Annotated in this window: 47 protein-coding genes and 1 tRNA gene (1 of these 48 running past the window's edge); 27 read left to right on the top strand and 21 right to left on the bottom strand. The window is 63.1% G+C overall.

Going from position 1 to position 57,671, the window contains the following annotated elements:
* Both U1738_RS10215 and U1738_RS10210 read right to left on the bottom strand, forming a co-directional pair.
* Positions 1-628 carry the 5' portion of an aspartyl/asparaginyl beta-hydroxylase domain-containing protein gene (locus U1738_RS10215; protein ID WP_332788952.1) on the bottom strand. Its footprint begins 551 nt before the window's first position, so 628 of the gene's 1,179 nt are visible here — the first part of the coding sequence; its start codon is at positions 626-628; the stop codon falls past the left edge of the window.
* 84 nt (positions 629-712) lie between these two features.
* Positions 713-3,895: a TonB-dependent receptor domain-containing protein gene (locus U1738_RS10210; protein ID WP_332788951.1), complete on the bottom strand. Its 3,183-nt coding sequence runs from the start codon at positions 3,893-3,895 to the stop codon at positions 713-715.
* 223 nt (positions 3,896-4,118) lie between these two features.
* Here U1738_RS10210 and U1738_RS10205 point away from each other — a divergent pair, with 223 nt between their 5' ends.
* Positions 4,119-4,682 (top strand): hypothetical protein, encoded by a 564-nt coding sequence (locus U1738_RS10205; protein WP_332788950.1) that lies wholly within the window; start codon positions 4,119-4,121, stop codon positions 4,680-4,682.
* Positions 4,683-4,690: 8 nt separating this feature from the next.
* On the opposite strand, the gene U1738_RS10200 is transcribed toward U1738_RS10205, so the two are convergent.
* The 3 genes from U1738_RS10200 to clpB all read right to left on the bottom strand — a co-directional run bounded on the left by U1738_RS10200 (position 4,691) and on the right by clpB (position 9,219).
* A complete protein-coding gene (locus tag U1738_RS10200) occupies positions 4,691-5,551 on the bottom strand; it encodes a sulfotransferase family protein (protein ID WP_332788949.1) in 861 nt (286 codons plus the stop codon).
* Positions 5,548-6,525 carry an aspartyl/asparaginyl beta-hydroxylase domain-containing protein gene (locus U1738_RS10195; protein WP_332788948.1) on the bottom strand — a complete coding sequence of 326 codons (978 nt, stop codon included), beginning with the start codon at positions 6,523-6,525 and terminating at the stop codon, positions 5,548-5,550. The genes U1738_RS10200 and U1738_RS10195 overlap by 4 nt, the downstream gene beginning before the upstream one ends.
* Before the next feature lie 114 nt (positions 6,526-6,639).
* Complete coding sequence (gene clpB, locus U1738_RS10190; RefSeq protein WP_332788947.1) at positions 6,640-9,219, bottom strand: ATP-dependent chaperone ClpB; 2,580 nt, start codon at positions 9,217-9,219, stop codon at positions 6,640-6,642.
* A 242-nt stretch (positions 9,220-9,461) separates the two neighbouring features.
* On the opposite strand from clpB, the gene U1738_RS10185 reads away from it, so the two are divergent.
* The 5 genes from U1738_RS10185 to cyoD all read left to right on the top strand — a co-directional run bounded on the left by U1738_RS10185 (position 9,462) and on the right by cyoD (position 15,929).
* Positions 9,462-11,627, top strand: coding sequence for a penicillin acylase family protein (locus tag U1738_RS10185; protein WP_332789203.1), 2,166 nt, complete (start codon positions 9,462-9,464; stop codon positions 11,625-11,627).
* 366 nt (positions 11,628-11,993) lie between these two features.
* Positions 11,994-12,872, top strand: a complete 879-nt coding sequence (cyoA, locus tag U1738_RS10180) for a ubiquinol oxidase subunit II (RefSeq protein ID WP_332788946.1) — start codon at positions 11,994-11,996, stop codon at positions 12,870-12,872.
* The gene (gene cyoB / locus U1738_RS10175) at positions 12,869-14,893 is read left to right on the top strand and encodes a cytochrome o ubiquinol oxidase subunit I (protein WP_332788945.1); all 2,025 of its coding nucleotides are present in this window, start codon (positions 12,869-12,871) and stop codon (positions 14,891-14,893) included. The genes cyoA and cyoB overlap by 4 nt, the downstream gene beginning before the upstream one ends.
* Positions 14,890-15,534 (top strand): cytochrome o ubiquinol oxidase subunit III, encoded by a 645-nt coding sequence (gene cyoC / locus U1738_RS10170; protein ID WP_332788944.1) that lies wholly within the window; start codon positions 14,890-14,892, stop codon positions 15,532-15,534. Before cyoB ends, cyoC begins: the two co-directional genes overlap by 4 nt.
* The gene (gene cyoD, locus U1738_RS10165) at positions 15,531-15,929 is read left to right on the top strand and encodes a cytochrome o ubiquinol oxidase subunit IV (protein ID WP_332788943.1); all 399 of its coding nucleotides are present in this window, start codon (positions 15,531-15,533) and stop codon (positions 15,927-15,929) included. The genes cyoC and cyoD overlap by 4 nt, the downstream gene beginning before the upstream one ends.
* A gap of 195 nt (positions 15,930-16,124) precedes the next feature.
* On the opposite strand, the gene U1738_RS10160 is transcribed toward cyoD, so the two are convergent.
* Positions 16,125-18,473, bottom strand: coding sequence for a TonB-dependent receptor (locus U1738_RS10160; protein WP_332788942.1), 2,349 nt, complete (start codon positions 18,471-18,473; stop codon positions 16,125-16,127).
* 100 nt (positions 18,474-18,573) lie between these two features.
* The gene (locus tag U1738_RS10155) at positions 18,574-19,662 is read right to left on the bottom strand and encodes a Gfo/Idh/MocA family protein (protein ID WP_332788941.1); all 1,089 of its coding nucleotides are present in this window, start codon (positions 19,660-19,662) and stop codon (positions 18,574-18,576) included.
* Between the two features lie 24 nt (positions 19,663-19,686).
* Between U1738_RS10155 and U1738_RS10150 the strand changes: the two genes are divergently transcribed.
* The 6 genes from U1738_RS10150 (at position 19,687) to U1738_RS10125 (ending at position 24,476) form a co-directional block, all read left to right on the top strand.
* On the top strand, positions 19,687-20,595 hold the full coding sequence (locus U1738_RS10150) for an aldo/keto reductase (RefSeq protein ID WP_332788940.1): 909 nt from the start codon (positions 19,687-19,689) through the stop codon (positions 20,593-20,595).
* Positions 20,592-21,674 carry an LLM class flavin-dependent oxidoreductase gene (locus U1738_RS10145; protein ID WP_332788939.1) on the top strand — a complete coding sequence of 361 codons (1,083 nt, stop codon included), beginning with the start codon at positions 20,592-20,594 and terminating at the stop codon, positions 21,672-21,674. The genes U1738_RS10150 and U1738_RS10145 overlap by 4 nt, the downstream gene beginning before the upstream one ends.
* Before the next feature lie 130 nt (positions 21,675-21,804).
* On the top strand, positions 21,805-22,404 hold the full coding sequence (locus U1738_RS10140) for an NADPH-dependent FMN reductase (RefSeq protein WP_332788938.1): 600 nt from the start codon (positions 21,805-21,807) through the stop codon (positions 22,402-22,404).
* A complete protein-coding gene (locus U1738_RS10135; protein ID WP_332788937.1) occupies positions 22,397-23,623 on the top strand; it encodes a molybdopterin-dependent oxidoreductase in 1,227 nt (408 codons plus the stop codon). The genes U1738_RS10140 and U1738_RS10135 overlap by 8 nt, the downstream gene beginning before the upstream one ends.
* Positions 23,620-24,021, top strand: coding sequence for a cytochrome C nitrite reductase (locus U1738_RS10130; RefSeq protein ID WP_332788936.1), 402 nt, complete (start codon positions 23,620-23,622; stop codon positions 24,019-24,021). Before U1738_RS10135 ends, U1738_RS10130 begins: the two co-directional genes overlap by 4 nt.
* A complete protein-coding gene (locus tag U1738_RS10125) occupies positions 24,018-24,476 on the top strand; it encodes an SRPBCC family protein (RefSeq protein ID WP_332788935.1) in 459 nt (152 codons plus the stop codon). Before U1738_RS10130 ends, U1738_RS10125 begins: the two co-directional genes overlap by 4 nt.
* 25 nt (positions 24,477-24,501) lie before the next feature.
* Here the strand turns inward: U1738_RS10125 and U1738_RS10120 are convergent, their stop codons facing one another.
* Positions 24,502-25,371, bottom strand: a complete 870-nt coding sequence (locus U1738_RS10120; RefSeq protein WP_332788934.1) for a 3-hydroxybutyryl-CoA dehydrogenase — start codon at positions 25,369-25,371, stop codon at positions 24,502-24,504.
* A 105-nt stretch (positions 25,372-25,476) separates the two neighbouring features.
* Here U1738_RS10120 and U1738_RS10115 point away from each other — a divergent pair, with 105 nt between their 5' ends.
* A complete protein-coding gene (locus U1738_RS10115) occupies positions 25,477-27,273 on the top strand; it encodes an aminopeptidase P family protein (protein ID WP_332788933.1) in 1,797 nt (598 codons plus the stop codon).
* Here U1738_RS10115 and U1738_RS10110 read toward each other — a convergent pair.
* Positions 27,263-27,400: a hypothetical protein gene (locus U1738_RS10110; RefSeq protein ID WP_332788932.1), complete on the bottom strand. Its 138-nt coding sequence runs from the start codon at positions 27,398-27,400 to the stop codon at positions 27,263-27,265. The two genes, U1738_RS10115 and U1738_RS10110, sit on opposite strands and share 11 nt — an antisense overlap.
* 67 nt (positions 27,401-27,467) lie before the next feature.
* On the opposite strand from U1738_RS10110, the gene U1738_RS10105 reads away from it, so the two are divergent.
* From U1738_RS10105 to U1738_RS10090, 4 genes are all read left to right on the top strand, one after another.
* A tRNA-Thr gene (locus U1738_RS10105) sits at positions 27,468-27,542 on the top strand.
* An 815-nt stretch (positions 27,543-28,357) separates the two neighbouring features.
* On the top strand, positions 28,358-28,594 hold the full coding sequence (locus tag U1738_RS10100; protein WP_332788931.1) for an RNA polymerase sigma factor: 237 nt from the start codon (positions 28,358-28,360) through the stop codon (positions 28,592-28,594).
* Between the two features lie 96 nt (positions 28,595-28,690).
* The gene (locus tag U1738_RS10095; RefSeq protein WP_332788930.1) at positions 28,691-29,608 is read left to right on the top strand and encodes a HEPN domain-containing protein; all 918 of its coding nucleotides are present in this window, start codon (positions 28,691-28,693) and stop codon (positions 29,606-29,608) included.
* Between the two features lie 901 nt (positions 29,609-30,509).
* Positions 30,510-32,924 carry a PAS domain S-box protein gene (locus tag U1738_RS10090; protein ID WP_332788929.1) on the top strand — a complete coding sequence of 805 codons (2,415 nt, stop codon included), beginning with the start codon at positions 30,510-30,512 and terminating at the stop codon, positions 32,922-32,924.
* Between the two features lie 569 nt (positions 32,925-33,493).
* Here the strand turns inward: U1738_RS10090 and U1738_RS10085 are convergent.
* Positions 33,494-33,766, bottom strand: a complete 273-nt coding sequence (locus tag U1738_RS10085; protein ID WP_332788928.1) for a heme oxygenase-like domain-containing protein — start codon at positions 33,764-33,766, stop codon at positions 33,494-33,496.
* Positions 33,767-33,774: 8 nt separating this feature from the next.
* The gene (locus U1738_RS10080; protein ID WP_332788927.1) at positions 33,775-36,384 is read right to left on the bottom strand and encodes an HWE histidine kinase domain-containing protein; all 2,610 of its coding nucleotides are present in this window, start codon (positions 36,382-36,384) and stop codon (positions 33,775-33,777) included.
* A gap of 490 nt (positions 36,385-36,874) precedes the next feature.
* Between U1738_RS10080 and U1738_RS10075 the strand changes: the two genes are divergently transcribed.
* The 7 genes from U1738_RS10075 to U1738_RS10045 all read left to right on the top strand — a co-directional run bounded on the left by U1738_RS10075 (position 36,875) and on the right by U1738_RS10045 (position 42,388).
* Positions 36,875-37,114: a DUF6894 family protein gene (locus U1738_RS10075; RefSeq protein ID WP_332788926.1), complete on the top strand. Its 240-nt coding sequence runs from the start codon at positions 36,875-36,877 to the stop codon at positions 37,112-37,114.
* Positions 37,115-37,346: 232 nt separating this feature from the next.
* On the top strand, positions 37,347-37,898 hold the full coding sequence (locus U1738_RS10070; protein WP_332788925.1) for a Crp/Fnr family transcriptional regulator: 552 nt from the start codon (positions 37,347-37,349) through the stop codon (positions 37,896-37,898).
* A 172-nt stretch (positions 37,899-38,070) separates the two neighbouring features.
* Positions 38,071-39,096, top strand: coding sequence for a glycosyltransferase family 2 protein (locus U1738_RS10065; RefSeq protein WP_332788924.1), 1,026 nt, complete (start codon positions 38,071-38,073; stop codon positions 39,094-39,096).
* Complete coding sequence (locus U1738_RS10060) at positions 39,093-40,091, top strand: acyl-CoA dehydrogenase family protein (RefSeq protein WP_332788923.1); 999 nt, start codon at positions 39,093-39,095, stop codon at positions 40,089-40,091. The genes U1738_RS10065 and U1738_RS10060 overlap by 4 nt, the downstream gene beginning before the upstream one ends.
* 20 nt (positions 40,092-40,111) lie before the next feature.
* Complete coding sequence (locus U1738_RS10055; protein WP_332788922.1) at positions 40,112-40,741, top strand: PIG-L deacetylase family protein; 630 nt, start codon at positions 40,112-40,114, stop codon at positions 40,739-40,741.
* Positions 40,738-41,313 (top strand): class I SAM-dependent methyltransferase, encoded by a 576-nt coding sequence (locus U1738_RS10050; protein ID WP_332788921.1) that lies wholly within the window; start codon positions 40,738-40,740, stop codon positions 41,311-41,313. Before U1738_RS10055 ends, U1738_RS10050 begins: the two co-directional genes overlap by 4 nt.
* Positions 41,300-42,388, top strand: coding sequence for a glycosyltransferase family 4 protein (locus U1738_RS10045; RefSeq protein ID WP_332788920.1), 1,089 nt, complete (start codon positions 41,300-41,302; stop codon positions 42,386-42,388). Before U1738_RS10050 ends, U1738_RS10045 begins: the two co-directional genes overlap by 14 nt.
* Here the strand turns inward: U1738_RS10045 and U1738_RS10040 are convergent.
* The 3 genes from U1738_RS10040 to U1738_RS10030 form a co-directional block, all read right to left on the bottom strand.
* Complete coding sequence (locus tag U1738_RS10040; RefSeq protein ID WP_332788919.1) at positions 42,339-43,856, bottom strand: hypothetical protein; 1,518 nt, start codon at positions 43,854-43,856, stop codon at positions 42,339-42,341. The genes U1738_RS10045 and U1738_RS10040 overlap by 50 nt on opposite strands.
* An 11-nt stretch (positions 43,857-43,867) precedes the next feature.
* Positions 43,868-46,102, bottom strand: a complete 2,235-nt coding sequence (gene glf / locus U1738_RS10035) for a UDP-galactopyranose mutase (RefSeq protein ID WP_332788918.1) — start codon at positions 46,100-46,102, stop codon at positions 43,868-43,870.
* A gap of 186 nt (positions 46,103-46,288) precedes the next feature.
* A complete protein-coding gene (locus tag U1738_RS10030) occupies positions 46,289-47,230 on the bottom strand; it encodes an NAD(P)/FAD-dependent oxidoreductase (protein ID WP_332788917.1) in 942 nt (313 codons plus the stop codon).
* A gap of 172 nt (positions 47,231-47,402) precedes the next feature.
* Here U1738_RS10030 and U1738_RS10025 point away from each other — a divergent pair, with 172 nt between their 5' ends.
* The 3 genes from U1738_RS10025 (at position 47,403) to U1738_RS10015 (ending at position 49,541) form a co-directional block, all read left to right on the top strand.
* Entirely contained in the window at positions 47,403-47,783 is a 381-nt protein-coding gene (locus U1738_RS10025) for a hypothetical protein (RefSeq protein ID WP_332788916.1), read from the top strand.
* A gap of 151 nt (positions 47,784-47,934) precedes the next feature.
* Entirely contained in the window at positions 47,935-49,122 is a 1,188-nt protein-coding gene (locus U1738_RS10020; RefSeq protein ID WP_332788915.1) for a DUF2252 family protein, read from the top strand.
* A 179-nt stretch (positions 49,123-49,301) separates the two neighbouring features.
* Positions 49,302-49,541, top strand: coding sequence for a DUF6894 family protein (locus U1738_RS10015; RefSeq protein WP_332788914.1), 240 nt, complete (start codon positions 49,302-49,304; stop codon positions 49,539-49,541).
* A 2-nt stretch (positions 49,542-49,543) separates the two neighbouring features.
* Here U1738_RS10015 and U1738_RS10010 read toward each other — a convergent pair whose 3' ends face one another.
* The 7 genes from U1738_RS10010 to U1738_RS09980 form a co-directional block, all read right to left on the bottom strand.
* Positions 49,544-50,389 (bottom strand): Crp/Fnr family transcriptional regulator, encoded by an 846-nt coding sequence (locus tag U1738_RS10010; RefSeq protein ID WP_332788913.1) that lies wholly within the window; start codon positions 50,387-50,389, stop codon positions 49,544-49,546.
* Positions 50,390-51,035: 646 nt separating this feature from the next.
* Positions 51,036-51,878, bottom strand: a complete 843-nt coding sequence (locus tag U1738_RS10005) for a type 1 glutamine amidotransferase (RefSeq protein ID WP_332788912.1) — start codon at positions 51,876-51,878, stop codon at positions 51,036-51,038.
* A 64-nt stretch (positions 51,879-51,942) separates the two neighbouring features.
* On the bottom strand, positions 51,943-52,143 hold the full coding sequence (locus U1738_RS10000; protein WP_332788911.1) for a helix-hairpin-helix domain-containing protein: 201 nt from the start codon (positions 52,141-52,143) through the stop codon (positions 51,943-51,945).
* Entirely contained in the window at positions 52,140-52,634 is a 495-nt protein-coding gene (locus tag U1738_RS09995) for a nucleoside deaminase (protein ID WP_332789202.1), read from the bottom strand. The genes U1738_RS10000 and U1738_RS09995 overlap by 4 nt, the downstream gene beginning before the upstream one ends.
* Before the next feature lie 149 nt (positions 52,635-52,783).
* Complete coding sequence (locus U1738_RS09990) at positions 52,784-55,390, bottom strand: ATP-binding protein (protein ID WP_332788910.1); 2,607 nt, start codon at positions 55,388-55,390, stop codon at positions 52,784-52,786.
* Positions 55,380-56,876, bottom strand: coding sequence for an ATPase domain-containing protein (locus U1738_RS09985; RefSeq protein WP_332788909.1), 1,497 nt, complete (start codon positions 56,874-56,876; stop codon positions 55,380-55,382). Before U1738_RS09985 ends, U1738_RS09990 begins: the two co-directional genes overlap by 11 nt.
* A gap of 166 nt (positions 56,877-57,042) precedes the next feature.
* Positions 57,043-57,399, bottom strand: a complete 357-nt coding sequence (locus U1738_RS09980) for a DUF2513 domain-containing protein (RefSeq protein WP_332788908.1) — start codon at positions 57,397-57,399, stop codon at positions 57,043-57,045.
* Positions 57,400-57,671 lie beyond the last annotated feature (272 nt).

Below are 57,671 nucleotides of genomic sequence, written 5' to 3'. Positions count from 1 at the left end.
TGGTGATCTCCGGCGTCGCGTCTTCGAGAAAGCGCAGCCACGCGAAATCCGCGACGTCATGGAACTCGCGCTCGGCGAGCCCGGGATAGTGATAATGCGTGGGCTCGGAATGATAGACTCGCGTTTCGCGCAAAGCGTTCGTCTTGAACCGTCGGAGGCGAGCGAGAACCGACGGATCGAGCGTAGGATCGGCACCGATTGCCGCGTCCCAGGTTGCCGCCACCTCCGCGCGATAACCGTCGCCGATGCGTTGCGCATGATCGAGTAGCGGACGCAAAGCTGCGGGGGCCTCTTCCCCTTCCGGACATTGCGCCAGCGCCCGGAGATAGGCACGGGCGGCTTCCCTTGGCTGACCTGCGCTTTCCAACATGCGAGCGCGACTGAGCAGCGCCATGAAATGCAGCGGATCGACGCGCAGCGCGGAAGAGATTGCGGCCAGCGCGCCCGGAACATCCTTGCCGGCGCGGCGCAGCGCCGCGAGCTTGAGCCAGGTGTCGATCCGGCCGGGGGCCTGCGTCAGGACATTTTCGAGCAGTCCGCGCGCCATGGCGATGTCGCCTAGGCCGGCGGCGCGATCGGCATTACCTTCGATGGCGTCGAGCGCCGCATCCTGCACACCGGAGTTCATCACCGCGATCATGGCAGAGCGATGCCCAAAAGAAAACGGCGGACCTTTCGGCCCGCCGTTCCCAACTCGAGAAGTTTCGATCGATTACAGATCGAGCGTAACGCTTGCGTACAGGTAACGACCGAGCGCGTCGTAAACCTGCGAGTAGGTATTCCCGTTCGTACCGGCCGATCCCTGGGCGGTGATCGGCGGCGCCTTGTCGAGGATGTTGTTCGAACCCAGACGGAAGGTGAACTTGTCCGCGACCGGCACCGTGAGTGCGAGATCGAAGTAGCTGACCGCCGAGATCCGGCTATTGCCGGCACGGCTTCCGACCGCAGAAGCGAGATCGGTATCCGGGCTCAAAGCCTCGTTCTTGACGGGAGCAAAGTACCGCCATGCGCCCGAGATGCTTGGACCGCTTGGCGAGGTGTAGGTCAGCCGCAGCTTGTGACGCCATTTCGGCGAAGGAATGCCGCACTGTGCACCATAATATCCGGCGCAGTCGAACTTCGGCGGGCCGAAGGCATCGACGATCAGCTTGTCGAGATACGTCCCCGCCAAGCTGGCACCAAGCGTGCCCATGCTGCCCAGTTCTTGGGTGTAGCCGAGCGTCACGTCGATGCCGGAAGTCCGCAGTTTGCCGGCGTTGACGTTGGTATCGAACACGTAACCGCCGCTAGCCAGCGTCGGCGTGCCGCGGAACAGGTTGCCGCCCGCATTACGTTTGATGAGCGAGCAGTAGAATGCGTCACCCGTCGTAACGCACTGGTTGAGAATGCTGTCCGCGCCGTAGGTCGAGATTTGGTTCGACAACTTGATGTCGAAATAATCGACCGTCAGCTGGAAACCACGCAGGAAGGTCGGCGTGAACACTGCGCCGGCGGTGATCGAGTTCGCGATTTCCGGGGTCAGCTTCGCGTTGCCGCCGAGGAAGCCGTTATACTGGGCCGCCGGGTTGGCTGCAACACTGCCAAACTGCCCTGCCGTCACACCGGTGCGTGCGCACTGAGCGAAGGTGTAGCCATTGACCGTGCCGGTACCCGGTTGACCTGCGGTAGCGCCAACTGCCGGGCCTGCGCATGGATCGGTCGATCCGTCCAGACCAAAGCTGCGGGCGCCGAACAGTTCGACGGCATTCGGTGCGCGAACCGCGTGGTTGTAGCTAGCGCGGAACTTGATGTCCCGAACTGGCTGCCACGAGCCTTCGACCTTGTACGTGTCGGTGTTGAACTTGTTCGAAGTTTGCGCATTCGTCGCAGGATCGAGGCCGGCGGTCGTGTAATACGATTTACGATAGCCTGCACCGATACGCAGATCCTGGAAGAACGCACGGTCCTGGATCAGTGGCAGCGATGCTTCCACGAAGGCTTCCTTGACGCTGAGCGTGCCGGCAACCGGGGTGGTCGGACCACCCTGGCCTGCGCCGTCACCGGACAGGAAGTTCGAGTCCACCTCGAAGTTCAGCGTTTCCTTGCGATACTCACCGCCAACGTTCAGGCCGAGGCCTTCGGTCGCGAATGGGCTGGTCAGGCCGTGATCGCCACCCAGGAACGTGAGCGAGGCGTTGGCAATCTGCTCCGTCGTCTGACCACGCGAGAAGAGCGGGATCTGCAGATAGTTCAGCGCAGCAGCGGTCACGCCGCCCGTGGTGAAGATGTTGTAGGGAACGCAAGCCGGATCCGTGCCATCGACGACCGAACGGCAGGTTGCCGTCGAACCGGCGGTGTTCGGAGCAACGATTGCGCCAGCCGAGTTTACCGAAACGACGTCGATTGCACGAGTCAGGCGCGTGACGCTGAAGTCGTTACGATAGGTCTGCGCGAAGTTGACGCGGCTGTACTGGTAGGATGCATCGTAGCTGAGGCCTGCAGCGATATCGCCCTTGGCACCGAACAGGCCGCGATACGTGGTGTGCTGAAGATCGTCCTGACGACCGCCGCCTTCGACGTTGCGGCGTGCGATGTACAGATTGCCGCGCGTGACACCCGCGGAATCGACGAACGTGTTGCCGGCGGCGCAGGCGATGTTGCGCTGCTGCGTCGAGAGCAGCGGGTTGCCGCAGTTGATCGTCGTGGTGTTGAAGAAGTTACCCGACGGCGCGATCTGGGCGACCGTACGGTCGTCCATGAACATGAATTCCATGTACGGCTTGAACGAATCGCTCACGTCGTAATGTGCGAAGAAACCCGCCGTGTAGCGTTCGTCGGGGCGCTGGTAGTAGTTGGTCGGTGCGAAGTTGTAGAGCACCTGTCCCGGGACGAACTGATTGCCCTGAACGTTGTAATACTGGCCCTGGGCGTAGAAAGATCCCGGTGCCGACGTGGCCGAGCCACCGCAACCATAAAGGTATCCCGGACGGGCGGTGACAGTCGCGTTGTTCAGCGCCGTCAACGAACACGACGAATAATCGCGCTTGTCCTGTGTAACGGCGTTGATCTTCCGATAGCTTCCGTATGCGGTCACATGGCCGCGATTATCGTCGAACCCTGCGCCGATCACTGCAGTGACGTCGATCGCGGCACCATCGGAGACCACTCCGGTTGGGTAGCCGTAAATCGTGCCTGGTGCGGAAACGAGATTGCCGGCGGCGTTTGCACGACCCTGGAAATTGAGTGCGTTGGTCACCGCATTACCGGCGCGGTTGTTGTGATTGTAGAGGCTGGTCTGGCTGTCGATCTTGAAGCCGCTGAACTCGGTATCCATCACGAAGTTGACGACGCCGGACACGGCATCGGCACCGTACACCGACGATGCGCCGCCGGTCAGCACGTCGACGCGCTTGATCAGGGCTGCCGGGATGATGTTGATGTCGGCGACGGGCGAGCGCGGATCACCGGGAACCAGACGACGACCATTGACCAGCACCAGGGTGCGCGACGGCCCCAGGTTGCGAAGATCGACGGTTGCGGTGCCGGTTGCGCCGTTCGAGACGTTGCCGCCCTGACCTGCGAAAACCTGCGGCAGCGCGTTGAGGAGATCCTCAACGCGGGTCGTGCCGCTCTGCTTTACTTCCTGCGCGCCGACGATCGTTACCGGGCTGGCCGATTCAAGTTCGGGATGCGGGATGCGCGATCCGGTGACGACGATGTTTTCGCCGCTGGACGTATCGGCCGTCTGCGAGCCATCGGCCGAAACAGGCGCTGGCGTCGAAGGGGCGGGATTGGATGCGGCCGGCGTGGTCGGCGCTTCCTGCGTGGTCTGGGCGTAGCCAGGCATCGCGATCATCACGGCACCGGCGATGGTCGTCGAGGCGAGCAGGCGCTTCCTCATAAGGATACGGTTCATTGGAAATCCCCTTTTAACGTTCGCGAGCCCGGCATCCTATACATTGGACACGCGTTCTCCGGCCCTAGGTGCTACTAGAAGCTTGAAGTCGCGCGCAATCGCGATTGCAAAAGCTGAACGGTTTGCCGAGGATTGTAGCAAATTAGACACACTTGCCCCCCGCGAGTTGCTCTGTCGCGTGGAGTTTCCTAAGCCCTGATCTTCTGTCCCGCAGGAGCCGCTGATGCCCGTCCTACGACCCAAGACGTTGCCCAGGATGTTGATCCTCAGTGGTGTTGCGATATTTTCGCCCACCGGCGCGTCGGCTCAGGAGCGCGCGCCGGCGGCGTTCCAGAAAGTGGTCGATTGCCGTGCGATCGCCGATGACAAGGCACGGCTCGCCTGTTTCGACGCAAGTGTCGCGCAACTCGATGCCGCGCGGGCCAGCGGAGACGTCGTCGCGTTCGACCGGGAAGAGGTGAAGAAGACTCGCCGCCGTCTGTTCGGCTTCAGCCTGCCCGGCCTGTCGATCTTCGGTGGCGGCGACAAGGACGGCGATCCGCGCAAGCAAGTCGAGCAGGAAGAAGTGAAGGAGATCGTCGGCAAGATCGGCGCCGTCAGCAAGAACCGAGATGGTGGTTGGGTGCTGACGCTGGAAGACGGTGCGCGCTGGGAGCAGATCGACTCGATCATGCTCGGCCGCAGCCCGAAGCCGGGCGCGACGCTGACGATCAGGCGTGCTGCGCTCGGCAGTTACAAGATGAGCGTCGATGGCGGCCCGTCGATGAAGGCGCGCCGGATCGGCTGATCCGGAAATTATCTCGCGTAACGCTTCAGCGCGGCGCGCGCTCGCGCGTCGGCGGCCTCGACGATTGGCCAGATGGCCGCGATAGCGTCGGCATCGCGGCGCCACTTCTCCGGCGCCGGCTGCGAGACGACGGTCGGGGATAGCGGCAGCGTATCGCCGAGCGTGGCGTCCCAACCAAGCTCGAGTCCGTCGCACAGGACGGTGACGGTGCGTTGCGGAGCGGCGAGCAGCGCGTCGTACGACAAGGCATGGATGCGCGCGGGGGGCAGCGTTTCCAGATCGTCGAGCAGGCACGTCATCGTCGTTGCCCATTGGTGCGCGACGATTTCCGCCAGTGGTCGCCCGGCAAGCGCGCGCCAGCCCGGCACGAGCAACAACGACCATGGCGGCGCAGGCCAGTCCGGCAAAGCGGGATAGGTGCGGAAGCCGCCAGACGTCCAGGCTTCGATCATGCTCGACAGCGTCTCGCGCGGATCGCGATACAGGAAGACGAAGCGGGCGTCCGGAAAAGCGGCGTGGAGGAACGGCACGCGCAGACTGTTCTTGGGGGTCTTTTCGATCAGTCGGACCGTCCCGGTCGGCGGGTGGCCCTTGCGGTCGCGTAGCGACAGATAGAAGCGACGCGACAGTTCCTCGGCCAGCGCCGGCGTCGCATCGGCGGCATCGAGGCGATTGGAGGACCATCCGCGCAGGCGTGGGTGCAGGCCCGGCAACGCCTCGATCAATTGGTGGCTTTCACCGCCGATCGTGAAGACGTCCGGCGCCCGCGCCAGGGTTTGGAACAGCAACGACGATCCGGAGCGGGGCGAACTGACGATGAAGATCGGGCGGTCGAAACGGCGGCGGAAATCGCCTGCATTCGTGCTCAAGATGCGCGTCTCTGCGCCGTCGCAGGGAGCGGAACGGCAGCGGGCAAGGACGCCTTGGCGGTGAACAGCAGTTCCGTCACCTGCCGATACAGCGGCAATTGATTGCGCAACATCAGGCTTTGCCCGCCGAGCCCCGGCAGTTCGCGTTCCAGAGCGGCAATCAGCGCGCGATAGGCGGGAGCGCCTTCGGACGAAGCGCCATAGCTCGCCCATATTCCGCTCCAGCCGGCGACGAAACGCTCCATGCGCTTCATTATCGTCGCCAGTCGCGGATGCGGTCGCGCCTGTTCGGCAAGAAACGCAACATGGTAGCGCAATTCCCACGGCGACATCACGGTCGTGCCGTCGTCGCGCTCGAACGCCAGTTCGCGCGTCGGTGCGTCGCCGGCGGCGAGCAGCGGGTAGCTTGCGGGATCGGCGGTGGGGCCGAGCAGGCGGGCCTGCTCGATCAGATCCCATAGCCACTCGCCGCCGACCGTATCGATCACCAGATGCACCCTGGCATCGCTGCCGCCGTTGCGAACGTGATGCGACGAGAACGTGTCGAAGATCCAGCATTCGCCCGCCGCCATATGCACGGTCTGATGGCCGCAACTGAACAGCACGTCGGGCGTGGTGACGATCGGCACGTGAATGCGCACATGCTTGCGCCAATAGAAATTCGTATCGACATGCGGCGGCACGACGGCGCCCGCGCTCAGGCGCATCAATCGCCCCCGGCCCCACACCGCGCCGATCGCGGCCATTGCCGTCATCACATAAGGCAAGCGGAGCAGATATGGGGTCGGTGCCATCGTGCCCGATACGCCCTCTACTGCGGCACCGCCCGGGGTGACCAGGCGAACGGCCTCGTTGCCGGGGAGCTTGTCCGGGTGCGCGACCCAGGCTTCCGGGGGGAGAGTGGCGATCTCCGCCGCCAACGCCCCGGCATCGAAGCGGAGCGGCAGGCGTAACAAGGGTTCGTCGAGACGCATGCGATATCCGATTCCATGCCGGCCGCGCGACGGCAGATCGCGACGCCATGCTGTTTCGTCAATTTCGCCAAAGGAGGCAATATCGGAAATAGCGCCGCGAGACCGGCGCTCCGGTCACTCCGTCGCCAGCTCCAGCTTCCCATCGCCCTCGTCCACCCGCACCGTCGCGCCGTCCTTCACGTCGCCGCGCAGGATCAGGTCGGCGAGCGGGTCCTGCAGGTAGCGTTGCACCGCGCGTTTCAGCGGCCGTGCGCCGTAGACGGGATCATAGCCGACCCGCCCCAGCCACAGCCGCGCGCCCTCCGTCAGGTCGAGCGTGATCTTGCGATCCGCCAGCAGCTTGCCGATGCGCGACACCTGGATGTCGACGATCGGGGCCATCTCGCTTTGCCCGAGGCGGTGGAACAGGATGATCTCGTCCAGCCGGTTGAGGAATTCCGGGCGGAAATGGCCGCGGACGATGTCCATCACCTGCGGCTCCACGCTCGACACGTCCTCGCCATCGGCCAGCCCGGTCAGATACTGGCTGCCGAGGTTGCTCGTCAGGATGATCAGCGTGTTGCTGAAATCCACCGTGCGGCCCTGCCCGTCGGTCAGGCGGCCGTCGTCCAGCACCTGCAACAGGATGTTGAACACGTCGCCATGCGCCTTCTCGACCTCGTCGAACAGGATCACCTGATAGGGGCGGCGGCGGACGGCTTCGGTCAGCACGCCGCCTTCCTCGTACCCGACATAGCCCGGAGGCGCGCCGATCAGGCGGGCGACGGCGTGCTTCTCCATGAATTCGCTCATGTCGATGCGCACCATCGCGCTCGGATCGTCGAACAGGAATTCGGCCAGCGCCTTGGTCAGTTCGGTCTTGCCGACGCCGGTGGGGCCGAGGAACAGGAACGAGCCCAAAGGCCGGTTCGCCTCCTGTAATCCGGCGCGCGCGCGGCGTACTGCGGTGGAGACGGCGCGCACCGCCTGCGCCTGGCCGATCACGCGCTTGCCGATCGCCTCTTCCATGCCGAGCAGCTTCGCACGCTCGCCCTCCAGCATGCGATCGACCGGAATGCCGGTCCAGCGGCTGACGACGCCGGCGATATCGTCGGCGGTGACCTCTTCGCGCAGCATCGCGCCTTTGGTTGCGCCAGCGGCGTCGGCCAATTGCTTTTCCAGCCCGGGGATGCGCCCGTAGGACAGTTCCCCGGCCTTGCCGAGATCGCCCGCGCGCTGCGCCTGTTCGAGTTCGAGCCGCGCGGCGTCGAGCTGTTCCTTCAGCTTCGCTTCGGACGCGATCTTGTCCTTCTCCGCCTGCCAGCGCGTGGTCAGTTCGGCGGATTGCTGTTCGAGATTGGCGAGTTCGCCCTCCAGCGTGACGAGCCGTTCCTGCGATGCGACATCGCTCTCGCGGCGGAGCGCCTCGCGTTCGATCTTCAGCTGGATGATGCGGCGGTCGAGATTCTCGATCTCCTCGGGCTTGCTCTCCACCTCCATGCGGATGCGGCTGGCGGCCTCGTCCATCAGGTCGATCGCCTTGTCGGGCAGGAAGCGATCGGTGATGTAGCGGTTCGACAGCGTCGCCGACGCGACGATCGCGCCATCGGTGATGCGCACGCCGTGGTGCAGTTCGTATTTCTCCTTCAGGCCGCGCAGGATCGAGATCGTGTCCTCGACCGTCGGCTCGTCGGCGAACACCGGCTGGAAGCGGCGCTGCAACGCCGGATCCTTCTCGACATGCTTGCGATATTCATCGAGCGTGGTCGCGCCGATGCAATGCAGTTCGCCGCGCGCCAGCGCCGGCTTCAGCAGGTTCGACGCATCCATCGCACCTTCGCCTTTGCCCGCGCCGACCAATGTGTGCATCTCGTCGATGAACAGGATGATGTCGCCCTCGGCGGCCTTCACCTCGTCCAGCACGCCCTTCAGCCGCTCCTCGAATTCGCCGCGATATTTGGCGCCTGCGATCAGGCTGCCCATGTCGAGCGACATCAGGCGGCGGCCCTTCAGCGTATCGGGCACGTCGCCATTGGCGATGCGCAAGGCGAGGCCTTCGGCGATCGCGGTCTTGCCGACGCCGGGTTCACCGATCAGCACGGGATTGTTCTTGGTGCGGCGCGCGAGGATCTGGATCGTGCGGCGGATTTCCTCGTCGCGGCCGATGACGGGATCGAGCTTGCCGTCGCGCGCCGCCTGCGTCAGGTCGCGGGCGAATTTCTTCAGCGCGTCGAACTTGTCCTCCGCCCCCGCGCTGTCGGCGGTACGGCCGTTGCGCACCTGATTGATCGCCGCGTTCAGGCCCTCGGGCGTGATGCCCGCCGTCTTCAGCGCCTTGCCGGCGGCGGTGCCGAAGGCGAGCGCGAGCGCGACGAGCAGGCGTTCGACGGTGACGAAGCTGTCGCCCGATTTCTGCGCGATCTGCTCGGCGGAATCGAGCACACGCACTGCGTCGTTGTCGAGGCCGGGCGTCTGTTGCGCGCCGCCGCCGGACACGCTCGGAATCTTTGACAGAGCGAGATCGGTCTCGGTCACCGCCTTCTTCGCGTCACCACCGGCGGCCGAGATCAGTCCCGCCGCCATGCCCTGATCGTCTTCGAGCAACGCCTTCAGGATATGCTCCGGCGCAATGCGCTGATGGCTCATGCGGATCGCGACGGTCTGCGCGCTTTGCAGGAAGCCTTTGGCGCGATCGGTGAATTTCTCGATGTTCATGCTCAGCCCTGTTTGTGAAACCGGAATGTAGTGTGATATTTTCGTCACACAAGCGATGCATCCATCTCTCTACACCCCGGACGTGTTCCGGGGGGGTCACCAAGCCGCATGGACTTCGGCAGAGCCTCTTGCGCTTAGCTTGCCGCGCAGTGGACCCCGGAACAAGTCCGGGGTGACGGATCGGGCGGGTCGACAGGGCGGCAACGGAGGCATACCACCGTAGAAAATAGGTGAGGAAAATGATGCGCAAGCTTCGCAATGCTCTGCTCGGCTTCGCGCTGTTCCTGATCCTGGTCGCGATCGGCCTGATGGTGTGGGAACCGTTGTCGGCCACGACCCCCGCGCCGCCGCCGCCGCACCGCTACGACACCGTCATTGCGCGCGACAATTTCGGCGTGCCGCATATCTTCGGCAAGACCGATCCGGATGTCGCCTACGGCGTGGCCTATGCCCATGCCGAGGACGATTTCTCCACCCTGCAGGAGGCGATCGCGATGTCGCGCGGGCGGCTTGGGGCGCTGACCGGCGCGGACGGGGCGAAGGTGGATTACGCGCTGGCCCTGCTCGGTGCGCGCGCGACGGTGGACCGGGATTACGACAAGCAGCCGGCCGATGTTCGCGCGTTGCTCGACGGCTACGCCTCCGGCCTCAACCACTATGCCGACAGGCATCCGGGCGAGATTCGCCTGCGCAAGCTGTTCCCGGTCGACGGGCGCGACATCGCGACCGGCTTCGTGCTTCGGACGCCGTTCTTCTTCGGGCTGGATCAGGTGCTCGGCGCGCTCTCCGGTGACACGCCGCTGCCGAAGGAAAGCGCCGGGCCGACGCCGGACTCGCCAGATCCCGCCGCGCTCCCCGCCGGTCAGGATGCGGCGGGCGAGGGCAATATGAACGGCTCCAACGCCTTCGTCGTCGCGCCGAAACGCTCGTCGGACGGCTTCACCCGCGTCGTCTCCAATTCGCATCAGCCGTGGAAGGGGCCGGTGGCATGGTACGAGCTGGTCGTGCATTCGGGCACCGGCTGGAACTTCGCCGGCGCGACCTTCCCCGGCGTGCCGTTCCCGGTGCTGGGCCATAACGAGCATCTCGGCTGGACCAACACGGTGAACCGGCCCGATCTGGTCGATGTCTACAAACTGGCGATGGAGCCGGACGGGACGCATTACCGCTTCGATGGCAAGTCGCTGCCGCTGGAGGCGACGCGCGTCTGGCTGCACGTCAAATTCGGGCCGTTCGTGCTGCCCGTCCCGAAGACCGTCTACCGCGCGGTGCAGGGGCCGGTGATCGTCAACAAGAGCGGCGCCTATGCGATGCGCTATGGCGGCGCGGATCAGGTGCGGATGGTCGAGGAATATTACCGCCTGACCCGCGCGACCGATTTCGCGCAGTGGCAGAAGGCGCTGGCGATCCAGGGCGTGTCGGCGACCAATTTCCTCTACGGCGATGCGGCGGGCAACATCGCCTATTTCTACAATGCCAGCTTCCCCAACCGGAAGCCGGGCTACAATTACCGGCAGGTATTGCCCGGCGATACGTCGCGCGATCTCATGGCGGGGACGGTGCCGTGGTCGAGCGTACCGCGCAACGTGAACCCGGCCTCGGGCTTTCTGGTCAACGCCAACAACACGCCGTTCCAGGCGGCGGGCGCGGGATCGGAGATGAATCCGGCGGACTGGTCGCCGTTGCTGGGGATCGAGACCGACACCACCAATCGCGGCACGCGCGCGGTGGAGCTGATGGGGCTGGACGGCAAGATCAGCGACGCCGATCTGCACCGGATCAAATACGATACCGGGGTCAGCCAGCTGAGCTGGGCGGCGCGCTGGTATGACGATGTCGCAACGGTCGATCCGAAGGGCGACCGCGAACTGATCGCGGCCAAGGCGCTGATGGCGAAATGGAACTGGCGGTTCGACGGCAACAACCCGGCCGAGGCGCTGGCCGCGATCCTGCTGCGCGCCGGCCAATCATGGCATTACACGCGCAAGCCCGAAAAGGACCCGCGCGAGGAACTGGCCAAGGCGGCGGCGTATCTGACGAAGTATTTCGGCCGGCTCGATCCGCCGCTCGGCACGGTGTTGCGCCTGCGGCAGGGGCCGGGAAAATATGCCGTGGATCTGCCGCTGGACGGCGCGCCGGACGTGCTGCGCGCGGCCTCGACCTGGGACGAGGCACCGGACGGCCGGCTGGTGGTGAAGCATGGCGACAGCTTCATCATGTTCATGGCGTGGGACAAGGCGGGGCAGGTCTCGTCCACCTCGATCCAGCCCTACGGCGCGGCGACAACGCGGCCGGATTCGCCGCATTATGCTGATCAGGCGGCGTCGTTCGTGGCGCACAAGACGAAGCCGGTACTGTTCCGGCGCGCCGATCTGCGGGGGCATGTGGAGCGCGTGTATCGGCCGTGAGTCGATGTTCCCCGGTGACTTAACTATGCTTCCCCGGCGAAGGCCGGGGCCCAGTCGCGCGACAGAAGGGAACTGCCGCTGCGCTTCGTTACTGCGGCCATCGCGACTGGACCCCGGCCTTCGCCGGGGAAGCGTCAGAGCGCAATAATTTCAAATAGAACCGTTCGTGCTGAGCCTGTCGAAGCACGTGTTCCACAATCTCCGGTCGGTACTTGCAACACGTCCTTCGACAAGCTCAGGACGAACGGAGAGAGGGATGGTTCAGTCTCAAGTCGTCATGCTCCAAAGTGCGGAGAGCGCTTCACTTGACCCACATCTATTCCTTCGCGCTGGTCGGACGCTGCACGCAGGCGTAGCATCGCCTGCGTGACCGCGCCGATCGCCTCCCGTACCGGACTTTATTGGGCCGCAGCGCCGCTGTTGCTGCTCGGCGGATGCGCGCCGGGGGTGCTCGATCCCGTCGGGCCGGTCGGGGCGGGGGATCGGTTGGTGCTGCTGAATGCGCTGACCATCATGCTGGCGATCGTCGTGCCCACGATCCTCGCCACGCTCGCCTTCGCCTGGTGGTTCCGCGCGGGCAACACGCGCGCCGAATATCGCCCCGATTTCACCTATTCCGGTCGGCTCGAACTGCTCGTCTGGTCGGTGCCCGCTCTGGTCGTCATCTTCCTCGGCGGGGTGGCGTGGATCGGCAGCCACGATCTCGATCCCTCCAGACCGATCGCATCGAGAGCCGCGCCGATCCGGGTCGAGGTGGTCGCGCTCGATTGGAAATGGCTGTTCGTCTATCCCGATCAGGGTATCGCCAGCATCAACCGTGTCGTTGCGCCGGTCGGCGTGCCGGTCAGCTTCCGCATCACCTCCGCGACCGTGATGAACAGCCTGTTCGTGCCGCAGCTCGGCGGGCAGATCTATGCGATGGCGGGCATGGAGACGAAGCTGCACCTGCAGGCCGATAAAGCGGGCAGCTATCGCGGCCTCTCCGCGCATTACAGCGGCCAGGGCTTTTCCGGCATGACGTTCCGGATGGATGCGGTGTCGCCGGACCAGTTCGCCGGCTGGGTCGCGGGCGCGAAGGCTGGTGGGCCGGTGCTCGATCGGGCCGGCTATCTCGCGCTGCTGAAGGATAGCGAGGACGTGAAACCCTATACGTATCGCGCCGTCGCACCCGGCCTGTTCGATGCGGTGGTCAAGGATTCCGGCACGCTGTCGGCAAAGCGCGCGAAGGACGGCAGGCAGCAATGAGCACGGATACGAGTCTCCTGTTCGGCAAGCTCGGCTGGGACGCGATACCGCTGAACGAGCCGATCCCGATGGTCGCGTCGGGCGTCGTCGCCCTGGTCATCCTCGGCATTCTGGGCTGGACGTGGCGTGCCGGATACTTCCCGTATCTGTGGCGCGAATGGATCACCAGCGTCGATCACAAAAGGATCGGCGTGATGTATTGCCTGCTCGGCGCAGTGATGCTGCTGCGCGGGTTTTCCGATGCTTTGCTGATGCGGTCGCAACAGGCGATGGCATACGGCAATGCCGGATATCTGCCGCCCGACCATTACGATCAGGTGTTCAGCGCGCACGGCACGATCATGATCTTCTTCGTCGCGATGACCTTCATGATCGGGCTGATGAACTTCGTCGTGCCGTTGCAATTGGGCGTGCGCGACGTCGCTTTCCCGACGCTCAATTCGGTCAGCTTCTGGCTGACGGCGAGCGGCGCGCTGCTGATCAACATCAGTCTGGTGATCGGCGAATTCGCGGAGACCGGCTGGGTGGTCTATCCACCGCTATCGGAACTGCGCTTCTCGCCCGGGGTGGGCGTCGATTGCTATCTCTGGGCGATCCAGATCTCCGGGGTCGGCACCTTGCTGTCGGGGGTGAACCTCGCGACGACGATCCTGAAGATGCGCGCGCCGGGCATGGGCTATACGCGCATGCCGATGTTCTGCTGGACCGCGCTGGCGGCGAACCTGCTGATCGTCGCGGCCTTCCCGATCCTCACCGCGACGCTCGGCATGCTGACTTTGGACCGGTATCTCGGCTTCCATTTCTTCACCAACGAACTCGGCGGTAATCCGATGATGTTCGTCAACCTCGTCTGGGCGTGGGGGCATCCGGAAGTGTATATCCTGATCCTGCCGGCGTTCGGCGTGTTCAGCGAGGTCGTCTCGACCTTCTCCGCCAAACCCCTGTTCGGCTATCGCTCGATGATCCTGGCGACGATGGCGATCTGCATCCTCAGCTTCATGGTCTGGCTGCACCATTTCTTCACGATGGGGGCGGGGGCCGACGTCAACGGCTTCTTCGGCGTGATGACGATGATCATCGCGGTGCCGACGGGGGTGAAGGTCTTCAACTGGCTGTTCACGATGTATGGCGGCCGCATCCGCTTCACCACGCCGATGCTGTGGTCGGTCGGCTTCATGGTCACGTTCACGATCGGCGGGATGACCGGGGTGCTGCTCGCCGTGCCGCCGGCCGATTTCGTGCTGCACAATTCGCTGTTCCTGGTGGCGCATTTCCACAATGTCGTGATCGGCGGCGTGCTGTTCGGCGCGTTCGCCGGGCTGACCTATTGGTGGCCCAAGGCGTTCGGGTTCCAGCTCGACGAAACCTGGGGCAAGCGCGCCTTCTGGCTGTGGATCACCGGGTTCTACGTCGCGTTCATGCCGCTCTACCTGCTCGGGTTGATGGGGATGACGCGGCGGCTGGCGCGCTACGACGTGCCGGGCTGGCAGCCGTGGCTGATCGTCGCCGGCGTCGGGGTGCTGCTGATCGCCGGGGGCATCGCCTGCCAGATCGTGCAGATCGTCGTCAGCATCCGCAACCGCGAGCAATTGCGCGACACCACTGGCGATCCGTGGGACGGGCGCACGCTGGAATGGATCACCACCTCGCCGCCGCCCGCCTTCAATTTCGCGGTGCTGCCGAACGTCGAGGGCGAGGAGGCCTATTGGGGCGTGAAGGCGCTGGCCCGCGAGCGGCAGCGGCTTAGCGATTTGCCGGACTATGCCGATATCGAGATGCCTCGCAATTCACCGACCGGTGTGGTCTGCGCCTTCTTCGCCACGGTCATGGGCTTCGCTTTGATCTGGCACATCTGGTGGATGGTCGGGCTGGGCTTTCTCGGCGCATGGGCGACGTTCGTGATATTCGCCTGGCGCGACCATCCCGAATACGAGATCCACGCCCGCGATCTCGAGGCGCATGATCGCGATCGCCGCACCGGCAAGGCGAAGCTGCTCGGCCTCGACGGAACTCCGGCATGAGCGCGCACGCGGCGAAGCGCGGCGATCCGCACAATCTCGGCCATGACGATGCCGTGCCGATCAGCGAACAGGGCCCGGCCCCCAAGCGGATCGTCGTCGCCTACGGCTTCTGGATCTTCCTGCTGTCGGATTTCATCCTCTTCTCCGGTTTCTTCGCCGCTTATGCCGTGCTGTCGGGCGAGACGGCGGGCGGACCAGCGGGGCGCGACCTGTTCGAACTGCCATTGGTCGCGACCGAGACGGCGTTGCTGCTGCTCTCCAGCTTCGCCTGCGGCATGGCCGGCATCGCGATGAGCGTGCGCAACATGGCGTGGTTTCAGGCGGCGATGGCGGCGACGGCCTTGCTCAGCGCAGGCTTCCTCGCGCTGGAGGTGTACGAATTCACGCATCTGATCGCGGACGGTGCCGGGCCGGGGCGCAGCGCGTTCCTGTCGGCCTTCTTCGCTCTGGTCGGCTGCCACGGCCTGCACGTGACGCTCGGTCTGGTGTGGCTGACGACGATGATGGCGCAGGTGAAGGCCAAGGGCTTCCGCGACGATATCCAGCGCCGCGTCGCCTGTTTCGCATTGTTCTGGCACGCGCTCGACATCATCTGGGTCGCGGTGTTCACGATGGTCTATCTGCTGGGGATGCACGCATGACCGGGCCTGAGGAACGCGACTGGAGCGGAGACGATCTCGCTCCGGGAGAAGATGGCGGCAACGCGCAATCGGTCTCGAAAGGGATTCTCGGCTATGTGATCGGGCTGGTGCTGGCCGCTTTGCTGACCGCCGCATCCTTCTGGGCGCTGGGATCGGGGCTGATCTACGGCCCCGGCGTGCCGGTCGCGCTGATCGCGCTGGCGGTGGCGCAGATGGGCGTGCACCTCGTCTTCTTCCTGCACATCACGACCGGGCCGGACAATGCCAACAACGTGCTGACACTGGCGTTCGGCGTGCTGATCGTCGCTTTGGTGCTGATCGGGTCGATCTGGATCATGTCCAACCTCGCCCATAATACGATGCCGATGGAGATGCTGCGACAGATGCAGCGTTAGGGCGCCGCCTGCCGAAAAACCTTACCCTCGTCATCCCCGCGAAGGCGGGGATCCCGCTGTCTTGCCCCGCAATTTGAGGAAGAAGCGGGATCCCCGCCTTCGCGGGGATGACGGGATGGTTTGGATAGGACGCTGGGTTTGAAGATCGCCCGCCCTGCCGATCTGTCGCGATCGGCAGGGCGGGCGATTTTCAGATCAGAAGCTCACCCGCCCGGTCACGCCGTAATAGCGATCGGCATCGCGCGGGATCTGATAACGATAGGCCTGGCCCGGCCCGCCATTGGTGATCGCCGCGGCGAAGCTCTGGTCGAACAGGTTCCGCACCTGGAAGGTCAGGCGATAATGGTCGTCGGTCGAGGTAACGCCCGCGCTGAGATTGACCAGCCCGTAGCCCTTGATCGTGCCCAATTGCCGCTGCACCGCGTCCGCCGCGAACAGCGCCAGCTGCTTGCTCTGGTACGATCCCTGTGCGCCGAACGTCAGATCGAAAGCGCCGCCCGTGCGCCAACGATAATCCGCGCCGAGGCTGCCCTTCCATTTCGGTGCGAAGCCGAGCGGCGTGCCCGATGGTACCACCGCCGCGCCCGCCGGCGCGTTGAACTGGTCGACATGCGCATTGGTATAGGCGACGCCGCCCGACAGGCTGACATCGCGCACCGGACGGAAGATCGCGTCCAGTTCCACGCCGCGGGTCGAGACTTCACCGGCATTGGTGAAGCGTGTCACCACCACGCCCGCCACCAGATCCGGGTTGTTCGCCTGGAAATTGTGGTATTTGGCGTAATAGGCCGCGAGGTTGAGGATCAGCTTGCCGCCGGCCAGCGTGTTCTTCAGGCCGATTTCATAGGCGTCCGACGTTTCCGGCGCGATCACGTTGGTGCCGGTCGCGGTCAGGTTGAAGAACACGTTGTATGCCGGGCCCTTATAGCCGCGCGAATAGCTGGCATAGGCGGTCGAATCGCGTGACAGGTCGAACTGCAATCCGGCCTTGCCCGACAGGTTGGTGTTCTTCGTGCTGGCGGTGAAGGGCACGCCGTTCGATACGCCGCCACCCGCGCCGCCATTATAGACGCCCTGATCGAAATTGCCGTTGATGCCCGGCCCGGCCAGCGTCGTGACGCGCTTGTGGAACACGTCGAGGTGATCGATCGAATAGCGCAGGCCGCCGATGATGCGGAAGCGCGGTGCGACGTTGACGGTGCCCTGGCCGAAGAAGGCGAGGTTGTCGAAGGTCGATCCGAAATCCGCCGTGCCGCTGGGGAAGGTCGAGGCCGGCGCCCCGGCGCTGCCGCACGGCACCAGCGGGCTTGGCGTCGTGCCGGGCGTGGTGTTGCAGACCACGTCGTTGCGCGTGAAGATGCGCTCGCTGACGGCGCGTGAGTAATAGGCGCCGACGACATATTCGATGAACTGCTTGGCCGGCGACGCGATGCGGAGTTCCTGGCTGAACGTATGCCCGGTCTGCGGCCCGAAATCGTGTAGCTGGTTGAAGCCGACATAGGCATTGGGCAGGAAATCGCCGTCGCGGATCTCGGTGTTCTTGTAATCGCGATAGGCGGTGATCGACGTCAGCGTGTGTTCGCCGAGTTCCAGGTCGCCCTGTAACGAGAAGCCGTAGCCGGTTTCCTTGGTCGCGGTGATCAGATTCTGGGCGATCTGTCGCGTCTCGTCGCCCTGCGGCGTGGGCAGCGCGGCGCTGGAGGCGTTGGTGGTCGTCGCCCCGGTCGCGGTGACGATCGGCGCGGTCGCGATCACCTCGGCGCAGCAATTATCGTTGTTGCGGTGATAATCGGCGATGAAGCTCAGCTTCAGCGTCGGCGTGGGGTCGGCCTCGATCTGCAGGCGGCCGCCATAATGTTTGAAGCCGTTGACCGTCTTGTTGACGGCGGTGTTGTAGATGTTACCGTCCCAGCTGTTGTAGAAACCGGTGATGCGCGACCGCACGTTATCGCCCAGCGGCAGGTTCAGCACCGCGCGGCCGCGGAACTCGCTCTTGGTGAAGAAGCCCGCCTCGACATAGCCGCCCGCCTCGCGCGTCGGCTTTTTCGAGATGATGTTGATCACGCCGGCCGACGCATTCTTGCCGAACAACGTGCCCTGCGGCCCGCGCAGCACTTCCAGCTGGTCGATATCGACCAGATCGCCGAACGCCTCGCCGGCGCGCGCGAACACCACGCCGTCCACCACGGTCGAGACCGAAGGTTCGCCCGCGATCGAGAAGGTCGCGGTGCCGACGCCGCGCAGGAACAGCGACTGGTTCAGCGTCGTGCCGGATTTGAGGAAGTTGAGCGTGGGGACGAGATATTGCGCGCCCTCAAGGCTCACCTTGCCCTGCGCCGCCAGCGCATCGCCCGACACGACCGAGACGGCGACCGGCACGTCCTGCAATCGCTCGCTGCGCTTCTGCGCGGTCACGATGATCTCGCCGGGTGCGGAATCATCCGCCGCCGGTTCGGCGGCGGCAGGCGCGGGGGCAACCTGCGCGAAGGCAGGTGCGGCGATCAACGCGAGCAAGGCCGCGCCGGACAAATACAAGGCTTTCATTCTTCCCTCCACTGAAATCCCATTCGATCGATGGGATATTATTTTCATTATCATTCTGACAGCGCAATCATGCTTTGCCACGGCAAAGCCCCGCTTCGTCTCAAAGGCCCAATTCGCTCATTTCCACCACGCGGTGCTCACGCGCGCTGATCTCCGCCGCCGTGCCGATCGCCACCGCCATCAGCCCGTCGCGCGCCGTCACCTCCACCTTGCCTTGCCCACGCACCGCCGCGTTGAACTTCTGGTGTTCATAGAAGGTTGATCCGTGATGGCTGCCGGCGTTCAGCGCGGTCTCGTCGGTATGGACCACGCGGCGCGTCGCCTGCTTGGCATTGCGGAACCCGACGCGCGGCGAATGCACGATCGCGCCTTCGGGGATCAGCACCTCGAGCCGCGCCCGGTCGCCGACCGCTGCGATCTCCTCCTGATTCTCCGCCCCGTCGGCGAACATGGACAGATCGAGCATCGCGCGCACGCCATTCGCGAAATCGACCGTCGTATAGCTGTTGTCGATGATGTCGGGCGTCTCGCCGCCGTACCGCTCGTCGAGATGGTTCACGTCCATCGCGCCCGAGCAATAGACCCGCACCGCCTCGCTCTGCGTGATCAGCCGCATCAGATCGAAGAAATGGCAGCATTTCTCGACCATCGTGCCGCCGGTGTTGCGGCTGAAGCGATTCCAGTCGCCGACCTTTTCGAGGAACGGGAAGCGATGTTCGCGGATCGACAGCATCTGCAACCGGCCGATGCGCCCGTCGTGGATTTCCCGGATGAATTCGGCGGCGGGCGGCATGTAGCGATATTCCATCGCCGTCCAGAACACCTTGTCCGACGCTTCCGCCTGCTCGACGATCCAGCGCGCATCGGGGATCGTGGTGGCGATCGGCTTCTCGCACAGGATGTGCAGCCCCGCATCGAACAACGGCGCCAGCACCGCGCGGTGGGTGTAGTTCGGGCTGGCGACGATCACCGCGTCGCACAGGCCGCTCTTCGCCAGCGCTTCGGCCGAGTCGAAACTCGTCACGGCCCCTGCCTTGTCGCCCAGCGCCTTCAGGCTCCAGTCGATCGACGTCGCGGTCGGATCGGCCAGCGCCGTAATCACCGCGCCCGGCGTGATCGCCAGATTGTTGATATGCTCGACGCCCATCATGCCGGCGCCGACCAGACCATATCGTACTTGCTCTCCCAACGATCTCGCCCTTATATGACAACGATGTCTGAAACCCACCTTACACCCGAAATGCGGCCGCTCGGCAAGAGCGGATTGCTGGTCTCACCTATTGCCTGGGGGATGTGGCGCTTCGCCGGCGTGTCGCCTGCCGAGGGCAAGGCCTTGATCGAGGCGGCGTTCGACGCCGGCGTGACGCTGTTCGACACCGCCGACATTTACGGTTTCAACGGCGAAGGCGGGTTCGGCGATGCCGAGTCGCTGCTCGGCGATATCCTCGCCGATTCGCCCGGGATGCGCGACCGCATGGTCCTGGCGACCAAGGGCGGCATCACCCCGCCGGTGCCGTACGATTCGAGCGCGGCCTATCTCGAAGCGGCGCTCGACAATTCGCTGCGCCGGATGAAGACCGACCGGGTCGACCTGTACCAGATCCACCGTCCGGACATCCTCGCGCACCCGCAGGAGGTCGCCGCGACGCTCGAGAAGATGGTCGCATCGGGCAAGGTCCGCGCGGTCGGCGTGTCGAACTACACGCTTGCGCAGACGACGGCGCTGGCCAGCTACCTGACGATCCCGCTCGCCACCGTGCAGCCGGAATTCTCGCCGCTGGAACTGGATCCGATCACCTCCGGCCTGCTCGATCTGACGATGGAGCGCGACATCGCCGTGCTCGCCTGGTCGCCGCTGGGCGGCGGCCGCATCGCCGAACCGGGCAACGCGCGCGAACACGCCGTCGCCGCCGCCCTCGACAAGAAGGCTGCGGAAGCCGGAGTCAGCCGCCCCATCGCCACCTACAGCTGGATCACCACCCACCCGGCGGGGGTGATCCCGATCGTCGGCACGCAGAATGCCGGCCGCATCGCCGAGATCGCTGACGTGCATAAGGTACGCTGGTCGCGCACCGAATGGTATGACGTGCTGGTCGCATCGCGCGGGGAGAAACTGCCGTGACCAATCCGCCCCCTACTAATCCCCCGTGCGAGATCTCCTGGTTCTCCGCGCTGTGCGATGACGATTACGAATTTCTCGGGGTGCCCGACGCCAGGCTGAAATCGAGCTGGGAGCATTGCCGCGACATCGTGTTGCAGGCCGAGACCGGCGGGTTCGACAATATCCTGCTCCCCTCGGGTTATCAGCTCGGCATCGACACTACTGCCTTTGCCGCCGCGATCGCACCGATGCTGCGCCGCATGGCGCTGCTGATGGCGGTGCGCATCGGCGAAAGCTGGCCGCCGCAGTTGGCGCGCCAGATCGCGACGATCGACCGGCTGCTCGGGGGCCGCCTGACCGTCAACATCATCTCCAGCGACCTGCCCGGCGAAACGCTGGCCAGCGCCCCACGCTACGCCCGCACGGTCGAGGCGATGCACATCCTGAAGACCTTGCTGAACGGCCAGCCGCTCGATCACGATGGCGACTTCTGGAAGCTGAAGGTCGATCCGCCGCGCGTGGGCACCGTCTCGGGCAAGGCACCCTTGCTCTATTTCGGCGGCCTATCGCCCGACGCCCGCGATGCCGCTGCCAAAGGCTGCGACGTGTTCCTGATGTGGCCGGATAAGCAGGAGACGGTCGCGGCGATCATCGCCGACATGACCGCGCGCGCCGCCGCTTATGGCCGCACGCTGAAATTCGGTTACCGCGCCCATGTCATCGTCCGCGATACAGAGGCCGAGGCCCGCACCGCCGCCGATCGCCTGCTGTCGAAGCTGGACGATGCGGAAGGGGCCGCGATCCGCGCGAAATCGCTCGATTCCGCCTCGACCGGCGTCGCCGCGCAGGCCGCGCTGCGGGAGAATGCCGCCGACGACGGTTATGCCGAGGCCAATCTGTGGACCGGCGTCGGCCGCGCCCGCTCGGGCTGCGGCGCCGCGATCGTCGGCGATCCCGATCAGGTGCTCGCCAAGATCAACGCGTATCGCGACATGGGAATCGAGGCGTTCATCCTGTCGGGCTATCCGCATGCGGCGGAGGCCGATCTGTTCGCACGGCACGTACTGCCCAATATCGACCACGCACCGTTCGCGCGGTGACATTCACGGGGCACTGACCCATCGTTCGGCCCCGGACTTGATCCGGGGCTGTCGAAGCCCTGTTCTTCTTTTCCACCGCCGTTAGAAGTACGGTCCTTCGACAAGCTCAGGACGAACGGAAGAAGGTATAGTGCCGAAAACGAGTCAATCTTCCGAACAACCACTGGTCGTCGGCATCGGCGGCACGATCGGCGGCATGTCCTCCACCGAACGCGCGCTGAAGATCGCGCTCGATGCGGCGGGGCGCGAGGGGTTTCGCACCCGCATGTTCGGCGGGGTCGAGATGGGGCGGTTGCCGCTCTATGATCCCAAGGCCGCCACGCGCACGCCGGACGAACAGGATTTCGTCGAAGCGGTGCGCGGTGCGTCGGCGCTGATCATCGCATCGCCGGGCTATCACGGCAGCATTTCGGGCGTGGTGAAGAACGCGCTCGATCTGCTCGAGGAAACCGCACGCGACGCGGATCGCCCGTATCTCGCCGACATGCCCGTCGGCCTGATCGCCACCGCGTATGGCTGGCAGGCGACCGGCAGCACGATCGCGGCCTTGCGTTCGATCGTCCACGCGTTGCGCGGCTGGCCCACGCCGTTCGCCGCGGCGATCAACACGCAGATCACCAAGTTCGATGACGAAGGCGGGGCGAACGATCAGGCGGTGGTCGATCAATTGTGCATGGTCGGGCAGCAGATCGCACGGTTCGCGCCGCTATCGTTGCAGACCAATGGCTGAAATGGACCGCCGCCGCGCGCTCGGCCTGATCGGGTTGGGTGGAGTAGGACTGGGCGGGGCAGGGCTGGCAAGCGCGCCGGTCTGGGCGCAGGGGGTATTCGATCTCGGCCTGCCCGGCGGCAATGGTGCGCGTGCCGTCGCTGGGGGCTTTCCGGGCAAGGGCAACATGATCCTGCAGCGCGCCCGCGCGCCGTTGCTCGAAACGCCGATGGATGCGCTCGACGGGCAGGTCTTCACCCCCAACGACCGGTTTTTCGTGCGCTGGCATTACAGCGATATTCCGACTTCGGTCGATGTGCGTACGTTCCGCCTGAACATTGGTGGAGCGGTGCGGCGACGGCTGAGCATTTCGCTCGCCGATCTGCTCAAGATGCCGCGAGTCGAGATCGCCGCGATCAACCAATGTTCGGGCAATTCGCGAGGGCATTTCTTTCCCCGCGTACCCGGGGCGCAATGGGGCAATGGCGCGATCGGCAATGCGAAATGGGTCGGCGTCAGTTTGCGCCACCTGCTCGATCTCGCCGGTGTCGCGCCGCATGCGGTGGCGGTGCGCGTGGGTGGCCTCGACAAGCCGCCGCCCGGTGCCGCGCCGTTTGAGAAATCGCTGACGCTCGATCATGCGCGCGATGGCGAGGTGATGGTCGCGTTCCAGATGAACAATATGCAATTGCCGATGCTCAATGGGTTTCCGCTGAGGCTGATCGTGCCCGGTTGGTATTCGACCTATTGGGTCAAGGCGCTCGACCGGATCGAGGTGCTGGATGCGCCGGACACCGGATACTGGATGGACAAGGCGTATCGCATTCCGGACACGCCGGGCGCGAACGTTGTGCCGGGCGCGAAGGATTTCCCGACCGTGCCGATCAATCGCATGATCCCGCGCGTCTTCTTCACCAATATGGCGGACGGTGCGAAGGTCGTGGCGCATTCGCCCTTCTACATTCGCGGGCTGGCGATGGGCGGGACGAGCGCGGTCGCGCGCGTCGATCTGTCGATGGATGGCGGGCGTAGCTGGCACGCCGCGCCGCTCGGGCCAGATCACGGCAAATACGGCTTCCGCCTGTGGGAGGCGACCGTGCCGCCCCAGCCGCCGGGCGATTACGGCATCGCGGTCCGCTGCACCAATGCCGCCGGGCAGACCCAGGTTCGGCAACCGACCTGGAACCCCGCCGGGTTCATGCGCAACGCGATCGAGAGCATAAGGGTGACGGCGGCATGATCGGGCGCAACATCGCGATCGCCGCGGTGGCGATCTTCGCTGTGCTCGCGGTCGGCTGGCTGGCGCTGATCCACCGCGTCGATCCGGTCGCCACGCCGGTCGCCGCCACCGCGCCCTCGGTGTCGGGCGGCGGGGTGACCCTGGTGTCGGACAGCATCACGCTTCCCGACGAGGTCGCTGCCTTGCCTGCGACGCCCGGCAGCGACCTGATCACCGCCAATTGCACCGCCTGCCATTCGCCCGAGATGATCCTCGCCCAGCCGGCGCTGAACGCGGAGAAGTGGCAGGCGACGATCGACAAGATGCGTGGCGTCTACAAGGCACCGATCGCCCCGGCCGACGACAAGGCGCTGATCGCCGCGCTCACCGCGCTGCCTGCGCAAGTGAAGCCCAAGTGACCGACGGGATCCGCTGGCCGCCCGGTTTCGCGCCGGCGGACAGCCCGGTCCATGTCGTCAACTGCATCGAAACGACGATCGCGCCCGACCTCGTCTGGGCCCGCCTGATCCACGCCACCCGCTGGCCGGCGATCTACGCCAATGCGCGCGATGTGCGGGTGGAAGGCGGCGGCGCGGATCTGTTCGCCGACGCCCGCTTCCGCTGGAAGACGTTCGGCGTCGCGCTCGATACCCGCGTCGTGGAATTCGAACCCGAAACGCGCATCGCGTGGATCGCGGAAGCGTTCGGCATACGCGCCTATCACGCCTGGCTCATCACTCCACTCGCCGACGGCGGCTGCACGATCCTGACCGAGGAAACCCAGCACGGCTGGGTCGCCCGCATCGGCCGCCGCCTGTTCCCGCGACGGATGGAACATTGGCACCAGCGCTGGCTGGAGGCTTTGGCGGCGTAGGATCAAGGGCAGCGCGAAGGCGGATCTACCGCGTCGGCACCGGCTCCGCGCCCGAATAATCGTAGAAGCCGCGCCCGGTCTTGCGCCCGAACCAGCCCGCCTCGACATATTTCACTAGCACCGGCGCCGGCCGGAACTTGGGATCGCCCGTGCCCTCGAACAGCACGCGCGTGATCTCCAGGCACGTATCCAGACCGATGAAATCGGCGAGCGTCAGCGGCCCCATCGGATGATTGAGGCCCAATTGGCAGGCCAGGTCGATGTCCGGGATCGTCGCCACGCCCTCGCCGAGCGCAAAGCACGCCTCGTTGATCATCGGCATCAGCACGCGGTTGACGATGAACCCCGGCGCATCATTGGCGCGCACCACCTTCTTGCCCAGCGCCTGCGCGTATTTCTCCACGGTCTCGACCGTCGCATCCGACGTGGCCAGCCCCCGGATCAGCTCGATCAATCCCATAACCGGCACCGGATTGAAGAAATGCACGCCGACGAAGCGGGCTGGATCGGGCGAGGCTTGCGCCAGCCGCGTGATCGGGATCGACGACGTGTTCGACGCCAGCACCGCGTCCGCGCCCAATACCTTGCCGACCTCGGCGAAGATCGCGCGCTTGATCTCTTCGCGCTCGGTCGCCGCCTCGATCACCAGACCGCACGGTGCCATGTCGGCGACGCTGTGGATGCATTCGATCCGCGCCAGCGCCTCGTCGCGCGCGGTGGCGGTGATCTTATCCTTCGTCACCAGCCGGTCTAGCTGCTTGGCGATGCCGGCCTTGCCCGCTTCCGCGCGCTCCTTGGAGACGTCGGACAGCAATACGTGATAGCCCGCCTGCGCCGAAACCTGCGCGATGCCGGCACCCATCTGCCCGGCCCCGATCACCCCTATCGTCTGCATCCCGAAATCTCCTTCGCTGCCGCTCCTAAGCAATCACCGCCTGTTGCGCACGCGGGAAATCTGCCAGAAGCATCGCCGATCCGATCGCTGCCGGGAACCCTTCCGATGTCCACTTACGCCGACCGCCTCCGCGCCCTGCGCGACCAGTTGAAGCGCGACCGCCTCGACGGCTTCGTCGTGCCGCTGACCGATGAACACATGAGCGAATATGTCGGTGCCTATGCCCAGCGTCTCGCCTGGCTCACCGGCTTCCAGGGCTCGGCCGGTGCCGCCGCCGTGCTGCCTGAGGACGCGGCGATCTTCACCGACGGGCGCTACACGTTGCAGGTGCGCCAGCAGGTCGATGGCGCGCATTGGCAGTACGTGCCGGTGCCGGCCGTCAGCATCGCCGATTGGCTGGGCGAGCACGCGCCCGAGGGCGGGCGGATCGGTTACGATCCGTGGCTGCACACCCGCGCCTGGGTAGAACAGGCGCGCACGGCGCTGGCGGCGCGCGGGGCGGAGCTGGTCGCGGTCGATACCAATCCGGTCGATGCGATCTGGCCCGATCGTCCGCAGCCTTCGGATGCCAAGCTGACCGTGCAGAACGACGATCGCGCCGGCGCGTCCTCGGCCGAGAAGCGTGGCGTCATCGCCGATTGGCTTGCCGAACAGAAGGCCGATGCTGTGGTGCTGACCGCGCTCGATTCGATCGCCTGGGCGCTGAACGTCCGCGGCGGGGATGTCGCGCACACGCCGGTCGCTCTGGCCTATGCGATCGTCGATGCCGACGGCACGGCGGACCTGTTCGTCGCACCGGACAAGATCGGCGAGGACGTCGCAAAGCATCTCGGCAACGCCGTGCGCGTGCGGCCGCGTGCCGATTTCGCCGACGCGCTCGGCATCTATGCCGGCAAGCGCATCGCCGCCGACCCCGAACGCGCGGTGGCGGCGATCTTCGATGCGCTCGAGGCCGGTGGCGCAACCGTCATCGCCGAGCGCGATCCCGTCGTGCTGGCCAAGGCGCTAAAGAACCCGGCGGAGATCGCCGGCCACCGTGCCGCCTCGGCGCGCGACGGCGCGGCGCTGGCGCGCTTCCTGCGCTGGTGCGAGATCGAACTGCCCAAAGGCGGCCAGAGCGAACTCTCCGCCGCCGCCAAGCTGCAGGAATTTCGCGAGGCGACTGGCGTATTGCTCGACACCTCGTTCGACACGATCTCCGCGACCGGCGCCAACGGGGCCAGCCCGCATTATCATGTCACCGAGGAATCGAACGCGCCGATCGAACCGGGCCAGCTCTATCTGGTCGATTCGGGCGGACAATATGCCGATGGCACGACCGACGTGACGCGCGTCGTCCCCGTCGGCACGCCTACGGACGAGATGCGCGACCGCTTCACCCGCGTATTGAAAGGCCATATCGCGCTCGCCAGTGCGATCTTCCCGCCCGGCACGACGGGGGGGCAGCTCGATGCCTTCGCGCGCCGCCCATTATGGGAAGCCGGCCTGGATTATGCGCACGGCACCGGCCACGGCATCGGTGCATATCTGTCGGTACACGAAGGCCCGCAGCGAATCGCCCCGCCCAATTATCCCGGTGGCGGCCCGGCAGAGCCGTTGCGCCCCGGCATGATGATCTCGAACGAGCCGGGCTATTACAAGGCCGGCGAATACGGCATCCGCATCGAGAATCTCGTATTGGTCGAGGCCCGCGTCTTCCCGCACGGCGACGCGGACATGCTCGGGTTCGAAACGCTGACCTTCTGTCCGATTGAGCGCAGCCTGATCATCGCGGACATGCTAACGCAAGCCGAAAGGGCCTGGCTCGATGCGTATCATGCACAGGTGGTGGCGGTGCTCGGCCCCCAGATGGCAGGAGACGAGCTCGCCTGGCTGAAGGGGAAATGCGCCCCTATCGCTTGAGCGGATCGTCCTCCGGCGTCGGGGCGGGCGAGGGCGCATCGATGCCGCGTGCCTGCGCCTTGCGCCGCCTGAGGTTCTCGCGCAGCGCCGCCGCCAGCCGCTCCGCTTTCTCGTCCTGGTGATTCATTGCCGTCTTCGCCTTGACATTCGCGCCGCCCTCGTCTCTTAGACCGCCTCCGCCGCAAAGTGGAAATGCTGCCGTAGCTCAGTGGTAGAGCGCATCCTTGGTAAGGCTGAGGTCGTGAGTTCAATCCTCACCGGCAGCACCATTTTCTTCAAATAACTCAACTGCTTAGCTTTTCCCTTCGGGGGCTCCTTCGGCGAAAATTCCGAACTGGAAGCGTACTGGAAGCAGTTGGAAATAAGTTTCGGCGCCGCATCACGGAATAGTTTTCGCCGCTAGTGGCCACTTCTGTCGGCACTCGGCAGCTCCACGTCTGTGTGATTGATTCGCCATCGGATAGGCAGCTCGTACCAGCACGACCGCCAGCGGTCCCTCTGACGCCCAGACGTGCGGCGCTAGCGATCAGGCTGTGGATAAGTAGAAGCACGTCCTCGTGCTATCGGCGACCCTTTTGCTCGTGCTTTCGACGACCGAAAACTCGTGCTAACGGCGACCGAAATGCGCATCAAACATCTGATATGTTTGGCGTATTTGCACCCTTAACTGAGCTAACATAGAATCCTACGGATTCTTTCTAACGCTTTTGCGAATTGAATTCGCGTTCGGACGTCCCGCGCTGGCGCGCGGCCATGCTCTACGGCGCTGCGCGCCGCCGAGCCGCTACGCGTCTCGGCCCTCCGGGTGAAGGTCATTGACGCTATGGTTCGGCCTGCGGCCGAACATGCGGACATCGCGGCTCCGCTCGCGATGGCGTGTGCCTGCGGCACACGGATTGCCGGGGTGAGCGTCGCCTCCCTCTAGTCCCGCCCCGACGGCCAGCAAGCCGGGCCTTGCCCGGCTCCTCCGCTTCGCTGCGGCCCTTCGGGTGCATCCCGGCGCTTGCGCGGGACTGCCGGTCTGCTCCTGCCGCTCACCCCGCCATTCCGGCGCCGGTTGCGCTGGTTGAGAAGGAGAAAGGCAGTGAAGTGGCTTCGTCACCTTATCGGGCTCAATTGTCCGCCGGAGGATGCTACGGACCTGAAGCGCCTGGAATATGCGATGTTCAGTTTATCGCGGAGGGACCGGGAGATATTCCTCGCGGTTAGGCTCGACAAGATGACCTATCTGGATATCGCCGACGTCATGGGCTTGTCCGTGAAACAGGTAGAGCGATCCGTGGCGCGGGCGATGGTCGCTATCGACCGGGCGCTATCCTGATCGACCAGGCAGCCCAAGCTGTCGAAAACGATGTGCTCGCCGGTCGACTGCCGGGCGAGCTTGTGCTTCCTAATGATCGCTCGCTAGGACTGGATCATGCGCGATACGCTCGATCATCTGCCGCAATCCAAGCAGCGCGAACTGGCCCATATCGTGCGCGTGCTGTTCCAAGAATTTGAAGCGATGCACGCGCGCGGAAATCAAAAATGGGCTAAGCAAGGCCGCATCCTCAAGGTCGTACTGTACGGTTCATACGCGCGCGGCGATTGGGTCGATGACCCGGTCGGCGGCTACAAATCCGATTACGATATTCTGGTGGTCGTCAGCGACGATCGGCTTACGGAATTCGAGTTCTGGTCCCCCGCCGAGGACCGGCTTATGCGAGACGCGACCATCACCAATGCGCTCACTGCGCCGGTCAGCTTCATCGTGCATTGCCTCAACGATGTGAACGCTCAGCTCGAGCGCGGGCGTCCGTTTTTCAACGATATCGTGAAGCAAGGCGTCGCTTTGTACGACGCCGAAGGCTTTAATTTTGCCGCGCCGCGCGATCTCCCAACCGAAGAAGCGCGCAATGAAGCGCGGCTATATTTTGACGAATGGTTTCCGAACGCGGCGCGCCGAATTCACACTTTCCGCATGGAAATCGAAGAGGCGACGCGTGACCCGAAGTGGCGAAAAGATGCTGCCTTCACTCTGCATCAGGCAACAGAACGCCTCTACCATTGCACGCTTCTGACGCTCACGCTCTACAGTCCGAAGTCGCATCGGCTCACCTTTTTGCGATCTCAGTGCGAACAGATCGCACCGTCCCTAATGCCAGCCTGGCCACGCAGCGATCGATTTTCACGTCGTTGTTTTGAATTGCTACGGCAGGCCTATGTGAACGCGCGATACTCAACGCATTACGAGATCAGCGACGAGGAATTGCGCTGGCTAGGTGAGCGTGTCGCTGTACTGCAGGACCTTGTTGAAAAGGTTTGTGAGCAACGGCTTGCCTTGCCAAACCCCTAATTACGCGGCGTCTGGCAATCAAAAATTTGCGCTGGAAAAGGCTACTTTAGGCTTGCGGCTGAGCCTGAGCCTGCAGATATATGGCAGTGCAAATCCCTTGCAAATAGCGCTGATTTTTGATTCCTGAGATGTCCGCTGGTCCAATCATCTCACTGCATTTCTTCCGGTCGCCGCCCGCGTCGTAATCTTGCGGTGGCGTGGTTTTGCGCATTGTTTCGTAGAGAGGAGGAGAGACCGCTCGTTTTGTCGAGAAGGAGGGGTGATGGCGAGATAAAAGCGCTGCCGTACCGGCATGCTTATGTGATTGGTTGTTAAGGAGGAATTCGTCTGGCACTGTAAAGAGACAGCCAGCACCTTTGAGCCATTACCTCGGTTTCTCAGCATGTTATCGGCTGGCACGCCCTTTCACACCGGTGAGGCGGTACTGGGCTTTAGGCCCATAACGTCAGCCCGCCGCCAGTGAGCGATATCCGATCAAACTGCGGGTTGTTGGGTGAGGTCGTGTATCGAGCAGGTGCGTCGCGCTCGAAGTCCATGCAGGATGTCGAAGCGGATCATGCTCCGCACTGTGAAACTGGATGCTATTGATTGAAGCGGTTCAGCGTTATTGCACGACCGGTTCCTGGGTCAATTTTACCCAAGAGCGGACATTTGACGCGCCTTTGGCTCAAACAAAAATTAGCCGTTTGTTCAGGTGCGTTGATTCACGGGTTTGATGGTTTCAGCTCAGCGCTGATGCCGTTTTTGTGTGAACTTTCCCATTGAGCGGCATTCAGGATTAACGGTCGAATGCCAACGAGGGCGGTGTCAAGACTGGTCGACGTGGGCACCGGCAACCGGATATCTTTTGGACCAAGCTCAGTCTGGTTCACCCGAATTTTCGCCGCTACAAATACCAAGTATGGCAGACAATCATCTCATCGTGACGGACGAATCGCGGCTGACAGCCTTAAAACGGTACCGTGTGCTGGATACGCCGCGCGAAGACGGGTTCGACGAGCTTGCCGCGCTCGCCGCCGAGATCTGTGAGACGCCAATTGCGATTGTCAACCTGATCGCAGGCGACCGCCTATGGTTCAAGGCCGAGGTCGGGCTTGGCGTCGACTCTATACCGATGGAAGGTTCCTTCTGCGGCGCAGCGATGCACAATGACGACTTCCTGCTGGTGCCAGACGCCGCCTTGGACGAGCGTTTTAAATGCAACCCGTTGGTCACTGCAAAAGACGGGCTTCGCTTCTACGCCGGCGCACTCCTGAAGACGCCAGAAGGCTTGCCTATCGGAACGCTGTGCGTACTTGATCACGCACCGCGCTCCCTGACGGAGTTTCAGCAGCGCGCGCTTCGCCAGCTCGCACGGCAAGTCATGACGCAGCTCGAACTGCGCCGCGCGATCTTGGAAGGTGAAGACGCTAAGACCGAACTGGAGCGCAAGGTCACCGAGCGCGCGATGGCGCGGGGCCGAACTTGGCAGGTCAGTCCCGATTTGATGGGCGTCATCGATGTCGACGGTTATTTCGAACAATCAAACCCGGCTTGGCAAACAACGCTCGGCTGGTCGGAGGAGGAGGTGCGGAGCACTCCCTTCCTAGACTTGATCCACCCCGACGACCTCGCCAGGACGCAAGACGCGTGGGAGGACGCGAACGAACGAGGCGCGCCTGCGCTGCGCTTTGAAAACCGCTATCGTTGCAAGAGCGGCGGCTGGCGCTGGTTATCGTGGGTGGCGGTACCTGACGACGGCAAAGTCTACTGCAGCGCGCGCGATATTACCGACGTAAAGGACCGAGAGACAGATCTCGCAAACCGGACAGCTGAGCGCGACCGCATGTGGGAAACCTCGCCTGACCTAATGCTCGTTATCGATTTCGAAGGCGTGTTCCGGCGCGTGAACCCGGCATGGGGCACAATACTTGGCTACGCGCCAGACGAGCTGGTCGGTCGTCACGTAAACGAGTTTGTCGTCCCCGACGACCACGCTGGCACTGTAGGCGCGTACGAACTGGCCGCAGCGGGCGGGTTACCAGTAATCGTCAATCGCTACCGGCATAAGGACGGTACGGTGCGCTGGATCTCATGGACGGCCGCCCCGGCCGAAGATATGACGTATGCAACCGGCCGCGATGTCACCGTCGATCGGGAACGGTCGGCTGAACTTGAATCCGCGCAGGAGGCGCTTCGCCAGAGCCAAAAGTTGGAAGCGATCGGCCAGCTCACCGGTGGTGTCGCGCACGACTTCAACAACCTGCTGACTGTGATCCGCGGTTCGGTCGACCTTCTCCGCCGCGATGATCTCACCGAAGCGAAGCGTGTCCGCTACATCGATGCGATTGGCGACACGGCCGACCGCGCCGCCAAGCTGACCGGTCAGCTCCTCGCCTTCGCACGCCGCCAAGCGCTCAGCGCCGACCTGTTCGACGTTGCGGACTCGTTGAACGAGGTCGCGACGATGCTCCGGACCATGACTGGCTCCCGCATCGTGCTCGACCTTCAAATGCCGCGCGAGCATTTCTTCATTATTGCCGATAAAAGCCAGTTCGACACTGCGATCGTAAACATGGGTATCAACGCACGTGACGCGATGCGCGGCGAGGGTTGCCTGACAATCGCGATGGGCCCTGTGTCGGGCATCCCGCCAATTCGGGGGGAAGCCGCCGTCGCGGGCGACTTCATTGTAGTGACAATCGCCGATACAGGCGGCGGCATCGCGCCCGGCCAGCTGGAAGCCATCTTTGAGCCCTTTTTCACGACCAAGGGCGTGGGCCAGGGAACCGGGCTAGGATTGAGCCAGGTAATTGGATTTGCCAAGCAGTCGGGCGGCGACATCCGCGTGAACAGCACGCCGGGCGAAGGCACGGTCTTCACCCTCTATCTACCGCGTGCCGTGCCGGACGGCGCGATTGTCCAGCAGGAAAGCGGAGTGCCTATCCGCGTCGACGGCGACGGCGCCCGCGTGCTTGTCGTGGAGGACAATAGAGATGTCGGCGATTTTGCAACGGCGGCGCTGCGTGAGCTTGGTTACGATAGCGAGCTGGCGATCAACGCCGAGGCCGCCCTTGCAACGCTGGAAGCGAACGCCGCCCGGTTCAACGTGATTTTCTCCGACGTTGTGATGCCGGGAATGAGCGGCGTGGAATTAGCCGAGGAGGTACGTCGCCGGTATCCTGACCTGCCTGTTGTCCTCACGAGCGGCTATAGCCATGTTCTTGCCCAAAACGGTCATCATGGGTTTGAGCTGCTTCACAAACCCTACTCTGTCGAGCAATTGTCGCGCGTTCTTCGCAAGGCTGTAAACTGGCAATCCTCCCGCTCATCCTAATATGGTGGTGGCGAAACCGGTCGGTTGCGACGCGAGCTCGGCATTAAAATTGTCCGAGTGTTGCAGGTCTCAAGACCCCTATTCAGAATGTCGGCTTCGGAGCGCAGAAAAGTTCTTCGCTACGACCGCCCATGATTGCTGCCTGCCGAGCAACTTCACGGTCCAAAAGACCCAAAGTGCGACATTCGTAAGTGGTTTAGGGCGCCCCAACTTACGACGCTCGTTCATCTGAAGGCGGTAGACGTTTGCGTAAATTTCAGCGGTTCCAGATCGAATAGGGTAGCTAGCAGATTGTAGAGCCGTGTGCGGGAAACGGCCTCACATCGCCGCGGTGGTGCAGCCACACGATGCGGCGCGATGGTACAGATCGAAGCAGGCTGCGGCGCCAAGGGTCGCCTCGCCAAGCCAGCCAGCATTTTGCCGAATCGCCTCGGCGTTGCCTCGCCGATCGCGCGCCATTCCCCCGGGTTGTACCCCGCGGCGAGATATGTGGTAGGAAGTGCGGCGCTAACTAGCTTAGCCAGGATACCGCCGCCGAGCCTCGAACCCTCGACGACATACCAGATGCCTCATCCTCTCGCGCCATTGCCAGCTTCGTCGAACAACATCGGGCACGGCATGGGTTCATCGAGCATCGACAAATCTGCGATGAGTGCGTCTGTCCTGGTCCGTATCGGTGGTAGCTCAGGGTGGCTCTTGAGGAGTGCTTCAACTACCGGCAGTGCACGCGCGTGGGCCAGAAGCAGCTGCGCGTACTCGCGACTGTCGGTCAGATCGTAAGCGCCGAACGTTTGGTCGATGTCCGCGTGAGCATAAGCGGTGCGCGCCCGCAACTCCGACATGGCCGACCTCAACGTCGGCCAGCCAGTGGCCCTGTGGCCTTGATCGCGATCGCAAGAGCAGCGGCGTTGTAGGGTTTGCGAATGACCTCGATCTTTGCGAGCGAGTCCCGAACTTCGGGCGCGTCGCCATAACCAGTCGCGAAGGCAAAAGGAACGTTCCGATCGACCAATCTATGTGCTGCAGCGAGGCTTGTTTCGTCGCCGAGATTGAAGTCGAGGATCGCGAAGTCGATCTGCCGCTCCTCGATTAGGGCAAGCGCAAGATCGACGGTCGCGGCCGTGTATACCTCCTGCGCCCCGAGCTCGCGCAGATTGTCTTCGCAGTCGAGCGCGATGATCATGCTGTCCTCGACCAGCAATACGACGCACCCTTCAAGCGGACGGCCTACCGCATCCACAGCGCGCACCGGCATTTCAATGCGCTCGGCATCCGGTAGGATCTCTCCGACGAAGCGTGCTGGAATGACGAAATCTGCTTCGAAACCCGCACTGGCATAAGAAACGTCGGCCTGTCCGCCAAGATCGTAGGGGATCGACTGTTCGATGATCGTCGAACCGAAGCCCTTGCGCGTGGGCGGGGTAACGGGCGGCCCGTCCGCCTCTCGCCAGCGTATCGCCAGGTTCCCACTGTCATCGATCGACCAATGCAGGCGCACATTTCCACTATCGCTCAAGGCGCCGTATTTGGCAGCGTTCGTGACGAGCTCGTGGACGACCAGGGCTAGCGCCGTGAATGCGGTAGGGTCGATCAGCACGTTCGGTCCGTCGAGCATGATCCGTTCCCGCTTCTCGCCGAGATAGGCATGCGTCTCAGTCAGGATCAAATCTATGAGCCGCGCTGGGCCCCACCGCTCGGCGGTCAGCTGATCGTGGGCGCGCGCCAAGGCCTGGACGCGGTTATCGAGCGTCGTCACGAAGGCATCCGCTGTGAGCGCGCTGTCTCGTGTCTGAGAGATCAGCCCGCGGATCAGGGACAGGATGTTGCGCACGCGGTGGTTGAGTTCCGCGATCAACGTTTCCTGGTGCGCAATCGCATGCGCGCGTTCCCGGCCAGCGGCGTCCAAGAGCTGAAGGACGATCTCCAGCAACGCGACGCGCAGGGTCTCGGCGACCTGCAACTCGGCCGTCGTGAAGGGTAGAGACGTGCCCTCGACCAGCTTGGACCACGCCTCGAAGCTTTTGCGAGGAGTCAGTCGCGGACCGTTGGGACCATATTGTATCTCTTTCTCCGGGTTGCCCGCCCATCGAACGGCGTGCAGCCGCTCAGTGCGAAATAGGACGACATAGTCGCGTGGCGACCGGGAAGTCGGAATGGCGAGCAGGCCGACGGCCTTGTCCGCGAACGCGGTTGCATCGGGCAGATGGCTCGCGATGTTGTCGGTCGCGAATACCTGGCTAGGGGAAAGTCGATTGAGTTGATCGATAACGGCACTGAACTGCGCCTCGTTCGGGGTCAGACCGGTCAGAACGATGTCGCCCTCAATCGAAACACCGATGCCGTCGGCCGGGATGGCGCCGAAGATGACATCACCCAGCCAACCCGCATTCTTCAGTCGCTTTCTGTCTCGCGCGGCGGACGCCGTCAGCTGGTCGGCAACGGCACGAGCCATGCCGGCATATTCCCGCGCGATCTGGCGTTCGCGCCGCTCGAGCATCATCGAAAACATCCTGCCGAACAGCTCGGCGGCGCTGCGATGGGCGAAGCTTGGCAACCGTGGCGCATAGTGGTGGCAAGCAAACAGTCCCCACAACTTGCCATCGACGATGATAGAAATCGACATCGACGCCTGCACGCCCATGTTGAGCAGATATTCGATATGAATCGGCGACACCGCGCGCAGCACCGAAATCGACTGATCGAGCGGTTCGCCTGCAAAATCAAGCACTGGGATGATTGGCACCGGCGTGGACGCGACATCGGCGATGATGCGGAACACGCTGCGCAGATACAGCAAACGCGCCTGCGTCGGAATGTCGGACGCGGGATAGTTCAGGCCGAAAAAGCTGTCGACGCCAGTCCGCAGTGCCTCGGCGACCACCTCCCCGCTACCGACTGCGTCGAAGCGATAGACCATTACCCGGTCGAACCCGGTAAGCGCACGGATCTGACGCGCGCCTTCGCGCAGGAAGGTCTCCATCGCATCGATCTGGTCGAGCCGGACGACCATGGTCCGCACCAGTAGCGCGGCGTCCACACCCGACTCGGAAACAGGCTCCGCCTCGATCACCAGCGATCGACCCGAATAATGAACTGCGACGTCGAACAGCGCACCGTCCGCCATCAGTGGCATGTTAAAGGCGCGCTCGATCGCATCGACGCCGCGCAGCTGGCTGGCGAGGTTACGCAAAGCATGCTCGGCATTGTCGGAGAAGATCGACCGTAGGGGCTTGCCCAGGATGTGGTCGGGCGACAAACCAGAAAAGTCGCCAACGTTTGCGGAGACCCGCGATACCAACCAGTCGGTAGATACGGCCACGAGGAAACCAAATGGTTGTATCAGGCCCGGCACGTGGATCGGCTCGCGATCGCAGTTGGTGAGATCGACCTCGCTCGGATCGGCTTCGATCGTCGGCAATTCAGCATCAAGAGCGTTAAATATCGCTGTTACGTTCGACATGCACATTTCCCGTATCAGCGGGAGCACACGAGAGCGTCTCTCAGTCACCGGATGCCAGAGGCGTATCCATCGGCGATCAGCTTGCCTAAGTGATGTTGGCCACCATAGCGAGCATTTCCGGTCGGTGACGATACGGTGCGGAGTTTCGCGGACGTGCGCGGTGTAGCAAAAGGTGAGCTCCTCCCGACCAGAGCGCGATCGCTCTAACCTCAATGAACTGACTTAAGATCTTCAGGCGAGCTCATGCGCGACGTGTCTCGACGTTTGATGTCGTGAGGCGGTACTCAGTTGCGGCATTATTGGGGTGCCTATGCCAGCGGCAGGCCTGACCCATTTACGGACGTCCGCGAGATGTTTCGGCTCTGCCGACTTCCGCCATTCATTATTCGTACCGTCAAGTCTGCACGTGACGTCCCCCCTCCCTCGTTCGTAATCGTCGTCACCTGGATCAACTAACGCAACTCAAAGGCAGCAATTCTGTTGAAGACCGATGACACATTTCATGTTCCATCTTCACGAATGCGGCGTCGTTACGGAGGATGAGGAAGGGCGTGACCTGCCCGATCTGGAAACGGCGCGCCATCATGCCGAAATCGCTGCTCGGGCGATCATTTGTTCGGAGCTAGAGGATGGGAACATTTGCCTCGGGTGCCATATCGAGATTGAGAATCGCGACAACGGGGAACGGCATATTGTCGCTTTTCGCGATGTAGTGCGAATTGTGGGCTAATAGCTGGCAGTGAGTAGACGTCACGACCCCGGCATCTTAGAATTAGCCCATGGCTGACCCGACCTATGGACTTGCGCTCTGGCTGGATCGCCTTGTGTTACGTTCACGTTTGGGCTCCGAAGAGCGCGCGGCTGTGCTCGGTCTCCCTGGCAAGATCGAATTGATCCGAGCAAACCGTGATTTCGTCCGACTAGGCGAGAAGGTAGACCGCTCCTGCTTAATCCTGTCGGGCATGGCGGGCCGGTTCGGACAGGCGCGGAGCGGCGAACGGTTGACAACTGCGATCCATATTTCCGGTGACATGGCCGATCTGCATTCCGCCGTGCTGCCCACGGCGGCCTCGGCGTTGCAGAGCATGGGCGAGACGGTGATCTACCGCATCCCGCATCGTGCGATCATGGAGGCGTCGGAACGCTATCCGGCGCTGGCCCAGGCGTTCTGGCGGGATTGCACAGTGGACGCCGCGATCCTGTCGCAATGGTCGCTGACCAATGCCCGCCAAACCGCGATTGGGCGGATCGCGCATCTCCTGGCCGAACTGAGCGTGCGCTTCGGTGTCGGGCGCGGCCGCGACGACATGGAGTTCGAATTCCCGCTGACCCAGATCCAGTTCGGCGATGCCACCAATCTGACGGCGGTCCACGTCAACCGCATGCTGCGCCATCTGCGGGAGGCGGGGATCGCGGCGATCAAGGACCGGCGCGTGCGCGTGCTCGACTGGAAACGTCTGTGCGCAGCGGCCGATTTCGATCCGACCTATCTCCACCTGCACCAACCAGACTAGCCGTTCCGCATACTGCACCGGCCAGCAGACGCCGAACACCCGCATTGATCCTTATCTATATAAATCCTGAGTCTTTTCGCCGCCCGTTGCGGTAGGATTGCAGACCGCCATTCGCGGCGGGATGCAAAGACATGGCTTTCAGGCTCGACGATCCTGGCGATGACCGGCCCCCATGCCGCGCCGCGCCGCTTTGATCGGTCGGACGGCCATCTGCGTGCCGGTCCGAGACGAAGCGGCCCTGCTGCCGCGATTTCTGGACGCGCTCGCGGCGCAGGACCGGCAGGATTTCACCCTGTGCATCCTGTTCGACGGCTGTGCCGATGCTAGCTCGGGGATCGTGGCGGCGCGCGCCACGAGTTTGCCCTTTGCGGTCGTCAGCGCGGAGGTCGCGGCCGCCGCTCCGAATGCTGGGCTCGCGCGCCGGCGGGCGATGGATCTCGGGCTTTCGGTGGTGAACGATGACGGCATGATCGTCTCCACCGATGCGGATTCGGTCCCCGCCCGCGATTGGTCGTCCGCGAATGCCGCCGCACTTTCGATCGCGGAGGTGGCCGCGGGCAGGATCGCGCGCGAAGGCGGCCGCGAGAACGCCGTGCAGGATCGCGTCGAGCGCTATTACGACGCCTTGTTCGCACTGCGCCGTGCGATCGATCCCGTCGCCTGGGAGGCACCCGAAACGCACCATTACACGAGCGGCGCGAGCCTGGCGTTTCGCGCGTCAGCCTATCGTGCATTGGGCGGGTTCGAGCCGATATCCTCGGCTGAGGACGCGCGGCTGGTCGATGCGGCACATCGTGCGGGCCTGCGGGTCCGGCGCGACGCTGCCATCCGGGTTGAGACCTCCGCCCGGCGATCGGGCCGCGCAATCGGGGGCCTTGCCGACCATCTGAGCAAAGTTGATTCTGGTGAGACTCCGCCCATGATGGGGCATCCCGAAGACGCGGTTTGGCGGTACGAACGCCATGCCGTTGCGCGGGCTGCATGGCCCGATATCGGCGGTTGGCGTGCTTCATTGGCGGCTGAGTTCGACTGCGATGTCGCGCACATCGATCGGATCGCAGCGGAGGTGCCGAATGCCGAGGCTTTCGCGATGCGCGTCGTGCCAGACCGGCCCGGCGGAGAGCGGACATCGACGCTCGAAGAAGCGGAAGCGGCGCTTGCACGGATAGCCCGCAGCAAGCGGGTCCTAGCCGCGTGACTCTAGACGAAGCCTTGGCGCATCGACCATCCGACCGGCAGGAAATGCGCTCGACCTTGGCCGCGTTGCATGAGCTGTTGCCCGTGCGCGGCGATCCGGAAACGTCGGATGAATTGTTGGCCTTGCTCCGCATGCTCTACCGCGTTGCCCGCCGCGATCTGCCGCTTGCCCGCCTGTTCGAAGGCCATATCGACGCGCGGCAGATCGTCGCACGTTATGCCAGTTCAAAGATTGCGCGCGAGGTCGAAGCCAGCGGCGGCGTATTCGGCGTGTGGAATGCTGCGTTGCCCGGCGAACCGTTGCGGATCGACAAGGAGAGACTGTCCGGCGGAAAGAGCTTCGCGTCCGGCGCGGGCGTGCTCAATTTCGCCCTGGCCGGCGCGGATATGGCGGAGGGCAACCGGCTCGTGCTCATAGACCTCGACACATCGGCACCCGCAATCGACCGCGATTGGTGGAAAGTCGTCGGCATGCAGCGTTCCGAAACACATGTCGTCCGTTGGAACGATGCGCCTGTCACGAGTTTCCACCTCATCGGCGAGCCCGGCGATTATGCGCGCGAGCCGTTCTTCAGCGGAGGGGCATTGCGTTTCGTCGCCTGCCACGCCGGTGGCGTGGCGGCTTTGTTCGATCATGTTCGCGATCATCTCGTCACGATGGACCGCGCGGGCGATCCGCATCAGGCGGGGCGGTTGGCCGAACTCTATGTCGCGACAGCCTCCGCCACCGAAACGGTGCGAACCGCGGCGGAGCAATGGACCACGCCTGCGTTTGTCGAATATGTGGCGGCAGCACGCATCACGGTCGGTGCCTGTGCGGAGCGCGCGCTCATGGTCGCACAGGCGGCGATCGGCGTGCCCGGCCTGTTCGTCGATCATCCTCTGTCTGCCGCGCTGACCGACCTGATGGTCTATCTGCGCCAGCCGATGCCAGACGCCCAGCGCATGCGCGTCGGCAAGGCGGCAGCGGACGGCATTTTGGTGCCGGGCCTGTGAGTCCGCTGTCGCTTGCTGGCGTGCGCAGCGCCGTGATCGTCGCGCCGCATCCCGACGACGAGACGATCGGTGCCTATGGTCTGATCCGCGCCCTCAAGGCCCGATCGGCACGCGTCCGGATCCTTGTCGTCACCGATGGTGCTGGGTCGCATCCGAACAGTGCACGCTGGCCACGCCACCGGTTGATCGCAGAGCGACGGCGCGAGGTATTGGCGGCGATGCGCAATATCGGCGTGCCAGCGCCCGACGTGACGTTTCTTGGCCTGCCGGACGGCGGGCTTTCGGATATGGCAAGCCGGGTAGCTGCGCTCTTGCGGTCGGCGGTGGCGCAAATCGGCGCGTACGACCTGATCGTGCTGCCTGCCCAGGACGACGATCATCCCGATCATCGCGCGATCGCCGTTGCCTTGGCACGATCTCCCGCACGCCGGCTACACTATCTCGTCTGGCCGAACCGGCAGGCAAAATCGCGCCGCGCCAGCCATTATCTCAGGCTTGGCCATCAGGCTGCCGCCAAGCGCGGGGCGATCACGCGCTATCGCACCCAGATGGGCGCGATCACCGACGATCCGCACGGCTTCGCGATCTCTCGCGCCGAACTGGCCGGGTTCGCCCGCCCGGTCGAGCTATTCCGCGAGGTGCGGCGATGAAGCCGATCGACCTGCACGGCTTCGACCGCAAATTCGCGCAGGACGACGATCCCTGGAGCACGTTCAGCAACCTTGACGAGGCGCGCAAGCGCCACGCGATCCTGCACGGCATTGGCCCCGCCCCGGTCGGCCGCGTGCTGGAATTGGCGGCGGGCAACGGCTCCAACAGTGTCGCACTGGCACGCGCGGCGCTGCGGCTCGACGCCACCGAGGGAACGCGCAGCGGCACCGAACTGGTGCGCCGCGCTGTCGGCGAGGATCGCCGGGTCCGTGTCCGACGGCTGGTACTGCCGGGCCGTTTCCCCGGCATAACTTATGACGCGATGGTGGTCGCCGAGCTGCTTTATTACCTGTCCCCGGCGGCAATGGCGAAGGTCGCGCGCGATACCGCTGCCGCACTGCCACGGGGCGGTCGGCTTGTCCTCGCGCACCACCGCGTCGATTACCCCGATTTTGTGCAGCATGCCGATGGCATCCATCGCCGCTTCCTCGCACAGACCAAGGCACGCTGGGCGGTCGCGAACGATGTGCGAACGGGCCGCTGGCAGGTGCAATCCTATGTTCGCGGATGATGCCCGCCCGCTCCGCGTGGCAATGCTGGCGCCGATCGCCTGGCGCACGCCGCCGCATCATTACGGGCCGTGGGAATTGGCCACCAGCCTGCTGACCGAGGCGCTGGTGCGGCGCGGCGTGGATGTGACCTTGTTCGCTACGCTCGACAGTCTGACGAGCGCCACGCTCGCCGGGATCGTGCCCCGGCCATACAATGACGATCCCTCGATCGATGCCAAGCCGTGGGAGATGCGGCACGTCTCTTACCTGATGGAGCGGGCGGCAGAGTTCGACATCATCCACAATCAGGCCGATCTAGTCCCGCTCGCCTTCAGCCGCATGATCGGCACGCCGATCGTGACGACGCTGCACGGCATGCCGTCCGATCGCATCCTGCCGATGCTCGCCGAATATCAGCACGACGTGCATTACGTGGCGATCAGCGATACAGATCGCAGCCCCGATCTGAGCTACGCGGCGACGATCCCGCACGGCATCGATGCGGGCGCTTTCCCATTCGTGTCCGTACCGTCGCGGGATCTGCTATTTTTCGGTCGCATTCATCCGGACAAGGGCACGGCCACAGCGATCCGCGTCGCCAAGGCGGCCGGGCGACGATTGCATATCGCCGGGATCGTGCAGGATCAGGACTATTTCGAAGCCGAGGTCCGTCCTTGGATCGACGGCACGAGCGTCATCTTCTCCGGTGCCCTGGGCGGCGAGGATCGCCTCCGCGCATTAGGCTCGGCGGCGGCGCTGTTGCACCTAATCGATTTCGAGGAGCCGTTCGGCCTTTCGGTAGTCGAGGCTCTAGCCTGCGGGACGCCGGTCGTCACGTTCCGGCGCGGATCGATGCCGGATATCGTGCGGCACGGCGAGACGGGATTCTTGGTCGATACGGTTGAACAGGCCATCGATGCCGTCGCACGGCTTAGCACGATCGATCGCCGCGCGTGTCGCGACGATATCGAACGGCGCTTCTCAGTCGATCGCATGGCCGCACAATATCACGATCTGTATAGGGCAATCCTCGCCGCCCCGCGCTTCACGAAAAGCGTGGTCGCTGAAGCGCCAGTTCTCGCGCCAGCGGCATGAACGGGGCGCGCGTGTCGCCGTCGGGCGGTGTGCGCAGTAGCCCATTCGGGCAATCGCGATCGTCGTCCCAGCCGGGATGGTCGAGGATCGGATACAGGCAGATCCCCGCCACCGGCACGCCCAGATCGATCGCCAGCGCGACCTCGTCGCATATGTGCGCCAGCCAGTCGGACCGCGCTTCGCCCTCGATGCCCGTCTCGGCCACGAAGATCGGCCGGCCATAGCGGGCGTAGGTTTCGGCCAGCATACGGTGGAACGAACGGTATGAGGAATGCCCGCGCGCGATCGGCGGGCCGCCATGGATCCACTGGTTGTTGTGATAGAAATTGACCCCCACGATATCGAGCAGGTCGGCGTGCCCGCCGAGTTGCGGCCAGCTTTTGCCGGCGATCATGTCCCACGCCTGGAACTGCGCCTGCCGATGCCCCTCGGCGGCGGCGACCTGCTCCGGGTGGGCGGGATCGGTAGCGATATGGATCACCGGATCGGCATGGACGAAGCGCGCACTGGGATCGACGCGACGGATCGCCTCCATCGCCGCGATCGCCGCCCGGGCAAGCTGCACCTTCAATTCGAAGCCGCGTCCGTGCGCGAACGGGTTCATATAGCCCGCATCGCCGCCGCCCCAGGACAGGAAGGATATCTCGTTGACCGGCGCATAGAAATGCGGGCCCGGCAGCCGCGCGACGATCACCTGCGCGGCGGCCGCGGCGAAGGCGGCGAAGCGCGCGACGAATTCGGGACGCCAGACATCCACGTCGTCGGGCCAGCCGTAATGAAGCAGATCCCAGATCACCTGCGTGCCGGTCGCCGCCACCCCGGCCAATTGCCGCTCCACGCTCGACCAGTCGTAGACGCCCGGAGAGCATTCGATCAGATGCCAGCGCAGGCCGTCGCGCACCGTCGACAGGCCATGCGCCTGCAACATTGCATAATCCGATGCAGCCAGCACATCGTGACGCGTGGCGGCGATCACGTCGATGCGAGCGCGATCGTGCCCGCGCCGGTGGGTGGAACATTCGAAGCCACCCTGGAAGAAGCTGTCGAACAGGCGCGGCACCTCCGCCGGGATGCGCCGCGTCGCATCGAGCAGATCCGTCGGCGATCCCGCCAACAACGCGTCGAGGTCGATCATCGCCGGGCGCAACTGCAGCCGATTGAGCGCGAGCGGCAGATCGGGCGTCGGCTGGCACGCCACCGCGCAATCGTAACCCGGCAGGATGCCCGCCAGATACGCCACCGTATCGTCGAACGACAGGTGGTAAGGCTGCGTATCGACGCCTACCCCCGCCGCCGTCATCCGGACCAGCGCCTGGTCGGGCTGGCCAGGCAGGTTCAGGCATACGACCGCATCCAGCGCGTAGCGCGCCGGATCCAGCGTCCGCGCCAGCCGCCGCACCTCCCATTCCGCCCGCCCCCCGGCCAGCGACGCGAACACGAACAGGACGCGCAGCGGCCGACCGGCCAAGTCCGGCTGGGTCAGGAGATCGACACCGCAACCGGATCGGGCACACGCATCGGCGCGAGCCGGCGATAGGTGGCCAGCGCCTGCCCCACGACCTGATCCATATTGTAATATTTGTACGTCGCCAGCCGTCCGACGAAGCTGACATCGGGCAAGGCGTCCGCCAGCGCCTCATATTGCTTGTACACCGCCTGATTGTCGGCCCGGGGGATCGGATAATAGGGGTTCCCGGTCGCGCTCGAATATTCGTAGCTGATGCTGGTGCGGGCATGGCTCTGCCCGGTGAGATGCTTGTATTCGGTGATGCGCGTGTGCGCGATATCCTCCGACGGATAGTTCACCACCGCGACCGGCTGAAACTGCGCCATGTCGTGCGTCTCGTGACGGAAATCGAGGCAGCGATAGGGCAAGGCCCCGAAACGATGGTCGAAATATTCGTCCACCGGCCCGGTGAAGATCGTGTGCCCGGCGGTGATGCGCCCGGTGACGTCGCGGAAATCTACGCCGAGTTCGACATCGATCAAATCGTGATCGACCATATTCTCGAACATCCGCGTATAGCCGTCCGCCGGCATCGCCTGAAACGTGTCGAGGAAATAGCGGTCGTCGGTCGAGGTGCGCGTCGGCACGCGCGCGGTGACGGACTTGTCGAGTTCCGACGGGTCCAGACCCCACTGCTTGCGCGTATAGCCGCGAAAGAACGTCTCGTAGAGTTCCTGCCCGACCGCCGCGATCACGACATCTTCCGACGTGCGGATCTCGCGCGGCTCGGCGCGCGCGGCCAGGAATGCGGCGGCCTGCGCATCGTCCTTCAGGTCCAGCCCGTACAGGCCGTTCAGCGTCGTGCGGTTGATCGGGATCGGCAGCAATGCGTCGCGTACCGAGGCCAGCACGCGATGTTCGTACGGCCGCCAGCGCGTGAAGTTCGACAGATAGCGGACGATCTCGTCGCTGTTGGTGTGGAAGATATGCGGGCCGTAGCGGTGCACCAGAATGCCCGCCGCGTCATATTCGTCATAGGCGTTGCCGCCGAGATGATCGCGCCGGTCGATCAGCAGCACGCGCTTGCCCGCGCCCGCCGCCAGCCGTTCGGCGAGCACCGATCCGGCAAAACCCGCGCCGACGACCAGCACATCGTAATCGGGCCGGGCCTCGGACGATCGGATCGCCGGGGCGACGACGCGATCGTTGGCCGGTGCCTTGGGATGCCGCTTCGCCTCGACGGCGGCGAGCACCATCTGCGCCATGCCCTCATAGGTGCGATCCCAGGACATGGTGGCGAGCAGCGCGTCCGCCGCGTCGCGCCAGGCCCCGGTTGCGGGCAGGGCCAGGACGCGATCGCACTCCGCGACGAATGTCGCGGCGGTGGAGGCGATGCCGACGCCTTCCAGCGCACCATATTGCGCGACGACGTCGGTGATCGGCGTGGACACGACCGGGCAGCCGGCGGCGAGATATTCCGGTGTCTTGGTCGGGCTGATGAAGCGGGTCGCCGCGTTGATCGCAAACGGCATCAGCGCGGCATCCCAGCCCGACAGCCACGCGGGCAGTTCGGCATAATCCCGCCCGCCGATCCAGTGGACGTTGGAGCGCCGGGGCAGGCTTTCCGGCGCGATCTTCGCCACGGGGCCGACCATCACCAGCGACCAATCCGGCCGCGCGGCGGCGACGGCATCGATCAGCGCGAGATCGATCCGCTCGTCGATCACGCCGTAGAAACCGAGGATCGGTCCGGTCACGCCGGCCTGCCCGGCAGGTTCGGCGATCTCGCCACGTGCCGCCGCGAAATGGGCGATGTCTACCGCAGAGGGGAAGGCGCGGATGTTAGCGTGACGCGATTTCTTGGCTTCGAACAGGCTCTGACCACCGGTGAACATCACGTCCGCGCGCGCGATCAACGCCGTCTCGCGCGCCAGGATGTCCGGATCGGCAAATTTGAACGCCGAAAGCTCGTCCATGCAATCATAGACGGTGGCCGCCGCATCGATATGCGCGGCGAAGGCGAACATCATCGGCGTATAGAACCACAGGATCGGCGGTGCGGAGATGCTCGTCGCGACGAACATGTCGAGCAGCACCTTCAGCCCAGTCTGCCGTTCCGCCTCGCTCCAGCCGTGCGGCAGGCGCGGGCGCAGAGCGACGACGTTATCGGCCGGGAACGGATGATATTCGAGATAGGGCAGCGGGTGATCGCACGGGATCGGCTCCTCCCACACATACACCCTCCGCTCGCGCGCGAACCGACGCATCAGATGCTGCGGCCGCTGGATGACGAAATCCCAACGCAGATGTGAAAAGCAGATCAGCGGCGACGAATCTGATAGAATTGAGGACGAGCCAATCTGCACGCGGGTTTCCCTGTTTCGGCCCCCGCCAGAAGACTGCGATAGATTGCGCGCCGGTGCAGCGCATTGATATCGATCACCGCAATATTTTTAATTTTTACCATGATTTATCGCCGGCGGGACGAGCATGCCCTTCGCCGCCAGATCGTTGCGGATGGCGGTCGCGGCGACGCCAGCCTCGCCCATTGCGTGGCTGATCTGGTCGAGCCCCTTGGAAACGTCGCCGGCGGCATAGAGTCCGTTCACGCTCGTGCGTTGATGCTCGTCCACCACCAGGCAGCCTTCGTCGCTGGCTTCGGCGCCCAGGTCGATCGCCAGCCCCGATCGGATGACCGAACCGAGCGCGGGATAGACGGTGTCGAAGCGCAGCGCTCCACCGGCCGTGGGCACCACGATCCGCTCGTTCTCGATGCGCAGTTCATCGCACGGTCCATCGACCAGAGCGACACCCAGATCGGCCAGCGATCGGCGTTGCTCGTCCGAAAGCTCATGCACCGCATCCGGCGCGATCAGTGTCACGGCGGCAGTGTACATGCGCAGGAACACCGCCTCGTTATAGCCGTGCGTGCCCGTACCGATCACGCCGACCTGCTGCCCCATCACCTCATACCCATCGCAGATCGGACAATATCGGATCAGCCCCTTCTCCACCGCACGGTCATGTTCCGTATCGCCGATGCGAGGGCGATTGTTCACGACGCCGGTCGCCAGGAGGATCGTGCGCGTCCTCCATGACCCGGCGTCGCTTTCGACCGTGAAGCCGTCATCCGGCCCGTGTCTTATTGCTCGAACCAGAGCTTCGGTAACCTGGACATGGAATTCGGCCGCCTGCTCGCGCATCCGTGCCAGCAGATCCTTGCCCGATATGCCGCCGGGATAACCGGCATGATTGCGTGTACGCGGGATCGTCGCGCACCGGCTCGCGCCACTGTCGATCACCGCGATCGCCAGATTGAAGCGAGCCAGATAGATCGCCGCCGTGAGGCCCGACGGCCCGCCGCCAATGATGACGCAATCCAGAAGCTTGTCCATGACTGCACATCGCCTCGCGCGCCGCTTCGTTCCGGGGATTTTCGCTGACCAAAATCAATGATCCAGCTTAATATTGATCGAAGGCAATAGGATAAGAGAACTTCTAAAGGACACTAATTTCGTATCGTCGCGTTGACGCTCGCCAGATCATTGGCTTTCCGGAGAGATATCGATGGCTGTTAAATTTGCAGGAACGATGAACGCGATCAATCGCGGATTAGACAGCACCAAACCGGCCAAAGGCGCGGATATTGTGGAAGATTGGGAAGCGGCACTGGCCGAAGTGGATGTACCCGGTGCCAAGGGTATCCTGCGTGATCTCGCATCGTTGCGGAAGCAGCTGGAGAAAGATGCCCCGGATGGTGACCGCGTGCATGCCCTGCTGCACCGATTGGGGGCGGCGACCACCAAGATCGCCGACAAGGCCGACAAGTCGCAGGACAAGATCAAGGCCTTGGGCGAGGCACTGACCGAAGCCGGCGAGGATTCGCCGGACGAGGAGGAAGATGTCGCCGCCGCCGCCAGCCCCAAGCGTGCGCGTAAGAAAGGCTGATACAAAACGGGCCGGCATTGCCGGCCCGTTTCTTTTGTTAGCAATCGGATCAGCTGTCGGCGTTGCCATACTCGGTGGCCTTGCAGTGCCGACGATGCTCGTCATCGGACAGGCCGAAATCCTTCGACTTCCCCGCTTCGAAAGTCAGCCCATGGCCGTAGCTCCCGACGAACGCTCGGCCGTGCTGGCGCGAACTCGCGCGCTGAAGATGGCGCGGTCGGTTCATGCTTATGTGCGCGGCAATACGGCGCAGTTCTATGAGTGGCTCGAAGCGTCTCCTATCGCCGCCAGCATTCCCAAGGGCCCGGCAGTTTGGATTTGCGGCGATTGTCACCTCGGCAATCTGGGACCGGTGGCCGATGCCGATCACCGCGTCGATATCCAGATCCGCGATCTCGACCAGACCGTGATCGCCAACCCTGCTTACGACCTTATCCGCCTTGGCCTGTCGCTCGAAACCGCGGCGCGCAGCTCCGATCTGCCGGGCGTGACGACCGCTCAGATGATCGAGGCGATGATCGATGGATATATCCGGGCGCTCACCCCGACCATCGACGACGATCCGCGCGAGCCCGATGTCGTACGGTCGGTGAGGCGTGAGGCAATCGGCCGGCGGTGGCGGCATCTGGCGAAGGATCGTCTCGAAGATGTCGCGCCGAACATCCCGCACAACAAGCGTTTCTGGAAGCTCGCGCGCGCCGAAAAGGATGCGGTCGTCGCCCTGTTCGCCGATGAACTGGTCCGCGCACGGAGCCTGGAGCTGGCCGGCGCGGCAGACGACGGCAGCCTTCGGGTGATCGACGCGGCGTATTGGCGGAAGGGGTGCAGTTCGCTCGGGCGACTGCGGTTCGCGGTTCTCATCGGCATCTCGAACGGAAAGGCGAAGGATGAACGCCTGGCGCTGGTCGACACCAAGGAAGCAATCCCCTCGGTCGTACCGATCGCCGCCAGGACGGAAATGCCGCAAGACCCGGCCGAGCGTGTGCTTACCGGTGCCAAGGCCCTGTCGCCCAACCTCGGCGACCGGATGATCGCCGCGCGGCTGCTGGGCAAGCCCGTCGTGCTACGCGAACTGGCGCCGCAGGATCTCAAGATCGAGGTCGATCAGTTCAGTCGCAAGGAAGCGATCGCCGCCGCGTCCTATCTATCGTTCGTCGTCGGCGAGGCGCACGCCCGACAATTGAGCGACAAGGCCAGATTGGCATGGCGCGACAAGCTGATGGCGCGCGACGGCGAACTCGATGCGCCATCATGGCTGTGGCAGGCGATCGTTGCCATGGCCGGGGCTCATGAGGTCGGATATCTTGAACATTGTCGACGCTTCGCTTTGAATGGATAAAGCCATCGTATTACGCAGGGTAATTATTGCGCGCAAAAAAATTAGGTTTGCGCTAAGCTGATTAAGGTTGTGGTCTCGCAGCGCAGAATATGATATCAGAAGCCTGTCGCTGACCGTGTTTCTGGCTAACAGCGCTTGCGAGACTTGATTGTGCTCACGCCGAATAGCGTGGAGCCTTTATGTCGATATATTATTTTGAGGTTGCAGATCGTTTTCCGGTAATTGATGCGGACGGTATCGAGTTGGAGACGGTGGATCTCGCTCGTGAGCATGCACTGCACTTCGCGAGTCGTGTATTAGGCGACGAAAGTTCAGATTTTTGGGATACCAAAAATTGGGTGCTCACCGTTCACGACGAGCACCGGCTCGCGCTTTTTAGCGTCACGTTTGCGGCAGAAAATCTGCAACCTGCGTTTTGACGTCATTTTGGCTGTCGCAAGTGAAGGTAGCGAGGATTGAAGTCGCTTGCCTTCGCCAGTGCGCCAATATCAGGCACATCCAAATTTCCATCCTTAATTACGACAAGGCCCCGCTCGCGTAGCTCACGAAGCATCCTGTTGACGTGAACCGGAGTCAGGCCTGTCGCATCCGCAATAAATTCTTGTGTGAGAGGGAAGCCAAACTCTACCTTGCCGGCCAGTCCAACCAGATTCATTCTGGCATGAAGTTCGCACAGCAGCTGCCCAACCATAACCACAGCGCTTTGCCGACCAGCGTTGACGAGCCATTGACGAAGGATGGATTCGTCGATGAGCGCCGATCTCCAAAAAGCTTTGGTCAACGCTGGAGTCGACCGCGTAAGTTCGTCGATCTGGTCAGGATCCACGAAAGCAACAGCGCAATCCGTGATAGCAAGAATGCTGTGATCCATTACCGCCATAGTGGTGATGTGAATGTCGCAAAAATCACCAGGCAACAGAAAAGCTGTTATTCTCCGCGAGCCGTTCGCCAAGATCGAATATCGCGCAGCCCATCCCTCGAGTATGAGATGCACCCGATCAGGCACGGTTCCTTCTTTGGCAATGTCGCGTCGGCGGGGGATGTCGCGAACATCTCCGCACAGTGCCACCACGGCAGACCGCTCTTCGGCAGACAAGGAAGCCACCGTTTCCAATTTTCGGATCAGCGGTTCAAAGCGCAAGACGAGTTCCAGAATTGTTTCGATTGCGGAATATCGATCGAATATGCTTTTGCGAATAAACTGGATCAAGGAACGATTGCGCAGTCTAAAATCTCTGCGCTTTCGGCTGTTCGACCATATGGTCACGCGGAGCGGCACCGTCGCGAACCGCTACCTCAGACCGCCGCTAGCTAAGTTGTGCAATAGCCCGCAGCGATCAATCGTGTCAGATCGGACTCGCCCGTGGAAGAGGATCCAAATCGACCCAGCTTTAAAGGCGCATGACCTTTTTGGGCTCTTCGCCACGTGATCGCCGCTCATATTCCTCGGCCATCTCGCGGTGAATACGACCAATCGCTTTGTCAGTAGCGGCCGCCTCTTTTTCACGACATTCTTAAGAACGTCGGGCAAAATAGGCACGATCTTGATCGTCAAACATCGCCGTCGCCATCATTGTTTCGGTCCCGGTTCGATACGAATTTGATAGCCGATTTGTCAACGTTTGCGGGTGCTCCGCGTTGTGCCCGGAGTTGAGTGACCACTGCATGGACAGCCTTAATTTTGATAACTTTAGCTGGAAAGCCGGAGCGCGCGAGCGGTCGCGCAATCACAGAAGACTCTGTCGTCTGCACGTCCCATCGACTCCCAGCCGCGCCAGCCCAGACACGCTTGCCCGCTCGCTTGAAGCCTTTGGAAGAAATGCGCTCATCGTGCTTCCGCCTGAAGATGTTTGCTTGCAGTTGGGCGATCATAGTGGTGGGACTGGATTGCGACACTACTCGGCTGCTGGGGCTCAGCTGCTGGGGCGCCGATCTAATACTGGCAGTGCCGCAAGGAAATTGATGATTTCTCGGCGGCGGCGTTCTTCGTCAGCGAACTCCCCGTCGACACCGAGCAGCCAGCGTAACGCCCGTTCGTCGGGATTTCGGTGGAGCGCCTCTATCTGGTCTGCCCGCGTGTCGACGTCGCGCCTGTTTTCGGCGAGCCCGGCTGCCACGAGATCATCGGCCTGACGTCGAAGGGCAACGGCGATCTCGCCGAGCGCAAGCTCGGGATGGTATTGTACGCCCCAGAAGACGCCTCGATCGTAACGTATCTCGATCGCTTGGACACGCGTCACCGGGTTGGTGGCTAGAAGCGTAGCACCTTCAGGCAACTCTTCGACCTCATCACCGTGGATCGCAGGTGCGTCCCAAGTATCCGGTCGGTCAGCGAGTAGCGGATGGTTCCGCCCCGCCTCGGTGGCCACGATCCGCCGCGAAATACCGGCCTCCATACGATCGGGCATCTTGCGAACGCGCCCGCCCGCCGCCGCCACGGCAATCTGCAGACCGGCGCATGAGCCAAACGAAGGCGTGCCCGACGCGAATACCGCACGCATAAAGGCGAGCTGTCGCTGGACCTCGAGGGTGTCCTCGTAAACGTGTAACGGCGATCCGGTGAGAAAAACCGCATCGTACCGAGCAAGGTCTTCGGGCAGATAGGCGGGCGCTTCGTCATCAGCAGGCTGGATGATGTCGATGGCGCAATTCGGCGAAAGTTGTCGCAGCGTCGCCGCGTAGGTTTCACCCGAACTTTTACCCGCATGCGCACGACGCGCTTTTCGCTCGGACGGCGTCTCACTTTCGGCGATCATAAAGTTTGGCAGGATCTGTCTCGATCGAAAATGAAAATTATTGAGAGGCCGACAAATGGTGTGGTCAGCTCGCACTAACTCGGAGCACGGCATCAAGGTTGTCGGCCTTTCCAGTTAGACCGGGCACCTCGTCGAGCTGACGCAGCGCGGTGAAGCCGCCTCTTTCCTCACGATAGCGTACGATTTCGTAGCCGTGCCCCTTCAGCGCCGGCACCGCATCCAACTCGGCTGCCGACGCAGTGTTGATGTCGATCTTGTCGCTCACAAATTGGCCTGCTCTTCTACTGGAAGATCAGCGTCGGGGCCATAATAGAGCTCCGCGCATTCGCCGCCCAGGCATCCGCCCTCGATCTCGATATCGTCGCGATAAGCGTCGCCAATGAATTTCAGCGTATCGACGTGGCGGGCCTCGAAATACATCGGATGCACGTCGCTGCGACCGGCACCATAAACGACACGCCCAACCTTCGACCAGATCGACGCCATCGTGCACATGCCACACGGTTGAAGAGTGGAATAGAGCGTGGCGCCGCGTAGCTCTAGCTCGCCGGTTTGCTCGCACGCTCGGCGGATTGCCATCATCTCGGCATGCGCGGTGGCGTCGGGAAGTTCTTGCGTCTGGTTACGTTCCGCCGCAATCACCTTACCGTCGAGCACGATGACACATCCCAAGGGTGACGTGGAGGGATCGGACCCCTTCGAACGCGCGACGTCAATCGCCTTGCGCATCCACTTCTCGTCCGTTTTATTCGGCATCGTATTCACCTCGTACGTGCTCGCGATCGCGACAAGAACCGCGATCACTGCTCAGCGTTCGCATTAGCGCTGGACCACCGGAATGGTTGCTTCGTCGAGTCGGCGGGGGCGAAAACAATTTGCGCAGACCGCACCCTTTTTGACGGATATCAGGCCATCATCTCGTCAATTTTCGCTGCCAGTGCATCAAGCGCGAATGGCTTTGTGATCATGCTCATGTTCGTGCCCAAAAAACCCGCACGAATGGCAGCATTTTCCGCGTAACCGGTCACGAACAGAATCGGCAAGTTTGGTCGATGCTCGCGCGCGACGTCGGCTAACTGGCGGCCGTTCATGCCAGGTAAGCCGACATCCAAGACCATCAGGTCGATCGATCGCGAAGATCTGAGGATCGGGATAGCTTGGGCAGCATCACCGGCTTCGATAGGGTTATAACCAAGCTCTTGGAGGACATCGCGGACCAACAGCCGCACCGACGCGTCGTCCTCGACCACCAAAACAGTCTGGCCTTGTCCTTCCGCAACGACGACTGCTGCATCCATCTTGCTCTCAGCCGCGCGGTCGGTCGCAGGCAGATAAAGCTTGACCGATGTGCCCTCGCCGGGCCGACTGTGGATGCGAACCTGACCGCCTGACTGGCGAGCGAAGCCATAGACCATTGACAGGCCCAGGCCCGTGCCCTCGCCGATCGGCTTGGTCGTAAAGAACGGCTCGAAGACTTTGTCGATGATTTCCGGTGGCATTCCGACGCCGGTGTCCGAGACGGCAATCACCACGTATCTGCCCGCCGCGATGTCTGGCTTTGCGGCGGCGTATGCCTCGTCAAGTTCGACAATATTTATCTCGACGGTCAGCAATCCGCCTTCCGGCATGGCATCGCGGGCATTGATCGCCAGATTAAGCAAGGCGTTTTCAAGCTGATTGGGATCTGCGACAGCATGAGGCGAACCGGCGCCCGGTATGATCTTGAGCGCGATATTCTCGCTGGTCGTCCGGGTAAGCAGCTCCTCGATTGATGCGGTGAGCGCGTTCACATCGAGCGGACGCGCGTCGAGCGATTGACGGCGCGAAAACGCAAGCAGACGCGCGGTTAACGAGGCGGCCCGTTGGGCAGAGGTCGAAGCAGCGTCCATGAACCGATCAAGGTCATCGAGGCGTCCGGACGCGATCCTTCGTTTCAGGATATCGAGGCCGCCGATTACCCCCGTCAGCATATTGTTAAAGTCGTGAGCGATGCCCCCGGTAAGCTGGCCCACTGCCTCCATCTTTTGGCTTTGCCGAAGCGCCTCCTCAGCCTTCGCTAGATTGGCCATCTCGGTCTCGAGTGCCGCGGTCCGCTCGGCGACCTTTTGCTCGAGCGTCAAATTCAGGCGTTGCGCTGTTTCGATTAGCCGGGCGTTGTCGATTGCTATGGCGGCCTGGGCCGCCAGACCAAGCGCAAGACGCTCGGCTCGAGCATCGAACTTGTCGGGCGCGGCATGGCCGAAAAACAGCCCACCGATTACGTCACTCGAACGCGACACCACAGGGACTGCGAGATAGCTTACGACCGCCAGATGCCCGTTGGGCATTCCATGATAGGTATCGCTGAGGCCATATCGCGGATCGTGCGTGATGTCGCTGGAGCGGACAATACTTTCGCCTTCAAAAGTCGGCGAAAATATCGCTGTGTTACGTGGCATGGGAAAGCCGTCGAACGCATCCATGCTTACGCCCGACAAGCTGTAAAGCATGTAGCTTTCTCCGGTCTCATCAGAGCGATTATAGAAGAACGCGGCAGTCTCAGCGCCAGTCAGCTCGCGGCCAGCATCGACCACAGATTGAACGAGCTTGTCCAGGTCGAGTTCGGCGGCAACGCGTTCGCCGGTTTGGTTTAAAATTTCCAACGCCGTGCTTTCCTCACGAAGCGCAGCTTCCGAGGCAGCAAGGGCGGCCTCGGCACACTTTCGTTCGGAGATATCGATAACCGTCCCGATGAAGCGGCTGGCCCGGGCGCCTTCAAAAATAGCACCACCACGCGCCGATACCCAGCGTACGACGCCGTCCTCGATCCCGATAGTGCGATACTCAATATCATAATGGCCATCGCCAGCTGGGTCGAGCGCTTCGCCAACGGCTTCGTCAGTTCGCTGGCGATCCTCAGGATGGAGCCCGGCCAGGAAGCTGCCCTCGAAGCTGACATCTGCGTCGGGCGCTAGCCCAAACATCGCTTTGCATCGCTCGTCCCATTGAAGAACGTTTAAAAGTGGATCGTAATCCCACGTTCCGATGTTGGCCGCTCGGGTAGCCAGCCGAAGCCTGCTTTCGCTCGCGGCCAACTCAGCGATACGGTCGCGCATCTCGAATTGCTTTTGACGCGCTCGCAGCGCGGATGCGACCGCACTGACGAGCGATGCGACGCCGAGCGGCCGCTCCAGAACCACGGTGTTGGTCGCGAGCTCGGGAAGCCTCGTCGAGGTTCGCGTCGGTGCGCGTGAAGAGCGCTGCGCCTTCAACAAAACGATCGGGATATCCGACCAGGTCGGCTGCGTCGACAGCGCTTCGCGCAGCCGCGTCAGGTCACCGGTGAGCGCCTCCTCGGTGATAAGTATCGTGCCGATATGTTCGCCGAGTGCGTCGGCTATTGCCGCAATGTCGGCGCAGACGCCTACATCGTAATTCGAATCCCTGAGGAGCTTAGTGACGCTCTCGGCGTCGCGTCCGAACGGTGCGCACAGAAGAACACAATGACCTTCAACCCCGGCATCAGAGCTCACTGGCACGGTCTTCCATTAGTGGCGTGGCTGCACCGGTATATTCGGGCGTCCCTGTCAGAACACCCTTAAAAGCAGTAAGCGGTTCGCCGACCCGGATTCCGCCGCCGTCGATACGGAACTCGCGGATGGCGTCCTCATGCATGCCGCCCCGATTCTTGATGACCGAGATCGCCTTGCGAATGCGCCCGCCTGCCTCAAAAAAGCGCAACAGAACAACGGCGTCCGCGACATAGGAGATGTTGAGGCTGCTCGTCATACTGCCGACCAATCCGTGCTGCGGGTTGATCAGGAACGTCACGACACCCTGTTGGCCGAGATAGGAAAGAAGCTCATGCATCTGCAGGATCAGTTGCTGCTCCTGCGGCATCGCCGCCAGATATCCGTTAAGGCTATCGATGACGATCATGCGCGTGTGACGGCCTTCGACCTCTGATCGCACGCGCGATGCGAATTCTCCTGGAGAGATCTCTGCCGGGTCAATCTGCTGGATCACGAGCGTTCCGGAATCTACATGGCGCTTGAGATCCAGATTGAAGGCCCTGGCCCGCGTCATCAAGGTGCCGATCCGCTCATCGAATTCGAAGATCGTACAAGGCTCTCCGCGCTCACAGGCCGCATATAGATACTGGATCGCGACCGTGGTTTTTCCTGAACCAGCAGGACCGGTGATCAGCACGCTTGTCCCGCGCAGAGGCCCGCCGAAAAGCAAATTATCCAGCTCAGCTACGCCGCTTTCTACAGTCTCCTCGAGGAACTCGATATGGTGCTCTGCGGCTATCAGCCGGGGAAAGATATCGACCCCGCCCTTGCGGATAATCAGGTCGTGATAACCAGCAGTGAAGTCGACGCCGCGCAGCTTTTGCACCTGCATCCGGCGCCGAGCGGCGCCAAAATCTAGCGTCAGACGTTCGAGCGTCATCACACCGTGACAAAGGCTATGGAGATGGGCGTCGCTTGCGTCACCCGAGCCGGTCATATCATCGACGAGCAAAACGGTAGAATCGCGGCCTGCAAAAAACTGCTTCAACCCGAGGACCTGACGGCGGTAGCGCAGCGGATCCTGGGCAAGCAGCCGCATCTCCGAGAGACTGTCAAATACGACGCGAGTGGGCTTCACCCTTTCGACTTCATCCCTGATCAAGCCAATAGTCTCACCGAGCTCCATCTCCCATGGATGAATAACGGACTGCTCTCGCGCGCCATCGAACACCCCATCGGTTGAATCGAGTTCGAAGACATCGAACCCATCGAGCGTCCACCCGTGAGAAGCGGCGACGGCGCTCAGTTCCTCGCGGGTCTCGGAGAGCGTTATGTAGAGGACAGGCTCGCCAAGCCGCACGCCTTCTCGCAGGAATTCCAAGGCGAGGGTCGTTTTTCCCGATCCGGGGGCGCCCTCTACCAGATATAATCGGCTAGCAGGCAAGCCGCCTTTTAAAATTACATCCAAGCCTGGATTGCCAGACGAAATTGTTCGAAGTTCACTCATAATTTCACCTGGCCCTCTCGATGGCCAAGCTTAGCGAGTTTGGTACAGTCCCGATATGGAAGCGACGAAATCTTGGTGGCTACGGCGACCCTGTATACGTCCGAATGCGCGGATCGCAAATGCCCGTTGAGGACGAGATCGTGCACTTACTTTATCCACCTAGCTCCTAGCCGACCGGAAGCCCAAGCTGGACGGCCTTCGCCTTAGCGTACCCCACGGCCAGCTCGCCCAGCAGCTTCATGCTCCACGAGCCCACCCTTCCAGCTCCCTCCTTAGTCTGGCGCCAAATCTCGGGATCGCGCACGCTGTCCAGGAATTCGTGTCCTGCCCAGGACAAGCGGTAGACGCTTCGCTGTGAGCTTTCGAGAAAGCCGGCGGAGTATAGCATTAGGATGTAATCGACAGTTTCTTGCCCGTCCTCCGTGCCGCCCAGTGTCGACGTGTCGATAGTCATCAAGAAGGGTCCGCAGTTCGCCTCGAGCGCAAGCAGGACGCCGCGTACCTTATCCATGTCCCGCTTCATGTTTACTCCTCGCAGAGAGCGTCCGAACAACCGCCATGGGTGGGAATAGGCGCAAGTCATTCGAAAATGACGGTTCAAACCATAGCTAGTATAGACGGCTAAACGAACGGCAGATTATCGCAACTGCCACCCAAAAGCGGACTTGCCGCTTTCCACGGTGGGTTCAACCGATCGTCGCAACGCTCTGTGCGAACATTTCAGCTGGCGTTTGGTACATCAAGGTTTTTCTCGGCCGCTCGTTGAGCTGTCGGGCGATGGCGCTGAGCTGGGCC

The organism is Parasphingomonas caseinilytica (assembly GCF_036663755.1).
In the GTDB taxonomy this organism is placed as follows: domain Bacteria; phylum Pseudomonadota; class Alphaproteobacteria; order Sphingomonadales; family Sphingomonadaceae; genus Sphingomonas.
Note: the sequence above shows the minus strand (reverse complement) of the source record. Positions and strands in the feature narration are given on the sequence as shown.

What these genes read in the sequence shown, in the direction of transcription:
- U1738_RS10210 (WP_332788951.1), bottom strand. Translation starts at nt 3,895, where the DNA reads ATGAACCGTATCCTTATGAGGAAGCGCCTGCTCGCCTCGACGACCATC.
- U1738_RS10205 (WP_332788950.1), top strand. Translation starts at nt 4,119, where the DNA reads ATGCCCGTCCTACGACCCAAGACGTTGCCCAGGATGTTGATCCTCAGT.
- U1738_RS10195 (WP_332788948.1), bottom strand. Translation starts at nt 6,525, where the DNA reads ATGCGTCTCGACGAACCCTTGTTACGCCTGCCGCTCCGCTTCGATGCC.
- clpB (WP_332788947.1), bottom strand. Translation starts at nt 9,219, where the DNA reads ATGAACATCGAGAAATTCACCGATCGCGCCAAAGGCTTCCTGCAAAGC.
- U1738_RS10185 (WP_332789203.1), top strand. Translation starts at nt 9,462, where the DNA reads ATGCGCAAGCTTCGCAATGCTCTGCTCGGCTTCGCGCTGTTCCTGATC.
- cyoB (WP_332788945.1), top strand. Translation starts at nt 12,869, where the DNA reads ATGAGCACGGATACGAGTCTCCTGTTCGGCAAGCTCGGCTGGGACGCG.
- cyoC (WP_332788944.1), top strand. Translation starts at nt 14,890, where the DNA reads ATGAGCGCGCACGCGGCGAAGCGCGGCGATCCGCACAATCTCGGCCAT.
- cyoD (WP_332788943.1), top strand. Translation starts at nt 15,531, where the DNA reads ATGACCGGGCCTGAGGAACGCGACTGGAGCGGAGACGATCTCGCTCCG.
- U1738_RS10160 (WP_332788942.1), bottom strand. Translation starts at nt 18,473, where the DNA reads ATGAAAGCCTTGTATTTGTCCGGCGCGGCCTTGCTCGCGTTGATCGCC.
- U1738_RS10150 (WP_332788940.1), top strand. Translation starts at nt 19,687, where the DNA reads ATGTCTGAAACCCACCTTACACCCGAAATGCGGCCGCTCGGCAAGAGC.
- U1738_RS10135 (WP_332788937.1), top strand. Translation starts at nt 22,397, where the DNA reads ATGGCTGAAATGGACCGCCGCCGCGCGCTCGGCCTGATCGGGTTGGGT.
- U1738_RS10130 (WP_332788936.1), top strand. Translation starts at nt 23,620, where the DNA reads ATGATCGGGCGCAACATCGCGATCGCCGCGGTGGCGATCTTCGCTGTG.
- U1738_RS10120 (WP_332788934.1), bottom strand. Translation starts at nt 25,371, where the DNA reads ATGCAGACGATAGGGGTGATCGGGGCCGGGCAGATGGGTGCCGGCATC.
- U1738_RS10115 (WP_332788933.1), top strand. Translation starts at nt 25,477, where the DNA reads ATGTCCACTTACGCCGACCGCCTCCGCGCCCTGCGCGACCAGTTGAAG.
- U1738_RS10110 (WP_332788932.1), bottom strand. Translation starts at nt 27,400, where the DNA reads ATGAATCACCAGGACGAGAAAGCGGAGCGGCTGGCGGCGGCGCTGCGC.
- U1738_RS10095 (WP_332788930.1), top strand. Translation starts at nt 28,691, where the DNA reads ATGCGCGATACGCTCGATCATCTGCCGCAATCCAAGCAGCGCGAACTG.
- U1738_RS10090 (WP_332788929.1), top strand. Translation starts at nt 30,510, where the DNA reads ATGGCAGACAATCATCTCATCGTGACGGACGAATCGCGGCTGACAGCC.
- U1738_RS10085 (WP_332788928.1), bottom strand. Translation starts at nt 33,766, where the DNA reads ATGTCGGAGTTGCGGGCGCGCACCGCTTATGCTCACGCGGACATCGAC.
- U1738_RS10080 (WP_332788927.1), bottom strand. Translation starts at nt 36,384, where the DNA reads ATGTCGAACGTAACAGCGATATTTAACGCTCTTGATGCTGAATTGCCG.
- U1738_RS10075 (WP_332788926.1), top strand. Translation starts at nt 36,875, where the DNA reads ATGACACATTTCATGTTCCATCTTCACGAATGCGGCGTCGTTACGGAG.
- U1738_RS10070 (WP_332788925.1), top strand. Translation starts at nt 37,347, where the DNA reads ATGGCGGGCCGGTTCGGACAGGCGCGGAGCGGCGAACGGTTGACAACT.
- U1738_RS10065 (WP_332788924.1), top strand. Translation starts at nt 38,071, where the DNA reads ATGCCGCGCCGCGCCGCTTTGATCGGTCGGACGGCCATCTGCGTGCCG.
- U1738_RS10050 (WP_332788921.1), top strand. Translation starts at nt 40,738, where the DNA reads ATGAAGCCGATCGACCTGCACGGCTTCGACCGCAAATTCGCGCAGGAC.
- U1738_RS10045 (WP_332788920.1), top strand. Translation starts at nt 41,300, where the DNA reads ATGTTCGCGGATGATGCCCGCCCGCTCCGCGTGGCAATGCTGGCGCCG.
- glf (WP_332788918.1), bottom strand. Translation starts at nt 46,102, where the DNA reads ATGCGTCGGTTCGCGCGCGAGCGGAGGGTGTATGTGTGGGAGGAGCCG.
- U1738_RS10030 (WP_332788917.1), bottom strand. Translation starts at nt 47,230, where the DNA reads ATGGACAAGCTTCTGGATTGCGTCATCATTGGCGGCGGGCCGTCGGGC.
- U1738_RS10025 (WP_332788916.1), top strand. Translation starts at nt 47,403, where the DNA reads ATGGCTGTTAAATTTGCAGGAACGATGAACGCGATCAATCGCGGATTA.
- U1738_RS10020 (WP_332788915.1), top strand. Translation starts at nt 47,935, where the DNA reads ATGGCCGTAGCTCCCGACGAACGCTCGGCCGTGCTGGCGCGAACTCGC.
- U1738_RS10015 (WP_332788914.1), top strand. Translation starts at nt 49,302, where the DNA reads ATGTCGATATATTATTTTGAGGTTGCAGATCGTTTTCCGGTAATTGAT.
- U1738_RS10005 (WP_332788912.1), bottom strand. Translation starts at nt 51,878, where the DNA reads ATGATCGCCGAAAGTGAGACGCCGTCCGAGCGAAAAGCGCGTCGTGCG.
- U1738_RS09995 (WP_332789202.1), bottom strand. Translation starts at nt 52,634, where the DNA reads ATGCCGAATAAAACGGACGAGAAGTGGATGCGCAAGGCGATTGACGTC.
- U1738_RS09985 (WP_332788909.1), bottom strand. Translation starts at nt 56,876, where the DNA reads ATGAGTGAACTTCGAACAATTTCGTCTGGCAATCCAGGCTTGGATGTA.
- U1738_RS09980 (WP_332788908.1), bottom strand. Translation starts at nt 57,399, where the DNA reads ATGAAGCGGGACATGGATAAGGTACGCGGCGTCCTGCTTGCGCTCGAG.